The sequence below is a fragment of the Phyllobacterium chamaecytisi genome, from assembly GCF_020164455.1.
GTDB classification, from domain to species: domain Bacteria; phylum Pseudomonadota; class Alphaproteobacteria; order Rhizobiales; family Rhizobiaceae; genus Phyllobacterium; species Phyllobacterium chamaecytisi.
The window spans coordinates 115,343-171,369 of record NZ_JAIQWW010000001.1; the positions used below are offsets into that span (position 1 = coordinate 115,343).

The 56,027-nt window shown below is 56.7% G+C and carries 55 protein-coding genes (2 of these 55 running past the window's edge); 25 read left to right on the forward strand and 30 right to left on the reverse strand.

What is annotated here, in order from left to right; genetic code table 11:
* The 3 genes from betB to betC all read right to left on the reverse strand — a co-directional run.
* Nucleotides 1–474: the 5' portion of a betaine-aldehyde dehydrogenase gene (gene betB, locus LB462_RS00500; RefSeq protein ID WP_224505480.1), read on the reverse strand. Its footprint begins 990 nt before the window's first position; the window shows 474 of its 1,464 coding nt (coding positions 1–474); it begins with the start codon at nt 472–474; its stop codon lies off the left edge, out of view.
* Between the two features lie 206 nt (nt 475–680).
* Complete coding sequence (gene betA / locus LB462_RS00505; RefSeq protein ID WP_224506012.1) at nt 681–2,330, reverse strand: choline dehydrogenase; 1,650 nt, start codon at nt 2,328–2,330, stop codon at nt 681–683.
* A 14-nt stretch (nt 2,331–2,344) separates the two neighbouring features.
* Nucleotides 2,345–3,865 (reverse strand): choline-sulfatase, encoded by a 1,521-nt coding sequence (gene betC, locus LB462_RS00510; RefSeq protein ID WP_224505481.1) that lies wholly within the window; start codon nt 3,863–3,865, stop codon nt 2,345–2,347.
* A gap of 184 nt (nt 3,866–4,049) precedes the next feature.
* On the opposite strand from betC, the gene LB462_RS00515 reads away from it, so the two are divergent.
* Genes LB462_RS00515 through LB462_RS00530 form a run of 4 tightly spaced genes read left to right on the forward strand, consistent with a single transcriptional unit; the run spans nt 4,050 to nt 6,881 of the window.
* Nucleotides 4,050–5,216, forward strand: coding sequence for an acetyl-CoA acetyltransferase (locus LB462_RS00515; RefSeq protein WP_224505482.1), 1,167 nt, complete (start codon nt 4,050–4,052; stop codon nt 5,214–5,216).
* Nucleotides 5,217–5,276: 60 nt separating this feature from the next.
* Nucleotides 5,277–5,519: an antitoxin MazE family protein gene (locus LB462_RS00520; protein ID WP_224505483.1), complete on the forward strand. Its 243-nt coding sequence runs from the start codon at nt 5,277–5,279 to the stop codon at nt 5,517–5,519.
* A complete protein-coding gene (locus tag LB462_RS00525; RefSeq protein ID WP_224505484.1) occupies nt 5,506–5,865 on the forward strand; it encodes a type II toxin-antitoxin system PemK/MazF family toxin in 360 nt (119 codons plus the stop codon). The genes LB462_RS00520 and LB462_RS00525 overlap by 14 nt, the downstream gene beginning before the upstream one ends.
* Nucleotides 5,862–6,881 carry an asparaginase gene (locus LB462_RS00530; protein ID WP_224505485.1) on the forward strand — a complete coding sequence of 340 codons (1,020 nt, stop codon included), beginning with the start codon at nt 5,862–5,864 and terminating at the stop codon, nt 6,879–6,881. Before LB462_RS00525 ends, LB462_RS00530 begins: the two co-directional genes overlap by 4 nt.
* Here the strand turns inward: LB462_RS00530 and LB462_RS00535 are convergent.
* Nucleotides 6,874–8,217, reverse strand: coding sequence for a TIGR03808 family TAT-translocated repetitive protein (locus LB462_RS00535; RefSeq protein WP_224505486.1), 1,344 nt, complete (start codon nt 8,215–8,217; stop codon nt 6,874–6,876). The two genes, LB462_RS00530 and LB462_RS00535, sit on opposite strands and share 8 nt — an antisense overlap.
* 81 nt (nt 8,218–8,298) lie before the next feature.
* On the opposite strand from LB462_RS00535, the gene greA reads away from it, so the two are divergent.
* On the forward strand, nt 8,299–8,772 hold the full coding sequence (gene greA / locus LB462_RS00540; protein ID WP_224505487.1) for a transcription elongation factor GreA: 474 nt from the start codon (nt 8,299–8,301) through the stop codon (nt 8,770–8,772).
* Nucleotides 8,773–8,827: 55 nt separating this feature from the next.
* Here greA and LB462_RS00545 read toward each other — a convergent pair whose 3' ends face one another.
* The 5 genes from LB462_RS00545 to LB462_RS00565 all read right to left on the reverse strand — a co-directional run bounded on the left by LB462_RS00545 (nt 8,828) and on the right by LB462_RS00565 (nt 14,072).
* Nucleotides 8,828–9,211, reverse strand: coding sequence for a type II toxin-antitoxin system death-on-curing family toxin (locus LB462_RS00545; protein WP_112527467.1), 384 nt, complete (start codon nt 9,209–9,211; stop codon nt 8,828–8,830).
* A complete protein-coding gene (locus LB462_RS00550; RefSeq protein WP_106715755.1) occupies nt 9,208–9,429 on the reverse strand; it encodes an AbrB/MazE/SpoVT family DNA-binding domain-containing protein in 222 nt (73 codons plus the stop codon). The genes LB462_RS00545 and LB462_RS00550 overlap by 4 nt, the downstream gene beginning before the upstream one ends.
* A gap of 72 nt (nt 9,430–9,501) precedes the next feature.
* Nucleotides 9,502–10,494: a magnesium transporter CorA family protein gene (locus tag LB462_RS00555; protein ID WP_224505488.1), complete on the reverse strand. Its 993-nt coding sequence runs from the start codon at nt 10,492–10,494 to the stop codon at nt 9,502–9,504.
* A 1-nt stretch (nt 10,495) separates the two neighbouring features.
* Nucleotides 10,496–12,628 carry a methylmalonyl-CoA mutase gene (scpA, locus tag LB462_RS00560; RefSeq protein WP_224505489.1) on the reverse strand — a complete coding sequence of 711 codons (2,133 nt, stop codon included), beginning with the start codon at nt 12,626–12,628 and terminating at the stop codon, nt 10,496–10,498.
* A gap of 1 nt (nt 12,629) precedes the next feature.
* Complete coding sequence (locus tag LB462_RS00565) at nt 12,630–14,072, reverse strand: methylmalonyl-CoA mutase family protein (RefSeq protein ID WP_224505490.1); 1,443 nt, start codon at nt 14,070–14,072, stop codon at nt 12,630–12,632.
* A gap of 188 nt (nt 14,073–14,260) precedes the next feature.
* Between LB462_RS00565 and LB462_RS00570 the strand changes: the two genes are divergently transcribed.
* The gene (locus tag LB462_RS00570; RefSeq protein WP_224505491.1) at nt 14,261–15,025 is read left to right on the forward strand and encodes an SDR family oxidoreductase; all 765 of its coding nucleotides are present in this window, start codon (nt 14,261–14,263) and stop codon (nt 15,023–15,025) included.
* A gap of 53 nt (nt 15,026–15,078) precedes the next feature.
* Here the strand turns inward: LB462_RS00570 and LB462_RS00575 are convergent, their stop codons facing one another.
* Nucleotides 15,079–15,444 carry a DUF2267 domain-containing protein gene (locus LB462_RS00575; protein WP_112527475.1) on the reverse strand — a complete coding sequence of 122 codons (366 nt, stop codon included), beginning with the start codon at nt 15,442–15,444 and terminating at the stop codon, nt 15,079–15,081.
* A gap of 475 nt (nt 15,445–15,919) precedes the next feature.
* Between LB462_RS00575 and LB462_RS00580 the strand changes: the two genes are divergently transcribed.
* Nucleotides 15,920–17,449 (forward strand): helicase HerA-like C-terminal domain-containing protein, encoded by a 1,530-nt coding sequence (locus tag LB462_RS00580; RefSeq protein WP_224505492.1) that lies wholly within the window; start codon nt 15,920–15,922, stop codon nt 17,447–17,449.
* A gap of 190 nt (nt 17,450–17,639) precedes the next feature.
* Entirely contained in the window at nt 17,640–21,620 is a 3,981-nt protein-coding gene (locus LB462_RS00585; RefSeq protein WP_224505493.1) for an autotransporter domain-containing protein, read from the forward strand.
* Nucleotides 21,621–21,627: 7 nt separating this feature from the next.
* Here the strand turns inward: LB462_RS00585 and xth are convergent, their stop codons facing one another.
* From xth to LB462_RS00620, 7 genes are all read right to left on the reverse strand, one after another.
* A complete protein-coding gene (gene xth, locus LB462_RS00590; protein WP_224505494.1) occupies nt 21,628–22,398 on the reverse strand; it encodes an exodeoxyribonuclease III in 771 nt (256 codons plus the stop codon).
* A 132-nt stretch (nt 22,399–22,530) separates the two neighbouring features.
* Nucleotides 22,531–23,499 carry an aliphatic sulfonate ABC transporter substrate-binding protein gene (locus LB462_RS00595; protein WP_224505495.1) on the reverse strand — a complete coding sequence of 323 codons (969 nt, stop codon included), beginning with the start codon at nt 23,497–23,499 and terminating at the stop codon, nt 22,531–22,533.
* Between the two features lie 132 nt (nt 23,500–23,631).
* Complete coding sequence (locus LB462_RS00600) at nt 23,632–24,558, reverse strand: cytochrome c (protein ID WP_224505496.1); 927 nt, start codon at nt 24,556–24,558, stop codon at nt 23,632–23,634.
* 8 nt (nt 24,559–24,566) lie between these two features.
* Nucleotides 24,567–25,013, reverse strand: coding sequence for a c-type cytochrome (locus LB462_RS00605; RefSeq protein ID WP_224505497.1), 447 nt, complete (start codon nt 25,011–25,013; stop codon nt 24,567–24,569).
* A 145-nt stretch (nt 25,014–25,158) separates the two neighbouring features.
* A complete protein-coding gene (locus LB462_RS00610) occupies nt 25,159–25,404 on the reverse strand; it encodes a hypothetical protein (RefSeq protein ID WP_224505498.1) in 246 nt (81 codons plus the stop codon).
* 442 nt (nt 25,405–25,846) lie between these two features.
* Entirely contained in the window at nt 25,847–26,050 is a 204-nt protein-coding gene (locus LB462_RS00615; protein ID WP_224505499.1) for a hypothetical protein, read from the reverse strand.
* 284 nt (nt 26,051–26,334) lie between these two features.
* Nucleotides 26,335–26,745 (reverse strand): hypothetical protein, encoded by a 411-nt coding sequence (locus tag LB462_RS00620; protein WP_224505500.1) that lies wholly within the window; start codon nt 26,743–26,745, stop codon nt 26,335–26,337.
* A gap of 404 nt (nt 26,746–27,149) precedes the next feature.
* Between LB462_RS00620 and LB462_RS00625 the strand changes: the two genes are divergently transcribed.
* The 3 genes from LB462_RS00625 (at nt 27,150) to LB462_RS00635 (ending at nt 29,686) form a co-directional block, all read left to right on the forward strand.
* On the forward strand, nt 27,150–27,794 hold the full coding sequence (locus tag LB462_RS00625; protein ID WP_112527497.1) for a response regulator: 645 nt from the start codon (nt 27,150–27,152) through the stop codon (nt 27,792–27,794).
* 111 nt (nt 27,795–27,905) lie between these two features.
* Nucleotides 27,906–28,448, forward strand: coding sequence for a putative pterin-binding protein (locus LB462_RS00630; protein WP_224505501.1), 543 nt, complete (start codon nt 27,906–27,908; stop codon nt 28,446–28,448).
* A 203-nt stretch (nt 28,449–28,651) separates the two neighbouring features.
* A complete protein-coding gene (locus tag LB462_RS00635) occupies nt 28,652–29,686 on the forward strand; it encodes an ATP-binding protein (protein WP_224505502.1) in 1,035 nt (344 codons plus the stop codon).
* A 108-nt stretch (nt 29,687–29,794) separates the two neighbouring features.
* Here the strand turns inward: LB462_RS00635 and LB462_RS00640 are convergent, their stop codons facing one another.
* Nucleotides 29,795–30,616, reverse strand: a complete 822-nt coding sequence (locus LB462_RS00640) for a hypothetical protein (RefSeq protein WP_224505503.1) — start codon at nt 30,614–30,616, stop codon at nt 29,795–29,797.
* A gap of 252 nt (nt 30,617–30,868) precedes the next feature.
* Between LB462_RS00640 and LB462_RS00645 the strand changes: the two genes are divergently transcribed.
* Nucleotides 30,869–31,159, forward strand: coding sequence for a BrnT family toxin (locus tag LB462_RS00645; protein WP_224505504.1), 291 nt, complete (start codon nt 30,869–30,871; stop codon nt 31,157–31,159).
* Nucleotides 31,110–31,379 carry a BrnA antitoxin family protein gene (locus tag LB462_RS00650; RefSeq protein ID WP_224505505.1) on the forward strand — a complete coding sequence of 90 codons (270 nt, stop codon included), beginning with the start codon at nt 31,110–31,112 and terminating at the stop codon, nt 31,377–31,379. The genes LB462_RS00645 and LB462_RS00650 overlap by 50 nt, the downstream gene beginning before the upstream one ends.
* Before the next feature lie 83 nt (nt 31,380–31,462).
* Here the strand turns inward: LB462_RS00650 and LB462_RS00655 are convergent, their stop codons facing one another.
* Both LB462_RS00655 and LB462_RS00660 read right to left on the reverse strand, forming a co-directional pair.
* On the reverse strand, nt 31,463–32,062 hold the full coding sequence (locus LB462_RS00655) for a superoxide dismutase (RefSeq protein WP_224505506.1): 600 nt from the start codon (nt 32,060–32,062) through the stop codon (nt 31,463–31,465).
* Nucleotides 32,063–32,228: 166 nt separating this feature from the next.
* Nucleotides 32,229–33,107 carry a branched-chain amino acid aminotransferase gene (locus LB462_RS00660; RefSeq protein ID WP_224505507.1) on the reverse strand — a complete coding sequence of 293 codons (879 nt, stop codon included), beginning with the start codon at nt 33,105–33,107 and terminating at the stop codon, nt 32,229–32,231.
* A gap of 411 nt (nt 33,108–33,518) precedes the next feature.
* Between LB462_RS00660 and LB462_RS00665 the strand changes: the two genes are divergently transcribed.
* Complete coding sequence (locus LB462_RS00665) at nt 33,519–34,232, forward strand: L,D-transpeptidase (RefSeq protein ID WP_224506013.1); 714 nt, start codon at nt 33,519–33,521, stop codon at nt 34,230–34,232.
* Between the two features lie 262 nt (nt 34,233–34,494).
* Here the strand turns inward: LB462_RS00665 and LB462_RS00670 are convergent, their stop codons facing one another.
* Together LB462_RS00670 and LB462_RS00675 are read right to left on the reverse strand one after the other, a co-directional pair.
* The gene (locus LB462_RS00670) at nt 34,495–34,833 is read right to left on the reverse strand and encodes a metallophosphoesterase (RefSeq protein WP_224505508.1); all 339 of its coding nucleotides are present in this window, start codon (nt 34,831–34,833) and stop codon (nt 34,495–34,497) included.
* 138 nt (nt 34,834–34,971) lie between these two features.
* Nucleotides 34,972–35,529, reverse strand: coding sequence for a cysteine rich repeat-containing protein (locus LB462_RS00675; protein WP_224505509.1), 558 nt, complete (start codon nt 35,527–35,529; stop codon nt 34,972–34,974).
* Nucleotides 35,530–35,673: 144 nt separating this feature from the next.
* Between LB462_RS00675 and LB462_RS00680 the strand changes: the two genes are divergently transcribed.
* On the forward strand, nt 35,674–37,095 hold the full coding sequence (locus tag LB462_RS00680) for an amidase (protein ID WP_224505510.1): 1,422 nt from the start codon (nt 35,674–35,676) through the stop codon (nt 37,093–37,095).
* Nucleotides 37,096–37,102: 7 nt separating this feature from the next.
* On the opposite strand, the gene LB462_RS00685 is transcribed toward LB462_RS00680, so the two are convergent.
* Nucleotides 37,103–39,220, reverse strand: a complete 2,118-nt coding sequence (locus LB462_RS00685; protein ID WP_224506014.1) for a S9 family peptidase — start codon at nt 39,218–39,220, stop codon at nt 37,103–37,105.
* Nucleotides 39,221–39,462: 242 nt separating this feature from the next.
* The gene (gene msrB, locus LB462_RS00690; RefSeq protein ID WP_209997579.1) at nt 39,463–39,867 is read right to left on the reverse strand and encodes a peptide-methionine (R)-S-oxide reductase MsrB; all 405 of its coding nucleotides are present in this window, start codon (nt 39,865–39,867) and stop codon (nt 39,463–39,465) included.
* A 396-nt stretch (nt 39,868–40,263) separates the two neighbouring features.
* Between msrB and LB462_RS00695 the strand changes: the two genes are divergently transcribed.
* Nucleotides 40,264–40,701: a Ros/MucR family transcriptional regulator gene (locus LB462_RS00695; RefSeq protein WP_112527519.1), complete on the forward strand. Its 438-nt coding sequence runs from the start codon at nt 40,264–40,266 to the stop codon at nt 40,699–40,701.
* Nucleotides 40,702–40,870: 169 nt separating this feature from the next.
* Here the strand turns inward: LB462_RS00695 and LB462_RS00700 are convergent, their stop codons facing one another.
* Nucleotides 40,871–41,173, reverse strand: coding sequence for a cytoplasmic protein (locus LB462_RS00700; protein ID WP_224505511.1), 303 nt, complete (start codon nt 41,171–41,173; stop codon nt 40,871–40,873).
* A gap of 196 nt (nt 41,174–41,369) precedes the next feature.
* Here LB462_RS00700 and LB462_RS00705 point away from each other — a divergent pair, with 196 nt between their 5' ends.
* Nucleotides 41,370–41,825, forward strand: coding sequence for a helix-turn-helix domain-containing protein (locus tag LB462_RS00705; protein WP_224505512.1), 456 nt, complete (start codon nt 41,370–41,372; stop codon nt 41,823–41,825).
* Nucleotides 41,822–42,616: a DUF6456 domain-containing protein gene (locus LB462_RS00710; RefSeq protein WP_224505513.1), complete on the forward strand. Its 795-nt coding sequence runs from the start codon at nt 41,822–41,824 to the stop codon at nt 42,614–42,616. The genes LB462_RS00705 and LB462_RS00710 overlap by 4 nt, the downstream gene beginning before the upstream one ends.
* Here LB462_RS00710 and LB462_RS00715 read toward each other — a convergent pair.
* The 3 genes from LB462_RS00715 to LB462_RS00725 all read right to left on the reverse strand — a co-directional run bounded on the left by LB462_RS00715 (nt 42,613) and on the right by LB462_RS00725 (nt 44,768).
* Nucleotides 42,613–43,053, reverse strand: a complete 441-nt coding sequence (locus LB462_RS00715) for a SufE family protein (RefSeq protein WP_224505514.1) — start codon at nt 43,051–43,053, stop codon at nt 42,613–42,615. The genes LB462_RS00710 and LB462_RS00715 overlap by 4 nt on opposite strands.
* Before the next feature lie 55 nt (nt 43,054–43,108).
* Complete coding sequence (locus tag LB462_RS00720) at nt 43,109–43,567, reverse strand: DUF5330 domain-containing protein (protein WP_224505515.1); 459 nt, start codon at nt 43,565–43,567, stop codon at nt 43,109–43,111.
* A gap of 169 nt (nt 43,568–43,736) precedes the next feature.
* Nucleotides 43,737–44,768: a LacI family DNA-binding transcriptional regulator gene (locus tag LB462_RS00725; RefSeq protein WP_224505516.1), complete on the reverse strand. Its 1,032-nt coding sequence runs from the start codon at nt 44,766–44,768 to the stop codon at nt 43,737–43,739.
* Nucleotides 44,769–44,897: 129 nt separating this feature from the next.
* On the opposite strand from LB462_RS00725, the gene LB462_RS00730 reads away from it, so the two are divergent.
* The 5 genes from LB462_RS00730 to LB462_RS00750 all read left to right on the forward strand — a co-directional run bounded on the left by LB462_RS00730 (nt 44,898) and on the right by LB462_RS00750 (nt 49,863).
* On the forward strand, nt 44,898–45,956 hold the full coding sequence (locus LB462_RS00730; RefSeq protein WP_224505517.1) for a fatty acid desaturase: 1,059 nt from the start codon (nt 44,898–44,900) through the stop codon (nt 45,954–45,956).
* 20 nt (nt 45,957–45,976) lie between these two features.
* Nucleotides 45,977–46,303, forward strand: coding sequence for a MocE family 2Fe-2S type ferredoxin (locus LB462_RS00735; protein ID WP_224505518.1), 327 nt, complete (start codon nt 45,977–45,979; stop codon nt 46,301–46,303).
* Between the two features lie 332 nt (nt 46,304–46,635).
* Nucleotides 46,636–48,444, forward strand: a complete 1,809-nt coding sequence (locus LB462_RS00740) for a sensor histidine kinase (RefSeq protein WP_224505519.1) — start codon at nt 46,636–46,638, stop codon at nt 48,442–48,444.
* Complete coding sequence (locus LB462_RS00745; protein ID WP_224505520.1) at nt 48,419–49,291, forward strand: peptidoglycan-binding domain-containing protein; 873 nt, start codon at nt 48,419–48,421, stop codon at nt 49,289–49,291. The genes LB462_RS00740 and LB462_RS00745 overlap by 26 nt, the downstream gene beginning before the upstream one ends.
* Nucleotides 49,292–49,512: 221 nt before the next feature.
* Nucleotides 49,513–49,863: a DUF1491 family protein gene (locus LB462_RS00750; protein WP_224505521.1), complete on the forward strand. Its 351-nt coding sequence runs from the start codon at nt 49,513–49,515 to the stop codon at nt 49,861–49,863.
* 29 nt (nt 49,864–49,892) lie between these two features.
* On the opposite strand, the gene LB462_RS00755 is transcribed toward LB462_RS00750, so the two are convergent.
* Both LB462_RS00755 and LB462_RS00760 read right to left on the reverse strand, forming a co-directional pair.
* Nucleotides 49,893–53,063, reverse strand: coding sequence for an autotransporter domain-containing protein (locus LB462_RS00755; protein ID WP_224505522.1), 3,171 nt, complete (start codon nt 53,061–53,063; stop codon nt 49,893–49,895).
* A gap of 252 nt (nt 53,064–53,315) precedes the next feature.
* Entirely contained in the window at nt 53,316–54,275 is a 960-nt protein-coding gene (locus LB462_RS00760) for a DUF2336 domain-containing protein (RefSeq protein WP_224505523.1), read from the reverse strand.
* Between the two features lie 313 nt (nt 54,276–54,588).
* Here LB462_RS00760 and LB462_RS00765 point away from each other — a divergent pair, with 313 nt between their 5' ends.
* Nucleotides 54,589–54,780, forward strand: coding sequence for a hypothetical protein (locus LB462_RS00765; protein WP_224505524.1), 192 nt, complete (start codon nt 54,589–54,591; stop codon nt 54,778–54,780).
* A 155-nt stretch (nt 54,781–54,935) separates the two neighbouring features.
* Nucleotides 54,936–56,027: the 5' portion of an MFS transporter gene (locus tag LB462_RS00770; protein ID WP_224505525.1), read on the forward strand. 219 nt of this gene lie beyond the right edge of the window; only the first 1,092 of its 1,311 coding nucleotides appear in the window; the start codon lies at nt 54,936–54,938; its stop codon lies off the right edge, out of view.

Here is a 56,027-nt window from a genome sequence, read left to right on the forward strand (position 1 = left end):
CGCACCTTGAATTGGATAATTCCATGCGCCGATGCCGACGCAAACGCCCAAAGCCTCGCGGCGCGTGTAGGCATAGGATCCGCCAAGCTCGATCATCTCGCCATTGAACCCGGCGATGATGCCGCCATAGAATTCCAGTGCATCGGCGGCGGATGCGGGATCGGCAACCAGCGTTTCCTGAATAGCCTTGCCGGTATCGAGTGTTTCGAGTTCAGCGATTTCGGCATTGCGGGCACGCAGGATATCGGCAGCGCGGCGCAGGATACGGCCGCGTTCCACCGGCTTTAGCGCAGCCCAGGCCGGTTGCGCGGCGGCGGCAGCCTGCACCGCCTGCTCGATCAGCGCCGGTGTCGCGCCAAAGAGCCTGGCGATGATCTCCCCCGTTGCAGGATAGATTACATCAAGCGGCTTGCCGTCCTTGTCCTCGACGAAGCGGCCATTGATGAAATGCGATGCCTTGGGCTGCGCGCGCATGGTGTGTTCTCCTGGGTTCTAACATTTATCAGCATAGGCGCTGTGCGTGGTTCGACAAGCTCACCATGAGGGTGGTGAATTGATTGCAGAAATTAACTACCGACGGCGTTGTTCTTGGCTCCCTGCCATCAACAACATCCCTCATGGTGAGCTTGTCGAACCACGCACAGCGGCGACGCAAGCAGAAAAAGTCGAAGCATGGCCATTCATCGATCACTCACCTGCCAGCGCGGATTGATCCACGGCTCCTGATTGGAGCGAGGCAAGGGATCGCGGTCAAGAATATGATCGGCAGCCTTTTCGCCGGCCATGATCGAAGGGCCGTTGAGGTTGCCATTGGTAACGCGCGGGAAGATCGAACTATCCGCAATACGAAGACCTTCGACGCCGATCACCCGGCAGTGCGGATCGACCACCGCCATCGGATCGTTTGCCGAGCCCATTTTACAGGTGCCACAGGGGTGAAAAGCGCTCTCTGCGTGTTCGCGCAGGAAATCATCGATCTCATCATCCGACTGCACATGCGCACCCGGGGAAATCTCCTTGCCGCGATAGGGATCTAGTGCTGCCTGTCCGAAAATCTCGCGCGTCAATCGTACGGCGTGGCGGAAATCCACCCAGTCGTCGGGATGCGACATATAATTGAAAACGATCTTGGGTTTCTCGAACGGATCAGATGAGCGAAGCGTCACACTCCCGCGCGACTTCGACCGCATCGGACCGACATGCGCCTGGAAACCATGACCCTTTACCGCGGCCCGGCCATCGTAACGGATAGCTGCGGGCAGGAAATGATACTGGATGTCCGGATAGTCTACGCCGGGTTTTGAACGGACGAAAGCTGCGGATTCGAAATGGTTGGTCGCGCCATGGCCGGTCTTGAAGAACAGCCATTCGGCGCCGATCATGGCCTTTGAGAAGAGCCCAAGTTTGGAATTCAGAGTGATCGGTTTCAGGCTTTCCTGCTGGATATAGACCTCCATATGATCCTGCAGATTCTGGCCGACACCGGGCCGGTCGGCAACGACGTCGATTCCATGCTCTTTCAGATGGGAGGCGGGGCCGATACCTGACAGCATCAGCAGCTTGGGTGAATTGATGGACGAGGCGGCGACGATCACTTCGCGCCGGGCGCGTATCACCTCTGTCTTGCCGCGCCGGGTGATTTCGACACCGACCGCTCGCCCACTCTCAATGATCACACGCCGGGCGAAACCATTGACCAGATTCATGTTTTTGCGTTTTAACGCCGGGCGAAGATAGGCATTGGCCGCGGACCAGCGGCGGCCATTGTGGATGGTTTGCTCCATGGCCCCGAAACCTTCCTGCTTCGAACCATTATAGTCTTCGGTAACTTCGAAACCCGCTTGTTGGCCGGCATCGACAAAGGCGTGGAACAATGGATTGTCCCGGCGCCCGCGTTGTATATGCATGGGTCCATCCGTGCCGCGCCATCCCGGTTCGCCGCCGTGCGAGTGTTCCATGCGTTTGAAATAGGGCAGCACGTCTGCATAGGACCAGCCGCTCGCGCCACTTTCCGCCCAATGGTCGAAATCATGTGCATGGCCGCGCACATAGACCATGCCGTTGATCGAGGAGGAGCCGCCGATGACTTTGCCGCGAGGCGTGACCAAACGGCGCCCGCCAAGGTGCGGCTCGGGTTCGGACATAAAGCCCCAATCATAGGTGCTCATATTCATCGGGAAGGACAGTGCCGCCGGCATCTGGATAAATGGGCCGATATCGGTGCCGCCGAATTCGATGACAATCACCGAATATTTGCCGTCCTCCGACAGGCGGTAAGCCATCGCGGAACCCGCAGAACCAGAACCGATGATGACGAAATCTGCTTCCATAATGCTCTTCATGCTCACTCGCCGCGCGGGTAGCGGGCGTTCTCTTCCAGAACGTTCAGGTCCATATGATTGCGCATGTAACGCTCGGAAGCCTTCTGCAGTGGCTGATAGTCCCATGGATAGTATGAGCCGTTGCGCAGCGCTTCATAGACGACCCAGCGCCGCGCCTGGCTTTCGCGCACCGCGGCATCGAACCGTGCCATATCCCAGCGGCTCCGGGCTTTCGCCGTGAAATCTGCGACCAGCTTGGCATGCGCCGGATTGGTCGCGAGGTTGGTCAGTTCATCCGGATCCGATTCAAGATCAAAGAGTTGCGGCGGATCGATCTCGCAATGCACGAACTTGTAGGCGCCTTCGCGGATGCAGACGAGCGGGGCGTTCGAGCCTTCCGCCGCATATTCCATCAGAACGGGACCGGCGCGCGCCTTGCCTTGCATGACAGGGGTCAAATCCTCGCCATCGGTCCATGGCAGGATTTCGGCGATATCGATACCTGCAAGCGCCCCGAGCGTCGGATTGACATCGAGTGTCGACACGGGGTCCGAGATCAATTGTGGAGAAATACCTTTGCCCGCGATCATCAGCGGAACGCGAGCGGAACCTTCGAAGAAGTTCATCTTGAACCAAAGTCCGCGCTCGCCCAGCATGTCGCCGTGATCTGATGTGAACACGATGATCGTGTCGTCCAGCATTCGTGTGGACTGCAGGACTTCGAGAATTTCGCCGACCTTGTCGTCGACATAGGAAATGTTGGCGAGATAGCCCTGCCGCGCCCGCCGAACCTCTTCGGGCGTTATATCGAAGCAATGATGCTCGCATGCTTCGAGTAGCCGCTTCGAATGCGGGTCCTGTTTTTCAAACGGAATGGCACTGACCTTTGGATCGAGCGCAGGCGACCCCTCATAAAGGTCCCAATATTTGCGCCGCGCCACATAAGGATCGTGCGGATGCGTGAAGGAGACTGTCAGGCACCATGGCCGGCGCGATGCATCATCCGATTCACGCGATAGCTGGTAGAGCTTTTGCCGTGCGTGGAAAGCGACCTCGTCGTCATATTCCATCTGGTTGGTGATCTCGGCAACGCCCGCGCCAGTGACCGAGCCAAGATTGTGATACCACCAGTCGATGCGTTCTCCCGGCTTGCGATAGTCCGGTGTCCAGCCGAAATCCGCGGGGTAGATATCCGTGGTCAGGCGTTCTTCAAGGCCATGCAATTGGTCCGGGCCGACGAAATGCATCTTGCCGGAGAGACCGGTGTAGTAACCAGCACGGCGCAGATGATGTGCGTAAGTCGGGATATCCGAGACAAACTCCGCCGCATTGTCATAGACGCGGGTGCGCGATGGTAGCTGACCCGACATCAGAGAAGCACGGGCAGGGGCACAGAGCGGCGAGGCAGTATACGTATTCGCAAAGCGGGCCGAACGCTTGGCCAATGCCTTCAGGTGTGGTGCATGGATGAATTCCGCCGGACCGTCTGGAAAAAGTGTTCCATTCAGCTGATCAACCATTAAAATAAGTATGTTCGGTCTCATGCAGGCTCCGGCAGGGGCAAAATTCGTCCTCATAGCATTTTCCATATGGCAATGATGGTCGCTGTTTCAGTTACGCCATTGCGCACCGCATGACGACCGATATTTCTGGCCGTCCATGCAGGTTCGCCTTGAATCGCGCGGGTTTCATGGTTAGCTCAAGAGAAAGAGATTTGGAGGAATGGAAATGACTGCCTGTATCGTTGGATGGTCACATCTGCCGTTTGGAAAGCTGGAAGGCGAAACTGTCGAAAGCCTGATCGTCAAAGCTGCGTTAGGGGCACTCGATCACGCCGGCATTGGTCCTGAAGACGTAGACGAGATTGTGCTGGGTCATTTCAATGCGGGTTTCTCTCCCCAGGATTTCACCGCCAGCCTGGTTCTGCAGGCGAGTGATGCCTTTCGCTTCAAGCCCGCGACGCGTGTTGAAAACGCTTGTGCAACCGGCTCGGCAGCCGTGCATCAGGGCATCAAGACTATTAGTGCGGGCAGCGCCAAGGTCGTACTGGTCGTGGGTGTCGAGAAGATGACATCGACGCCCGGTCCGGAAATCGGCAAGAATTTGCTCAAAGCGTCTTATCTGCCGGAAGAGGGCGAGATTCCCGCCGGTTTTGCCGGAGTCTTCGGCCAGATCGCAGCCGCCTATTTCCAGAAATACGGTGATCAATCCGACGCCTTGGCGATGATCGCTGCCAAGAACCACAAGAACGGCGTCAATAATCCCTATGCGCAGATGCGCAAGGATCTCGGCTATGATTTCTGCCGGCAGGAGAGCGAGAAGAACCCATTCGTTGCGGGTCCGTTGAAGCGTACCGATTGTTCTCTCGTCTCCGACGGTGCGGCAGCGCTGGTGCTGACCGATACGCAGACTGCGCTGAAGATGAAGCGTGCCGTGGCATTTCGTGCAGCCGCGCACGTTCAGGATTTCTTGCCGATCTCCAAGCGCGATATCCTGCTGTTTGAGGGTTGTTCGGAAGGCTGGAAGCGCGCGCTGGAGCAAGCCGGCGTGACCATCGATGACCTGTCCTTCGTTGAGACGCATGACTGCTTCACCATCGCCGAACTGATCGAGTATGAGGCAATGGGACTGGCGAAGCCGGGCGAGGGCGCCAAGATAGTGCTCGAAGGCCAGACCGAGATGGGCGGTCGCCTGCCGGTCAATCCTTCCGGCGGCCTCAAGGCCAAGGGGCATCCGATCGGCGCCAGCGGTGTTTCGATGCACGTGCTGTCATCGATGCAGTTGACCGGGGAGGCCGGCGGCATACAGGTGCCGGGCGCCAAGATTGCGGGCATTTTCAACATGGGCGGCGCAGCGGTCGCCAATTATGTTTCGGTGCTGGAGCGGATAAAATAACGCTGGTAGCATCACAAGCAAAGCTGTGATAGGTTACATGTAACCTATCAGGAGCATGACATGCGTTCATCCGCCCAACCGAAAAAGACCTCTCAGCAGAAGGTCAAGGAGCATCGTGAGCGTTTGCGGGCACAGGGCTTGCGTCCAGTCCAGTTTTGGCTGCCGGATGTAAATTCGAAGGAATTTAAGGAAGAAGCTCACAGGCAGTCGCTGGCGATTGCCAATAGTCCGACTGAGGCAGACGATCAGGCATTTATTGATTCAATTTCTGACTTTGATGACAATGACGATGAAACGCGGTGATGTTTGGACGGTCGCCGGGGGCAAAGACTATGCAGGAGAGCCTCGACCTGTGGTCATTGTTCAAAATGATAGTTTTGACGGGACGAATTCGATCGTTATATGCACGTTGACGAGCATCGACCTTCAGGTACCATTTGCCCGGCCAATGATAGATCCAAATCCTGATAATGGCTTGCGCCATCAATCCTGGGTCATGGTGGATAAAATTTCATCCGTGCCGAAATCCAAAATCGGGATGTTTATCGGACGATTGAGTGATGACGATCTTGTTCGTCTGAATCTAGCAATGCTGGTGTTTCTTGGCTTAGCGTCGTCACCACGCACACATATGGAACCGTCGACATGAGCAATCCGGTACTGGTTGAAGTTTTTCGCGGCGAAACGGTGGAGAGCCGTCATCGTGGCACGGTGATCGTGACCGATGGCGACGGCAAGATCGTCTTCTCGCTCGGCGACATCGAGCGACCGACCTTTCCGCGCTCTGCGATCAAGGCAATTCAGGCGCTGCCGCTGGTCGAAAGCGGCGCGGCGGATGCCTATGGCTTCGGCGATGAGGAACTCGCCATGGCCTGTGCCTCGCATTCGGGCGAGCCGCAACATGTGGCGAAGGCCGCCGATATGCTGGGCCGCGCCGGGCTCGATGTTTCGGCACTTGAGTGCGGCTCGCATTGGCCGACGCAGCAACCCGTGCTGATCGCGCTGGCGAAAAGTGGCCAGGAGCCGACGCCGCTGCATAATAATTGTTCCGGCAAACATGCAGGATTCCTGTGCACGTGCCGGCATCTTGGCATCGAAACGCACGGCTATTCTGCCTTGGGCTCACCCGAACAGGATATGGTGCGCGATGCCATGCAGAGCGTCACCGGCGCACCGCACACGCTGGATCGTTGCGGGACAGATGGTTGTTCTATCCCGACCTATGCCATTCCATTGAAAAACCTGGCGCATGGCTTCGCCCGCATGGCGACGGGGGTTGGATTCGAGCCGGTTCGTGCCGCTGCGGCGCGGCGCCTTGTCGATGCGGCGATGGCAGCACCATACTATGTCGCGGGTACCAATCGCGCCTGTACGGTTTTAATGGAGATGGCTCCAAACCGCATCTTCGTAAAGGGTGGTGCCGAAGGCGTCTACGCCGGGGCATTGCCGGAACTCGGGCTCGGGATCGCTATCAAGTGCGATGACGGGAGCGCGCGGGCATCCGAGGCAATCATCGCCACGGTTCTCGCCCGGATCTATCGCAACGAGGACGAACTGGAATCGAAGCTCGACCGGTTTGCTGACCGCGAAATGCGCAACTGGAACGGCATCACTTATGGCGTCATCAGCCCGACAGAAGCGTTGACGGACGCCGATATCAATTGACGATATTCCGCTCGACAGTAAGGTTTGGATAGATCTGGGCGCTCTTCTGGGTCAAATCCTTGACCGTGACGTCAGTCCAGCTATGACCAACAATGCCGCCGTTCCTGGAACCCTGGATAATGTTGTCAGAAATGATAGCCGAGCCGACACCCTCGACGACACTGACATAGATACCTTCGCCTGACGTGCGGACGATGTTTCCAGTCGCAATCACATTGCGCATGTAAGCGCCCCAGCCGAGCTGTATGCCGTAAATTGGGGCGTTTTCAACCACATTGCCGGTAACCGAGATGTCGGCTTCGACGCTGATGCCGATGCCGAAGGTGCCGGGATACGGGCCCTTGGTCGAGAGGTTGCGCACCAAATTGCCGCTGCAGGTTCCGAGCCGGCCTCCGCTGTCGAAATTGACCATCGATATGCCGTTTGCAGCACCATCGACGAGATTGTTGGCGATGACCGCGCCTTCGAAAGCGAACTCCGAATAAATCGCGGTTTCGCCGCTCGCACTGCAATTGTTCCCGGTGATCTGCAAATTGCTGGCACTATTGCCGCGGATCGCGGTAAAGGCGCTGTCGTTGATGACATTGTTGGAAACGATGACATTGTTCGCGCGAAAGATATTGATGGCGTTTCCGTTCTGACCGGTGCCGCCTGCATCCGCCCTGGTCTTGCTAATGCGGTTGCCCGTAACGATCGTGCCGTCTCGGCCTTGCTCGTAGCGCTGAACGAGAATGCCGCCATTACCACAATCGTGGATCTCATTGCCGGTGATCTCTAGTCCGGTGGAGTCCGCAGCAAATATGGCCGCATCGCTGGCGCCCGAGATACGCGTCCCCTCGATACGCCCACCGCATTTGAAGAGATCCACGGCATTCTTGCGCGCACCGACAATCTGGCAATCATCCAGTACGAGATGAGCGACGTTACTGGCTTCGAATAGCCCTCGAATGCTCTCGCCTAGAGGCCTGCCGTCGCCGTCGATCACAAGGCCGTTGAGCCGAATATGGCTGGAACCATTGGCCCCTATCAGACCAGATTTTCCTCCGAACAGAAGACGCGACTTGCCGGAAACACCGAGCAGATTGACATAGGCGGGAAACTGCACACCCGAGACAATATAGGCTCCAGGTGGCAGGAATATCTGCTGACCGGACGAACTTGCTTTGGTTAGCAACGCATTCAGCTTGAATGTCTGATCGTCCGGGCCCCCCGGGTTCAACCCGAATTCCACAGCGTTGATTATTCCTGATGCGGTCTGGGCTTGCGTGGTGCGCGGCAGAATGCCGACGCCGGCAAGCGAGGCCAGACCAGTCAGGACGAAGCGTCGGTTGATCATATTGTTATCCGCGGAAGAGAATGAGACGGGTGATGGAGGATTGCACTTGCTGTAGGGCCTAGCAAGGCCTACCTTCGTTCGATGAGCAGGGCCTTCACAAAGGAAGACGATAGCAACTCCTCGATCGATGTCGGCGAGCGCCCCATAAGCCCGCACCGAAATCTGGTGACGGAAAAGGGCCTCGCTCACATACATGCCGAACTCGCAGCGGCGCATGAGGCGCTGGCCAAAGGCAACGCCGAGGCTGACCGCGATCTGATCGCGCGGGCCTCACGCGACCTGCGGTACTGGAACGCACGCAGGGAATCGGCCGAAGTCTCACGCCCCGATCCGCGTAGCGATGTGGTCCGGTTCGGCATGACAGTCACAATCGCCGACGAAGACGACAAATCACAAACCTGGGCAATTGTCGGCGAGGACGAAGCGGACGCCAGCCATGGCAAGATCTCGCATGTGTCACCTATGGCCAAGGCGATGTTCGGTAAATCCATTGGCGACAGTTTCGTGCTGAATGATCGCGAGTGGGAGATAACGGCGATCGATACTGCACCTTGAAGTTGAAATCTCAATTTAAGCAGTGAGACGCAAGAGATTCAATTTAAAGCGCTTTTCATACCGGCTCGATGTGATCGCGGAAGAAGGCCGCCGCGCCAGTTTCGTCAATTTCGCCAGCGGCGACGTTCATCACAAACGTGTAAAGTGTACCGGGATCGGCAGTCGGCACGTAGCCGTTGATCACGAGGAAGGCGAGGGCTGCAGCGAGCGCCGTACGCTTGTTTCCATCGACAAAGGCATGGTTTCTGGCCAAGCCAAACATGTAAGCTCCGGCTAGCTCTGCTATGTCTGGATCGCCATAATTAGATTTGTTTTCGGCGCGAGCCAAAGCCGATTCGAGGGCATTTTCGTCTCTCAAACCGTGAGCTCCGCCATGACGATGCAACTGCTCCGCATGCATTGCTTCCACTGACAAGCGGGAAAGGAATTCCCAACTCATTCAGCAAGCTTTTGAAAAACGGTCTTGTACTTGTCCATCATTTTGCGTGCGGCTTCCATCTGACGTTCGAACGAATCGTCAGTAGGCTTCAAAATTATGCCGTCGGCAGTTTGAATGACTTCCAGCTGATCTCCGGCCTTCAGATGGTTCCTCTCAAGCACATCCTTCGGCAGGATAACCCCTTCCGAATTTCCGATTTTCCTCACGGTTACGTTCATGGCCTTAACTCCGATGTTATAACGCGAGGTATAACGTAAGTGTACGACACATACAAGCTGGAGATTGTGGTCTTACAGCCAGCCCTTTTTGCGGAAGATCAGGAGCGGGATAACGGCTGAGGCAATCATCAGGGCGATGGCCATCGGATAGCCCCAGACCTCATCAAGTTCGGGCATGAAATGAAAGTTCATGCCGTAAATCGATGCGACGAGCGTCGGCGGCATGAAGGCGACAGCGGCGACGGAGAAGATCTTGATGATAGCGTTCTGCTCGATTGAGATGAGCCCAACGACCGTATCAAGCAGAAAGGTCACCTTGTTGGAAAGGAAATCGACATAGGTGCTCAACGATTGCGTGTCGCGCTCCAGCGACTTGATCGTGGCCCGTATATCCTTTTTGCCCAGGGCCTCTTCCGGAATGGCAGCCGTATAAACGAGGAGGCGGCTGACGCCGGCGATGCTTTCCCGAATTTTGGAAAGAAACGCACCTTGAATACCGATATTGTTGAGACTGTCCCTGAAGTTCTTCGTTGTCATCGGCTTGTCATTTTCCGATCGCCGGAAGATCGCGTGGGAATTCACATCAATTTCACCAGCTACACCTTCGAGAATGTCTGCGATCCGGTCAGTCACGGCTTCGATCAATCCCAGCAGAATGCTGATGCCGCTGCATTTGGGTGTAATGAGACCGTTCCCCGGCTTGGTCGCGCGGCCAATGAACAGAATGAAAGCCTTCGGATCGGTATAGCGGACAGTGACAAGCAGCTTTCCTGTGAGAATGAAAGATACCGGAGCGATACCGTGATGTTTCAATTCGGTAGAGTGCAGGATGGAGGCCGTCAGATATTGCGCGCCATTCTCAGCGTAGAAACGGCTGGATTCCTCGATCTCGATCATATCCTCGTGGGTCGGTATGGTCGCCTTGGTCCAGTTCTCAACCTGGACGTCCTCTTCATGGGTCGGGTTGATAAGGTCGATCCAGACTGCATTGGGTGGCAGATCGGCCCCCGCAAGAGCAGCACTAGGCATCAGATAATCATCTTGCAGCGCGTAGACATAAATCATTTCACAATGAATCCAGCAAGGTATCGATCAGTTTCTCGGCGGCCTCGCCGATTACAGTGCCGGGAGGGAAAATAGCCGTTGCACCTGCCTTGAGGATCGCATCGAAGTCCTGCGGTGGTATGACACCGCCAACGATAATAAGAGTATCGTCCCGCTCGCGGCGTTTCAGCGCCTGCTTGAGTTCCGGTACGAGCGTCAGATGTCCAGCTGCCAGCGATGAGACGCCAACGATATCGACATTGCTCTCGATGGCGAGGTCCGCAACTTCTTCAGGCGTCTGGAACATGGCGCCAACAATGACCTCGAATCCGAGATCACCGAAGGCAGTTGCTATGACCTTCTGACCGCGGTCGTGGCCGTCCTGGCCCATCTTTGCGACAAGAATACGAGGCTTCCTCCCCGTGCGTTTTTCGTAAGCAGCCGCTTTGGCTTCAACGCGGTCGATGACTTCGCTTTTCCCGGCTTCCTTGCGATAAACCCCGGAAATCGTGTGGATGTTGGCTACATGCCGCCCATAGGCCTTTTCCAGCGCCAACGATATCTCGCCAACCGTTGCGCGTGCCCGCGCTGCCTGGATCGCCAGGTCGAGCAGATTGCCTTTGCCCGCCTTCGCTGCTGCCGTCAGCGCAGACAAGGCTGCATCGACCGCGGCAACATTGCGCGTTCCCTTCAACTGCTGCAGCTTGGAAAGCTGGCGCGCGCGCACCTCCGCGTTGTCGACTTTCAACACGTCGACTTCCATATCCTCGGTCGGGCGATAGGAGTTGACGCCTATGACCGGTTGCCGGCCACTATCGATACGTGCTTGCGTGCGGGCTGCGGCGGCTTCGATGCGCATCTTCGGAATGCCCTGTTCGATGGCCTTGGCCATGCCGCCCAGCGCTTCTACCTCGTCGATGTGGGCGAGGGCACGGGCGGCAAGGTCATGCGTGAGCCGCTCGAGATAAAATGAACCGCCCCAGGGATCGATTGTGCGCGTCGTGCCGGACTCCTTTTGCAAGACCAGCTGTGTACTGCGGGCTATGTGAGCCGAGTGATCGGTTGGAAGAGCCAGCGCTTCGTCGAAAGAATTGGTGTGCAGCGACTGCGTATGCCCCTGTGTCGAAGCCATGGCCTCGATCATGGTGCGCACGATATTGTTGTAAGGGTCCTGTGCCGTCAGCGACCAGCCCGAGGTTTGCGAATGGGTGCGCAGCGAGAGCGAGCGCTCGTCCTTTGGATTGAAGTTCTTCTTCATCAGAACCGCCCAAAGCAGGCGCGCGGCACGCAGCTTCGCAACTTCCATGAAGAAATTCATGCCGATCGCCCAGAAGAAGGAGAGGCGCGGTGCAAAACTATCGATGTCCTGACCAGCAGCAACACCCGCGCGCGCATATTCTATGCCGTCGGCGATGGTGTAGGCGAGCTCAAGGTCGGCGGTCGCCCCCGCTTCCTGCATGTGATAGCCGGAAATCGAGATCGAATTGAACTTCGGCATGTTTTCTGACGTGTAGGAAAAGATGTCCGAGACAATTCGCATCGAAGGTTGCGGCGGGTAGATATACGTGTTGCGTACCATGAACTCCTTCAGAATATCGTTCTGAATGGTTCCGGCGAGCTGCTTTTGGCTGACGCCTTGTTCTTCGGCCGCAACGATGTAAAGCGCGAGGATTGGCAGCACTGCCCCGTTCATGGTCATGGAAACGGTCATTTCGCCAAGCGGAATACCGTCGAACAGCTGTTGCATATCGAGAATGGAATCGATGGCGACGCCCGCCATCCCGACGTCGCCTGCGACACGCGGGTGATCACTGTCATAACCGCGATGGGTTGCCAGATCGAAAGCAACGGAAAGGCCTTTTTGGCCGGCGCCAAGATTGCGCCGGTAAAAGGCATTGGATTCCTCGGCTGTCGAGAAGCCGGCATATTGCCGGATCGTCCAGGGCTGCTGGACGTACATCGTCGGGTAGGGACCACGGATAAATGGCGCGGCACCGGGAAAGCTGTCCAGATGCGGCAGCCCGCGCAGCGCCGCATCGCCATAGGAGCGCTTGACCTGGATACCCTCAGGCGTGATCCAGGCTGCGGCCTCCGGCGTTGGGGCGAGGGGCTTCGGCTCTTGCCAATCGATCTTGGTGAAATCCGGAATTCTCATTTTATTCAGAGGCCTGCAAGGTTTCATCGATGCGCGGGAAAGTTAGCGGTTCGCAATGAACGACGCCATCCGTCGGCAAAGGCATGTGGGGTGCATCAAGCACGGTGACAGGTCGTTCTCGCCGGGCCGGGAAAAGCGTTGTGCCCACGATGGCACGTTTGCCGGAAAGGTATTCCTCTGTTCGGGCATTCCGGGCCGCGATGATACGAGCCTGGAACTTGCCATCGACAAGGCTTTGCAAAATGCCGCCGTCTTGTTCAAGCGCCTGAAATTCCTTCCATGCCGCCTCACAGAGATTCTCCGTCAGACTTTCCACCGCACCAGAACCGCAAGCCGGATCGGCAACGAAGGCCAGATTGCTTTCTTCCGCAATGACGAGCTGTGTGTTGCGGGCAAGGCGCCGCGCAAAGGCATCAGGCAAGCCATGGGCAATCGTATGGGGCAAAACCGCAATCGAATCTGCACCGCCGGCAGCCGCAGCGAAGCCTGCAATCGTGTTGCGCAATATATTGGTTTCGGGATCGAGCCTCGTGATCATCCGGTATGATGTTTCGGCATGGATCGTTGCCTGCGAGGGGCGCATGCTACCGCAAGCCTCCTGCAAACGCGCCCACAGACGCCGCAAAGCCCGAATCTTGGCGATCGAAAGGAACTGATCCTGGTCGACCGAGAGTGCAAAACCGATATGTGGAGCAGCATAGACAATGGGCTGACGCGCCTCTTCGAACAGCCGGAAATGGCCAGTGGTGATGGACAACATCGCACCGAGTTCTTGCGCCTCTGTGGCACCCGCATTGTGGTAGACGCGGCCGTCCGCCTCAAGCACGATTCCAGGCAGATCGGATGAGAAAAAGCCCGAAAGCGATTGTGGCAGCGAGGCTTTCAGCGCTGCAAGGCTCATGCGCAGACGGCCCGTTCCGGCCAGAGTGGCAGCGGGATCGATGCCAAGCGAGAAGCTCAGCGTCTTCGGATTGACATCGCGGGGACGCATGTAATCCACGAACCAGTCGGCACAGGCACGGCTTTTCGGATGCACGTCCATGCGCAGATGGATCATGTCGAGATGAACGCCATAGAGCACCTTGTCGACGGCTTCACGCGTCGAGGGGAGGCCATAGCCGAAAGCATTCGGGGCGCCCTCGAACACCAGAGCAATGCCGGTAGCTCCGTTCTCCAGTTCTTCCAACAGCTGCCTGTTGGCACGAACCGGATCCGGATCATCGATCCGCTGGACGATATGCCAAGGCTTCGAAGGATTCTTTCGCGGGGTCAGCAATGCGTTGCGGCGGCGTTCATAGAGAGGTTCGATGGCGATAGCATCGTCTGTCTTCGAGATCAGGGATTCATCGAAATCCGCGCCTTTGAGGGCTTTTTGCGCAAGTTTAACCCAGCCATCCCGGTCAATCGGCGCAAATTCAGTTTGCTTGAGCAGTGACGCGTCCATGCTTTCTCCCTGTTGCGCGCATTCTTTTCGCGACTTTAGGAGGAGTCATGCTGCTTCGCAACAAAGCAAAGTGCCGCTGGCGCAACTTATTGAAAACTAGTGATTTTTCATTAAATCCGGTTTCGGGTGGCTGGAGCGGAGCGGGCGTGAAAGGCTGGCGTCAACTTCAAACGCGAAAGGTCAAAATAATGAACATGTTAATTGGAAAGACGGCCATCGTGACCGGCGCGAGTTCTGGCATCGGTTATGAAACAGCAAGGCTCTTTGCTGGCGAAGGCGCGAATGTCATCGTGGCCGCAAGACGCCAGCATGAGCTTGACAAGTTGGTCGCAGCGATCGAATGGGACGGTGGAAAAGCCATCGCTCTGGCCGGTGACGTCCGCGATGAAGCCTATGCCAAGTCATTGGTTGAATTGGCGGAAAGCACCTTTGGCGGGCTCGACATCGCCTTCAACAATGCCGGCGCAAATGGAGAAATGGGACCGACGTCGGACGTCTCGCTCGAAGGCTGGCAGGAGGCGCTGAACGTCAATCTCACGGGCGCTTTCCTCGGAGCGAAATACCAGATCCCTGCGATGCAGAGACGCGGCGGTGGCTCGCTGATCTTCACGTCGACCTTTGTCGGCTACACGGTGGGAATGCCGGGCACTGCGGCCTACGCAGCCAGCAAGGCAGGGGTTATCGGTCTTATGAAGACACTCGCCGCAGAGCTTGGTCCGCAAGGGATCAGAGTGAATGCGATTCTGCCCGGCGGAACCGCGACCAGCATGGCAGAGGCCTGGGTCGATACGCCGGAGAAGCTTGCTTTTGTTGAGGGATTACATGCGCTTAAGCGACGGGCAACACCGGGAGAAATCGCCAGGTCAGTGCTCTATCTCGCGTCCGATGCTTCGAGTTTTACCACGGGCTCGGCCATGTTGGTCGATGGCGGTGTCTCGATCAACCGGACCTGAAAACAAAAACGCGCGCCGAAAAGCGCGCGTTCAGGATTGGCGACGAGGCCGGCTTAAACGAACTGGCTCAGACCCGGAATGGAATTCACCACCTCGTCAACTGGTCCACTGCCGGCTTTTTCACGAGCAAAAGCAATGGTTTCCTTGGAAATGCCGGTGATTTCGCCCATGCCAAGGCCAATGCCCATCAGCTTGGAACCGAGGCCCATGACGCCCGGCATCAGGCCGGAAAGTCCGCCGCCGCTATTGTTGGCTTCGGCAATGGCAGCTTCAGCGCCGGGAACGCCGGCAATCAACTGGTCAACCTTGTCGGCTGGCGCTTCTTTCTGCAGAAATGCCAGAATGAGGCCAACAGCCTTGCGAGCGGTATCCGGATCGGTGCCGACATTGGCGGAAATGCGCGCGATAAGTTCGTCCATTAGTCTAATCTCCCGTCTGATATGAATTACGTTTACGTAATATGCGGGAATATTCCTCCGCACAAGCGCTTAAGTCAATCTGGATCATTCTATCAACCCAAGGTGTGAATTGATATTCGCGCCATAACGGTCTGCAAACGGCACTTTTCTGTGATCCGGTGCTCACGTACTTCAAGTACGCTCCGCTCCGGTTCTCGAAAAACACCGTTTTCGCCGCGTCATGATCGCGAATCTCAACACACCTTCGTACAATCAAATTGCAATCGGACGATGAAATTCCTGCGCCAGATTCGCACTTTCTTGCATGGGAATCACGGAGTCTTGTGCAGGAATCGTATTTTTCTGTTCCATTTGCATTCCGGAAGTTGCCGGGCGTCTGCAATTTTCCGGACGCGATAAAGCCTTGGCCATTGTCGCGTGGAGTTTGGCTGTTTATACCGTGGATAAAGTGACCGTCGCGACGAGGACGAACGACATGGCCGATGACAGTATTTTCCTTGGTGCAAGCCGCAAGCCCGACGATACCTACCAGCAGGCAGAATCCTTGCTGCTGAAATTCGGGAACCGGCATGGCCTGGTCACTGGCGCAACCGGTACGGGTAAGACAGTCACGCTACAAGTACTGGCTGAAGGCTTTTCGAAAGCCGGTGTTCCGGTTTTCTGCGCCGACATCAAAGGCGATCTTTCGGGCATCGGCGCCAAGGGCGAAGACAAGGATTTTCTCGTCAAGCGTGCCGCTGATGTCAAACTCGATCCTTACGAGCATTCGGCCTCGCCGGTGATCTTCTGGGATATTTTCGGCGAGCAGGGACACCCGATTCGCGCCACGATCTCGGAAATGGGTCCCTTGCTGCTCTCGCGCCTGATGAACCTGACGGAAGCGCAGGAAGGCGTGCTGAACATTGCTTTCAAGATCGCCGACGAGGAGGGGCTGCTCCTGCTCGACATGAAGGATTTGCAGTCGCTGCTCGTCAATATCGCGGAACGCGCCGAAGAAATCTCCGCCCGCTACGGCAATGTCACGAAACCTTCGGTCGGTGCGATCCAGCGCTCGCTCCTGGTGCTGGAACAGCAGGGCGGCACGAAATTCTTCGGCGAGCCGGCGCTGAAGATCGCCGACATCATGCGCACGGACACAAATGGCCGCGGTCTGGTCAGCGTCCTTGCGGCCGACAAGCTGATGATGAACCCGCGGCTCTATTCGACGTTCCTGCTTTGGCTGTTGTCGGAACTCTTCGAGGAACTGCCGGAAATCGGCGATCCGGAAAAGCCGCGCCTGGTGTTCTTCTTCGACGAGGCGCACCTGCTCTTCAACGAAGCGCCGAAAGCGCTGCTGACCCGCGTCGAGCAGGTGGTGCGCCTGATCCGTTCCAAGGGCGTGGGCGTGTTTTTCATCTCGCAAAACCCGCTGGACGTGCCGGAAACGGTGCTGGCGCAGCTCGGCAACCGCGTGCAGCATGCCTTGCGTGCCTATACACCGCGCGAGCAGAATGCAGTGAAAACCGCTGCAGACACCTTCCGCGCCAACCCCGCCTTCAACACGTTCGAAGCGATCACCAATCTCGCCACCGGCGAGGCGCTGGTTTCGACGCTGGCCGACAAGGGCGTTCCGTCCATGGTGCAGCGGACGTTGATCCGCCCGCCGGCAGGACGCATCGGGCCGCTGACCAGCGACGAACGCCAGACACTGATCAATGCAAGCCCGGTAGCTGGCCTCTATGACGAGATGGTCGACCGCGAATCCGCCTACGAGCTTTTGCAGAAGAAGGCGCAACAGACAAAGACCGAAGCGGAGGCGGCGCAGGAGGCCAGCGCCGATAGCACGGGCGGTTGGCGGCTGCCCGATTTCCTTGGCGGCGAACCAAAGACTGGCCCGCGCGGCGGCCAGGTGAGAGGCCGCCAGACCGTGGCCGAAGCCGCGATGAAATCCGTCGTCCGCTCAGTCGGGGGGTCGCTCGGCCGCGCGCTGGTGCGCGGGATATTGGGTAGCCTCAGCCGGCGGTGAGCGCCGGTTTGCTATTTGCACGATTAAATTGTCAATCTAACAATCGGAAATTGTGTGTTTTTTTGCAACATGCATATTAATTAACCGTGCCTCGAATTCAGGCAGTTGACACGACGGCATACAACCGCAAAGTCCTGCCAACTATATTATTGCACTTCATATTGCCTGATTTTTTTAAAGGACGATTTTCATGTATGCATTTTCAGGGGCGGATTCCGCTCGTTCTCCGCTATCGCCTTCATTCCACCGCGTCCGCCGCAAGCTGCTTTCGTTTGTATCAGCAGCTGCGATCGCTATCGCATTGCCGGCAGTTCCAGCCTTGGCGCAGGAAGTCGGGAAATATTTCATGGCTGATGGTACGAAAACGGATGAGTTGGCTAAGGCGGCGGCAAGCTGGCGCACACCGGAGTTCCTGAAGGATCACGCCCTGGCGGGTGTGAAGGCAGAATATGCCTATGCCTTTGGATTCACCGGGAAGAGTGTCAAGCTTGGCATGGTCGATTCCGGTATTTATTCCGCGCATCCGCAATTGCAGGGCAAGTTCACATCCTTGACCGTGGAAGGCTTCTACAGCGCGGACGGCGAACAACTGGATGGGAGGAACAAAACCTGGAAGAAAGGCGACCCGTTCAAGGTCTTTGGCGATTACGATCCCTTCTTCAATGACAGCCATGGCACGTCCGCAGCAGGGGAAATGATCGCCATACGCAATGCCACGGGCGACGCGGAAAAGGACAGGATGCACGGCATTGCCTTCGATGCGCATCTCTATTCAGCCAATACAGGCGGCACTGACAACACGGTTTTTGGCCCCAACGTCGACTATGGCTACTTCAAGGAAGCCTACGGCATTCTTGCCCGCAACGGCGCACGCGTGATCAATTCCAGTTGGGGACAGGAAGCACGCGATGCTGGCGATTATGGAACGCTCGACGGGCTGACAAAACTCTATAGCCGGTTTGTCGGCAAGAAGACCTTTCTCGACGCCGCTTTCGAAGTTTCCAAAGAGTACGGAACCATCCAGGTCTGGGCCAATGGCAATGAGGGGCGCAACAACCCGCGTGCCGTGGTGGCAATGCCCTATTTCCGGCCGGAGGTGGAGCCCTATTGGATTGGCGTGACTGGCGTAACCAAGGATGGGGACACCATATTTGATCGCTGCGGCGTCACCAAATACTGGTGCATGGCTGGTCCAACGCAGGGGATTTCAACAACATCTGTCGGTGTCAATGGCGGTGAGGACGAACGCGACGGCGGGGGTCATACACCGGACGATCTGGCAAAAAAGCCGCTAACGCCAGCCTATCGTTCGGGCTACAGCGGCACATCGGCTGCGGCTCCGAACGTGACCGCATCCTTGGGGCTAGTGATGGACCGGTTTGCCTATATGACCGGCACTCAGGCGCGCGATGTACTGTTTACCACGGCGGAGCATCTCGGCGATGGAAGCGCGGATCTCCCCGACACGACCTTTGGTTGGGGCCGACCGGATCTCAAAAAAGCCATGAACGGTCCCGGGCAGTTTCTGTCGCGATTCAACGCCAATCTGGGAGAGGGCGTCACCGACACATGGGTAAGTGATATCTCCCAGGTCGCTCTCGACCAGCGGAAGAAGGAGGAGCAGCAGGAGATAACGGCGTGGAGTGCCCGAAAGACCGCTCTTGGTTTGAACGACGGGATTCCCGCCAATCTGGTCGAGACACTTGCCGAAACTCTTGTGAGCGAAGTTCCGAAAGGCAAGGAACTGCTCAAGGCAGCGATCGCAGCCAGTATAGAGGGAAACTTCATAATAGAGGAAAACTACACAGCCGAGAAATTTCAAGCTGCTCTGGCTGCTGCCGAGGCAAACCCTGCGGGATCGGCACTGCTTGCGCTCTATGAAAAGTCCCATCCCGGATGGACAAGCAATTGGAGCGAGACAACAGACTACACCAACTTCATCGCCAGCTACACTGATGACCTTGTTCTGGCAGGTGTGATTGCAGCTGTGAAGGCCGAGGGAATCGAAACCGAATATTCGTCCACTGAAACCCGCACGGCCTATCTCGCGACGAAGGCCTACGACGCCGGTCTCACCAAATCCGGTTTGGGCACGCTGACGCTTTCCGGCAAGAACACTTATCGCGGCGATACGATCGTCGATGGCGGCAAGCTTGCCATCGCCGAAGGTGGCTCGATCATCTCGAACACTTTTGTCAATTACACCGGCCAGTTTTCAGTCGATGGAACAGCGGCGAATGCAACGATCAACCAAGGCGGCGAATTGCGCGTCAACCAGACCGGCATAACTGGCGATCTCACCTTCAATGGCGGTTGGGGCGTCATCTATGGCAAGAGCGGCAATGCCAGCGTCAACGGCGGCAGCCTGATTATCGGCAACGCCGGGATTTCTGGTGATCTTGTGTTGAATGGCGGCTTTGCCGCTGTCTATGGCATGGCCGGCGATGCGACGGTCAATGCTGGCGGCGAGCTTGGTGGCAAGGGCGGCTCGGTCGCCAGCCTTGTCGTCAACCGGGACGGTTTGGTTTCGCCTGCTGGTCAGTTCCATACGCAGGAGCAGGATGATGGCCTGGTCAAATCCTGGCCGCCCCATGGCACGGAAATCGGCGTTCTGACCGTTACTGGCGATGCAACCTTTCATCCGGGGAGCCTCTTGAATATCGGGATCATGTGGGACGCGAGCGGCGCCGACCTGCTCAAAGTCGATGGAACCGCAAACCTGCTGGGCGGCATCGTTGCCGTGCGCCTTGAAAATCAGGTGGCGCTCCTGAGTCAGAAAACGATCGAAGGGTTGTTTCTGGACAAGTCATATGAGGTCCTGAACGCCGGAAAAGGCGTCACGGGCAGGTTTGACAGTGTATTGCCGCAGTATAATTACGTGACAGCGGAGTTGGATTACAGCGATGCGAACAAAATCACCCTCGGCTTCGGCCTGACTGATGCAGGGCAGGACGAAGAGGATCGGCTGGCGCGCGAAGAAAAGCTGCGCTTGCTGAAGGAGCGCGTCAAAAGCCTCGTCCTCGTCGATGCGAAGACGCCGAACCAGATCGCCGTTGGCGGCGCAATCAAGGAGCTTGAACTCGGCAATCCGCTGCTCAATACGGTGCTGTTCTCGGCAATCGGCGAAATCTTGCCCTATGACAATCTGTCGGGCGAAGCCCATGCCACGCTCGCGGGCGTGCTTGCCAAGGATGCAAGCGTGATCGGCAATGCGGCGCAAAACCGCATTCGCGCTGCCTTTGACGGGGTAGCTGTGAAGGAGCAGGCGGTGATAGCGTCACCGCTGGCTTACGCTCCGGCGCAACGGGCCAAGATCAGCGATGCCTTTGCATCGGTAACGCCGGCACCAGCCACGACCGCCCTGTGGGGCGAGGCCTATGGCGGATGGGCGTATGCGGGCGGCGACGGCAATGCTGCAGGTTATAGCCGCAATACCGGCGGCTTCGTCACCGGGCTCGACGGTGCGGTTGCGGATGATTGGCGCATAGGCGTGCTCGCCGGCTATGGCAACACCTCGCTCGATAGCCGGGCTTCGAATGCCTCGGTCGACAGTTATTCGATCGGGCTTTATGGCGGTACCGCGTGGGACAATCTGCGCTTGAGCCTTGGCACGGCCCTTACCCAAAATGAGATCGACACGGACCGCACGGCGGTGTTCGGCGATCTCGCGGGCGGGCACAGCGCTTCCTACGATGCGAAGACCGTGCAGGTTTTCGGCGAGCTCGGCTATGCGGTCAAAACGGCTTATGCCGATTTCGAGCCCTTCGCCGCGGCGAGCTACGTGCACCTCAAGAGCGATGGCTTTCAGGAAAGCGGCGAGATCAGCAATCTGACCGGGCTAGCGGGCACAACGGACTTGACCACGACGACGCTCGGGCTTCGGCTATCGCGCAGCTTTGCCATAAGCCAGACCATCTCGCTCGATGCACACGGCATGCTCGGCTGGAGCCATGCCTTCGGCGATGTGACGCCGGAGCAGCGCCTGGCCTTTGCCGGCGGCCAGCCATTCGACGTCAAGGGCCTGCCGGTCGCGACCGACACAGGCATCGTCGAGGCGGGGTTCGATGTGGGAATCGGCAAAGCCACGACGCTGGGCCTGACTTATAGCGGGCAGTTCTCCGACAGCGCGAGCGACAACGCGGTCAAAGCCGATCTGACGGTCAAATTCTGATCGGCGGTCAGTCGAGCACGATCCAGGCGGGAGCATGGTCGCTTGCATGGTCCCAGCCCCTGACGTGACGATCGACATCAGCGCTGCTCAATCGATCGGCGATCGATGGACTGAGCAGGAAGTGGTCGAGACGCAGGCCGGCATTGCGGCCCCAGGCGTTTCTGAAATAGTCCCAGAACGTGTAGATTTTCTCGTCGGGATGCAGGTGGCGAATGGCATCGGTCCACCCTTGCGCAACAAGCTTCGCGAAGGCCTGCCTGACTTCGGGGCGGAAAAGCGCGTCGTCGATCCAGCGCTCCGGCTTGTAGACATCGAGATCCGTCGGCATGACGTTATAATCGCCGGCAAGTACGACGGGCGCGCCTGTCGCAAGCAGTTCCTGAGCGCGTTGCGAAAGGCGGTCGTACCAGCGCAGCTTGTAATCGAATTTCGGGCCAGGTGCCGGATTCCCGTTCGGAACATACATGCATCCGATCAGGACACCATTCACGGCCGCTTCGATGTAGCGGCTGTGGGTATCGTCGGGATCTCCGGGCAGGCCGCGTGTGGTCTCGATAGGCTCAGTGCCTTTGGCAAGAATGGCAACGCCGTTCCAGCTCTTTTGTCCGTGCCAGATTGCGTCATATCCCGCGGCGTTTATCGCGCGCTCCGGAAATTTCTCCTGAGGCGCCTTGAGCTCCTGCAAGCACACGACGTCCGGCTGGGCTTCCGCAAGCCATCGCAAAAGCAACGACAGGCGGCCGTTGATACCGTTTACGTTGAATGTGGCAATCTTCATTTAGAGCGGGTTCTGAGCCGGAAACGTTTCTGATAGTTGCATCGAGTCGTTGCCTGCATCATGAGATAAAGCCGGGCGCAATGGAAGCTGCGCCCGGCTGGTTACGTCAAATCACAGAGCGCCTGACGTTCCTCATGCCTGCTTGGCCCGCCATACGATGTCGCTGACATTGAGCTTCTTCGGCACGATCTTGAGGTCAAAGAACTCATCGGCCAATGCCTGCTGATAGGCAATGGCTTCCGGCGTAACGCCCGCCACCTTGCCAAGATCCGCTCCCTCGCGCGTCAGGACAACCTTCTGGATATCCTCCGGCACGCCGGTTATCTTCGCAAGGATCCGGACCGTCTCGTCGAGATTGTCTTGCGCTGACCGGCCGACAAGCGTCAGCTCATCGAGGACATCCGCCAGAACATCGCCATGCGAAGCGGCAAACTCGCCATTGCTGAGAAAGAACGACCAGGACTCGACGATGCCTTTGCCGGTTGCCAGCACCCGCGCTTCCGGGCGTTTCTCGGCCACGGCAAAATAGGGATCCCATATCGTCCAGGCGTCGATCTGACCTGCGGTGAAGGCGGCCGCCGCATCGGGAGGCGAGAGGTCGGATGCAACGATGTCTTTCACGGCCAGCCCGGCCGTCCGCAAAGCCTTGACCGTGAAATTGTGGGCGCTCGAACCACGTTTGAAGGCGACGCGCTTGCCCTTGAGATCGGCTATGGACTGCAATGGCGAATCCTTGTGGACGAGAATGGCCGAACCCGCCGGTGGGCCCCGATAGGTTCCGGCATAGACCAGATTTCCGCCCGCCGCCTGCGCAAAAAGCGGCGGCACATCACCTGTCGGGCCGAAATCGATAGCACCGGCGCCGAGTGCCTCGAGAAGCGGAGGCCCCGACGAGAATTCCGACCAGCTGACATTGATGCCGCGCTGTTCAAAACGTTTTTCGAGTGCGCCGTTGCCTTTGGCCAGTGCCAGGACGCCATTTTTCTGCCAGCCGATGCGGAGTGTCTTTGGCGGTTCCGAAGCTCCATGCGCTGCGAAGGGCAGGGCGGTTGCTGCGGCAGCACCGCCCAGCAATGCGAGAGTTTGTCTGCGATTGATCATGCGAGGCATCCCTTTCCAATAACGTTGGCTCCGGCAAAGGATGGCGCAATGGATCAGCGTCGGCGACGTCAGAACGTGCGAACAATCGCTGGGATGGGGAAAATCATGCCTGTTTTGGCGTAGGCGGCGAAATCACTTCGCCGCCGGAAAGCCGTTCGGATGCGCGGGCACAGCCTTGAGATAGGCGGCTATCGCGTCACGATCCGCAGGCTCGAGATGTGCCATATTGAGAACCACATCCGTCATCGAGCCGCCGAGCGAATCGAAATCCGGCGTGAAACCGCTCTCCAGCGCATAGGAAATATCCTTTTCGGACCAGGAATCGATGCCGCCTTCGCCGCCGGTGATATTCGGAATGACGCCCTTGCCCTCAGGCGCTTTGGCGCCCGCCAGCCATTGCGTGTTGTCCGGCCCGCCAATGACATCGCGGGGAGTATGGCATTCGCCGCAATGGCCCGGGCCTTCCACCAGGTATTGACCGCGCTTGATCTCATCGGTGGCATTGGCCAGCGTGAGGACCGGCTGCGGCGAAAGGAAAAGCCGCTTCCACAGACCAATGCCGCGCCGGACGTTGAAAGGAAAACTCAGCTTGTGCGGCCCGGCGACATTATCGGATGGCGGCAGGGTCTTCAGGAAAGCGTAGAGATCGGCAATATCCTGCACCTGCATGCGCGCATAGGATGTATAGGGAAAGGCCGGATAAAAATGCCTGCCATCCGGCGAGACCCCTTCCATCATCGCATTGGCGAGATCGGCGAAGGACCAGTCGCCGATGCCTTGCTTCGATGGGGAAATATTTGGCGTTACGAAGGTGCCGAAAGGCGTGACGAGGTTGACACCGCCCGCCAGCACCAGCCGTGCATCGCCTTTGGCACCCGGGGCTGCATGGCAGGAGGCACAGCCTCCTTGCCAGAAGATGCTCATGCCGCGTTGCGGATCACCGGGGGCTGTCGCGGCAAGCTTTGCCGGGTCGACATGGGAGGGCGCCGAGAGCAACCAGAACCCGGCTCCGCCAATCAGCGCCAGAATGATGATGAGCAATGCGAGCTTGCGCATCATCCTTTTACCTAGTCTTTCTTGATGCGGAACGCCTTGTGGCAGGAAGCGCAATTTTCGGCTACCTGGTTGAAGACGACCTTGAAGCTATCGAGGTCCTTCGGGTTGGCTTCGGCTGCCGCGGCTGCGTCTTTCTGGTATTTTGCCACGGCGGCGACAAAGCCGGCATTGTCTTCCCAGATCTTCGGCGAGACGGTGGTTTTGCCCTGGTCAGACCCGGCAGGAAACAGCGTCGCCACATCGATCTTCTGCGCATCCTCGTTGAGGTGTACCAGTGCGGCCTTTACCGCATCGGCATCGAACGGCTTTTCGCCTTTGATGATCGGCGTGATGCTGCCGACGGTCTTGCCCTGATCCTTCATGAGCGCCTGGCGGTCAGCGAGCGCATCGGCGCTTGCCGGTGCCGAAAGTGCGATGGCAAGCAAAGGCGCCGCAGCAAGCGAAATCAGTCTGTTCATGGGGTGTCTCCGACTCTTGTGGCTAAAGTATTGTGGCTTCAAGGGCTTCCGGTGGGCACTCTAGATTATACATTGCGAAAAGCACGCGGCAATTGCGATCACATTTTCGTTTGTCAGCAAGTTAATGGAGCAAAAAGCCCCGGCGTCAGACGCCGGGGCTGGTTATGGTGTCAGAACTGTAGATAGATCCCGCTCCTGCGGTAACGGTAAGGGTCATCCCAAGTCCGATAGTATGGGCGATCTCGGTAGTAGGGGCGGCGGTAATACCGGTCACCATAGTACCTGCGATCCCAACGGCGATAATGCCTGCGTTCCCAACCGTAGTGCCTGCGGTCCCAGCGGCGATGATGCCGGCGATCCCACCGGTCACGATAGTGGACGGTTTCGACATTTGGGTTCGGAGCAGCCTTCGAGATCTCGACTGGCTGCTGAATCGTCATAGGCGCGGCGCTGGCCGTTTCGACTGGAACAAGTGTCCCGATCGACACCAAAACCGCGCTTAGGGCTGAAATCAACTTTCTCATTGTACCTCCAGTGAAAGCCCCCGCTTTTGCCAAAGGCTTTCAACACTTAAACGTCCCTGAGATATTAGACATAGTCCAATTCTCTGAACCTCGGATGAATAACGGTCAGCTATGAGGCAAGGATCAAAATGGGGCGATCACTTTTGAGAACGTGTTGTTCCAATGCGTGAAAAAGCACGCATATCCGGGCGGTTCGTTCGCGATTCTGCGGCCGCCGGTGCGACGTTCCAAATGGTCTCCGGGCAGAGTGCAATGAAGATGCCGGTCATCATCGACTGATAACCGGCCCATATGTTTGTATGTTCTGTCTTATGCGTGCTTGTAGACGGGCTTTCCATGATGCTTGTGCCATGCATGATGCTTTGGATGATGCACGACGTGATGATGATGATGATAGACGCGGTGGTGCCTGTGATGAATCGGTTCAGCAGCGCTTGCACTCGTGGCAAGCACTGGTGCGGAGACGGCGAGGGCGATAGCGAGGCCGAGAGCCGAGTAAAGAGACGTTTTCATATCCTTGGGTTTCCTTTGGTGGGTGACAGAAGAGGAGGGACTGCAACGCGCAGGTGTAGAATCGGTCCACCTGCCTCTTTATCGAATGCGGATGTTTCGGCGCTATTTCCCGCATGTGGTGTTTCGTTTCTGAAATGTTTCTCAAATAGGGCGGGGGGATTCGTTACTGAAGCAACGGATTGGTCACACGTTTTTCGAAGCGATGAATGCAAAGCGGCCCCGCCAATGACGGGGCCACTTCAGTGCAACAAGCGACAATTGCCGCCAGGATAGTTATGGGAGAATTAGCGCCCACCCGCCTCGCTTGTCGCATGGTCCTGCGTAAAGGTCCGGCGTAGATGCACGACCTTGGCGGCAGCATTCTCAATATATTCTGTGGGGCAGCGCAGCATTTCATCTCTGATGCACCGTTCGACTTCCCTTGCTGTCTCGAGACGCTTATCGAGCAGCTCGGTGTCGACGCCTGCTGCCTTGAGTCTGGTGCATGAAAGAACAAGTCGAGCAACTTCAGCCCGAGCCTGTTCATGATAATCAATGGCGATCATCAATAGAATCTTTTCCATCTTGGCCTTTGTGGCGTTGTCGTTAGTGGCAGGGGGCGTCGATAGTCGCGGCGCTTGAAAAATGGGGTTTGCTTTCATCCCGGCGTCTTGACGCGAATCGCTGGCGGGCGAAAGTGACAGCGCTGTCCCCATGGTCGGGGGACAAATCAGGACAATGAATTGAATTCACGTTGTTAAATAATAGATCGATTCCCATATAAATGTTTCCAATAAAATAAACAAAATAAACTTTGTGCGACGCTTTCGCGTCAAAATATAACCTAATATGCTCCGGTTAGCCGGTATTTACACTTTGATATTACAGTTGCGATAGTTTTAAATAGTGTGTTTCATATCGAGTCGTCACGATGAACGACCTGCTACGTGATGGTTAACAATAAGTCAATCGCAATCGGTGCCGTTTCGCACGACCAGCATCCAGAAGCAACAACGACACGTCTCGCGACGAAAGTGACGGCGCTGTCCCTATTTGCACGAGGCCGAATCGGGCTATAAAAAGTACTTTGAATTAAAGCACTTATTTTGAAAGTTTTTTTTTGACAACAAAGCATTCATTACAGGACGTATTGATCGTCGAAGACCAGCATTTGATGCGCCTCGCACTTGTGCATGAATTGCAAGCAGCGATTCCTGCCTGTGTCGTCCACGCCGCCGCAACGATCGCCACAGCGCTGGAGCTGATCGAGGCCAATCAGTTTGCACTTATTCTCATCGATCCCGGGCTGCCAGGTTACGATCCCCGGTCCGAGATGGATCGACTGAAGACTATAAGCACCGTGGTTGAACGAACGCCCGCTGCGATACACATCGTTATCACCGGCGCCGAGAGTGCACAGGAGTGGGAAGAGGTCCGGACTATTGGCGTAGCCGGCTACATTGCCAAAAACAGCCTCAAGCCCGGCACCATGACGGCGATTCTGCAGTCGATAGCAGATCATGGATGTTGTGTCGGCTTGATGCACGAGACCAGCATGTCGCCGGAAGTCTACCACGCGGTGCTCTCTCCAAGGGAACAGGAGCTTGTCCAGTGGATGATGCAAAGGCCGGCAAATATCAGCCGCAAGGCGATCTACGATCAGCTTGGCGAGCATCTCAATATCGATGCGGCTTCTGCGGAGCGCTATTACAAGCGCGCCCGGGCCAAACTTTTGAAGTTCGGGCAGTTGCCGGAATCATTGTAGTGTGGCTTATTCTTACCTGTTATTTCGATATTTGATTTTTATCAGTCTATTTCAGCACCGGCTCGCAGTCGCCGTCATAGTCAGAATGCGGACCGGTTTGGGTACATTTTTATGAAAGATTTTTTTAAAGTCATTTTGTGGTTGGCCCTGCTTGGACATCCCACCATTGCGAGATCCCAATCTCCTGATCCGGACATTCTGACGATTGAACAGGCATTTGGAAAAACCGCGACATATACGGAAAAACAGCTGCGCAGCGGGTTTGATCTGCACGAGCGAACAACGGAGACACCCTGGAGCAAAAAAGGCCAAAAGACGAGCTTTCGCGGCCCTCTGCTCAAAGACATACTGGCCAGGAGCCACCTTGCTGATGTCAAAGAATTCGAAGTTGTCGCTTATAATGACTTCATCGCAAGGGTGACGAACAAAGAGATCGATGCTTTTTCACCCATGGTGGCCATCGAACAGCAGTGCGCGGAAGAGGACAGGGCAAGCGGTCTTTGTAAGGATGGCCAATTGTACAGGCCGCTATCGATCGACGATGGCGGGCCATTTTATCTGGTCTGGCCGCTCGACGATCTTCCCTCCTCCTACATTCTAAGCCGCAAGTCCATTTGGGTGTGGTTTGTCGTGAATGTGCGTCCCAGCCGATGAGGCGCGCGATACGCCAGATCCTGCCGTACTTCCTCTGTGTAGGTCTCCTCATCTCGTTATGTCTCAGTGTCTGGTCGATTTTGCGCACAGACACCTATAGGCAACAAACAGAAGTCACGCTTAGCCAAGCCTCTGAAATCCGATGGCGATTGGCGCAATCGAGAGAAAAGGCCGCCCGCATAAGCGGCTATCTGGAACTGTCCATGAGCACGGGGAAAAATGACCCCCGATTGTTGCAAGATCTTCGATTGTTACGATTCAATCTGAAGTTGATAGCAAGCCTCGACTACGCGGCCGCATTCATCAAGCCGCCAAACATGGCCATCCTGCACCATGCAATCGAAGCGATCGACCTTACGGTCGTGCCCGTAGCCATGCATGGCGGGAACTATGAACAGGCCCTCGGATCCATCACGACTGTCGACGGCTATCTTGTTCGCCTGGCCAGCGTGACAGTCGATTATAGCCAGGGTCTGAGTGCGACCGCGCAAATCGCCACCGATGCGGCACACAACATGCTCGTCCTCTTTGGCGCTATTGCAGCGCTCATTCTGAGCATCATCGCCATCTGGCAACACAATAAAATCAGTTGGGAGAAAGATCAGCACATCAGGTCTTTTTCGTTGCTCTTCGCCCATATGACCCGAACGCGGGTCGCCGCCTTGCGCCTTTTTCTCGGCTACCTGAACGGGCATTCGGTGCCGCCATCCGAAATGACAAATGCTGCCGTGCGAACAATAGCGGAGCTCGATTCGATCAATGAAGGTTTGATGATGATAGGGCATGCCCGCGCCAAGGTGCCGCCCGCACCGCTCGGCCAGATCATCAATAATATAGTCACGAACAGCAAAACAACGCTGAATGTAAACGCCGATGACGAGGTGCGCGCTGTTAATGTTCCCGCATCGCAGTTCCACTTGCTGCTGGACGAACTCGTACTGAATGCCATCAATGCGGTTGCCGGACGCACCGACCCCATCATCGCCATCACCGGAACCGTGCGACGGCGTTTCATGCGCCGTTCGCAACTGATCCTGACCATTAGCGACAATGGGGGAGGAATGAGCCGGGACCTGTTGGCCAAGGCAAAACAGCCATTCTTCTCCACTAAAGCTGGCGGACATGTTGGCCTTGGACTCACCAACTGCGTTGAACTCATGAAGACCATGGCAGGGCGTCTGGACATAAGTTCCACGCCCGGCAAGGGAACCTCTGTCAGAATCTACTATTCAATCTGAGAGACCGTTTGGAAACTCAACTGTGGCGGTCATCTGACGTGATTTTCTGCGCTTCCGGTGCTCACGTACTTAAGTACGCTCCGCTCCGGTTCTCGAAAACCACGCCATCTACCTTGCCGCAGCGACTTTCCAAACGGTCTCTGAGCATTCAAGTGTAGGGGCAGTCTCTTTGCGACCAAGCGCGGCCAGCCACAAATCATCGAGGCATCGGAGTTCGCGGGCGTCGATCTGGTCCAAAAACAGCCAATACTCACCGGTTGGGAAATAATAGCCCAGCGTTCTTTCGCGGATTTCGGCACGCTGCAATTGTGCCTCATCGACCTGCCGCAAGACGCTGTCGATGCGGAGCTGTGCATCTCTCGGCGACCACTCTGCAAGCGCGTCGATATCGACACGTGGAAAAACCAGCCGGCTTGCGTTCAGACGGGAAAGATTGACGCAAATGCAGCCCTGCCGTGCTGCCGAGATCATCAGCCGTCCCGTCTTTGCTTCGAGGCTCTGCAGTGTCACATCAGGGCGCAACGGATCCGCATTGCCATAGCCGTAAAAATGCGTTGGCCCGGCCTGGTCGTAGTTCATGTCACAGCCAAGGAATGCAAGCACATCCGGCTTGAGCGTATGCAAAGCCCAGTAGGCCGATGTCAGCGACATCGTCGCACCCGCATAGACAAAGCCGCCATAGGCGTTTTGTGCAGGAACATAATCGGACGCTGTGTGGATCTTGCGGTCGCGCGCCAACTCCGGCGCGGGCATGGCGCTCTGCGGAAAGTCACCCGCGTGGAGAAGGTAATTCCAATCGTCGCGCACTCGCCAGGCGTTATTGATCGCGACGATCGCATCGAAAGGCGCACGCTGCCACTCACGCGACCGCACGGCATCCGGTGCGCTGCCAAGAATGAGCACTATTTTGGGAGCTGATGCCGGGCGCATTGGTTCTGTTAATGGTCTCATTCCAGGCGAGAATACAGAACAGCCTAGCCCATACCTCCGCATCTGTCTTCCTAACAAATGGTCTCATACGCGGGGAACACTAAGCATGAGGGCAAGGCTATGAAGGCGAGAACAAAAAGCCATACCAACAAAGCTTGAAGAGTGTGCATTATTTTTGTACACTTACTTCATATTTCTGCGTACCGGTTTTAGAGAAGATTTTATCACCAGATATTTTAAGGAGCGGTCTCATTGGAGTTCGAATGGGATGAAAATAAACGCCGACAGGTGAAGCAGAAGCATGGAGTCGATTTTTTGTATGCGGCTTTTTTTAGAGGCCCCGTCCTGACGAAAAGAGATGAGAGAGCGAACTACGGCGAAGAACGGTTTATTTCGTTGGGTATGGTTGAGAACATTTGTTTCATAGTTGTTCATACAAATCGAAACGAGGTCACCCGTCTCATAACAGCGTGGAAAGGAGGTCAGCTTGAACATGACCAATATAAAGCGGGCATCGCTCGACGACTTGGAGAAAATGGATAGGGGAGGAAAACTCTCTCGCAATTCCGGGTCCTTGAAGGGTGAGGAGTTGGGACCGGATTTTTGGGCGAATGCCCGGCTGGTAAAACCGAAAGAGCCTCGATCCGTTCACCTTAAACTTGATCCGGATGTTTTCGAGTTTTTCAAAAGTCAGGGCAAGGGGCATCTTACGCGTATGCAGGACGTCTTGAAGGCCTATGTCAAAGCTCATAACCATTCCTGAAACGGCCGGACGCTACTTGACCCAGGAGTCTAAAAACAAAAACGGCCCCGATGACGAGGCCGTTTTCTTTGATGTAGGGCCGCTTACTTGGCCTTGCCGTAGAGTTCTTCGACATATTCCCAGTTGATCAGATTATCGACGAACGCTTCCAGGTATTTCGGGCGGGCATTGCGATAATCGATGTAATAGGAATGTTCCCAAACGTCGACGCCGAGGATTGGCGTTGCGCCATGAACCAGCGGGTTCTCGCCATTCGGGGTCTTCGAAATTTCGAGCTTGCCGTTCTTGACGGAGAGCCAGGCCCAGCCGGAGCCGAACTGCGTGGTGCCGGCAGCGATGAAATCGGTGCGGAACTTGTCATAGCCGCCGAGATCGGATTCAACGGCCTTTTCGAGTGCGCCGGGAAGCTTCTTGCCGCCGCCGCCCTTCTTCAGCCAATGCCAGAAATGCAGATGGTTGTAATGCTGGCCAGCATTGTTGAAGAGGCCGGCATTCTTGCCGTAGGACTGCTTGACGATCTCTTCGACCGAAAGATTTTCGAGACCGGCTTCGGCAGCCAGTTTGTTGCCGTTGTCAACGTAAGCCTTATGGTGCTTGTCATGATGATATTCGAGCGTTTCGCGCGACATATAGGGTGCGAGCGCGTCGTAGTCATACGGCAGTGCGGGCAATTCGAAAGCCATGGAAGTCTCCTCTTCGATTCAATTGTGACTGGATTGGCTACCCGGGAGGGGCCCCGGAATGGGATGGTCGCCAATCCTGACAAAACCTGCGTTCGTTACATAGGTCCGTATTTCTTCAGGAGCAATGCGAAACGGATCAATATTTCAGATCCGGCCAATTCGGGAGTTAAATTATCGGCGTGGAGTGTGCGTACTCCCAATAAAGCTCCCGGGCTTTTTTGGCGATCGGACCCGGCTGAAGATCGCGGTCTTCAATACGGATAACGGGAACGACCTTCGAATGGTTCCCGGTCGAGAAAATCTCGTCGGCATTAAGGAAATCCTGCACGCTCAATGTCGTTTGTGTGGTGCGGAAACCATAATCGGCAAGCACATCGATAGTTCGCGAACGGGTGATACCTGAAAGGAATGTTCCATTGGGCGCCGGCGTGAAAATATGGCCGTCCTTGACCATGAAAATATTGGACGTGCCGGTCTCGGCGACATTGCCTAGCATGTCCAGCAGTAGCGCATTGTCGAAGCCACGCGAACGCGCTTCGAGAATGGCCCGAGCATTGTTGGGATAGAGACAGCCCGCCTTGGCATTGGTTGGCATGGTCTCGATAGTCGGGCGGCGGAATGGCGAGACGCTGAGCGAAAAACCGCTCGGCTCGATCATAGGTGCTTCATAGAGGCACAGGCAAAACCGGGTTGAGTCCGGATCGGCGGGGACGCCCATATAGCCGCCATGCTCGCCCCAGTACATCGGCCGGATATAGACGGCGGTGTTGCCGTCGAATTTCTTCAGGCCGTCCTTCGCGAGACCGATGATTTCCTCGGTGCTCATGGTCGGCATCAACCCCATGGCGATCGCCGATGTGTTGACCCGCGCCGCGTGCTTGTCGAGATCGGGCGAAACCCCTTCGAACCAGCGCCCGCCATCGAAGACCGTCGAGGCCAGCCACATCGCATGGCTTCGCGGACCGATCAGGGGCACATTTCCTTCGTACCAGTCGCCATCGACATAGGTCCATGTCACTGTTTGGGCTTGAGTATTAACCGCCATGATACTGATTCCGTCCCGCTGGTAATTTTTGCCACCTTATCTCCCCCCTTGCGGGGGAGAAAGCGATTTCAGCATCTTAGCCTCTTTGCTAAGTGCTAGAAATCGCAAGAGAGGGGATTTGCTTCACTGAACTACCCCCTCACTTGGATTTTCCAAGGATTTAGCGAAGAGGCTAAATCCAGGAAAATCCTTTCTCTCCCACAAGGGGAGAGATAACCGGCGTTCTCACAAAGTGTTTATCCGAAGTTGAACGGCCAATTCGGTTGCGTGCACGCTTTTTGTTGCGGCGCGGCAACAGTCGGCTAGCCGCCTTGTTTGCGCCCTATTGTCAACGGTTAGCCGCCATATTCATTGTGCGTTTAGGCGGCGCAACTTCGCGTTTCCCCATCCCGTCACCAACCTGGTTCAATGATGCAAAACACACTTTCCCGTCGCGGCTTTCTGGCTGCATTGACTGCGACTGCCGCAGCCGGTCTCGCAGGCTGCGCACAGATCCGCGACGACAGGCCAGTCATCCAGGTCGATGACTATGGCAATCCCCTCGCGACGCCGCAAATGGATGTCGACCCGGCTTTCGCTTCGTTTCAATCCATGTATTCGGCACGCGAAGATGACGGCTATCAACTGCCGGCGATCCCGATTGAAAAGATGGACAAGCGCTATCTTCGGCAGATCGTGCAGGATCCGACCGGCGAACAGCCGGGGACGATCGTCGTCGATACGACCGACAAATTCTTGTATCAGGTGCGCGAAGGCGGACAGGCGATCCGCTACGGCGTTGGCATCGGCAAGGAAGGTTTCGCCTGGTCGGGCCGTGCCGTCGTCCAGTGGAAGCGCCATTGGCCAACCTGGACGCCACCAGATGAAATGGTCGCGCGCCAGCCGGAACTGGTGCAGTATAGTGCCAGAAATGGCGGCATGCAGCCGGGACTTAAAAATCCGCTCGGCGCCCGCGCGCTTTACCTCTTCAAGGACGGCGTCGATACGCTCTACCGCCTGCACGGCTCGCCGGAATGGTGGTCTATCGGCAAGGCCGTCTCATCCGGCTGCGTGCGCCTGATCAACCAGGACATCATCGACCTTTACGACCGCGTGCCGAACAAGACGCCGGTTCTGGTCACGTAATACTACAGTTGCATTCTTCGTGATGCCGGGCTGCAAAGGCAGGTTTTCTGCGCTTCGGTGCTCACGTACTTTATGTACGCTCCGCTCCTATGCTCGAAAACCAACCTTTTCGCCTCGGCCTGACGAATTTGCAACTGTAGTACCAAGTTACGCTTGATACAGACATCAAAGGCCGGTGGATCGCTCCACCGGCCTTTTTTCTTTGCCAGCCATATGCAGGATGGAGGAGCTACGTTGGGTGCTGTGAGCCTCGGCGTGAAGCCTATCTCTTCTTGCAGCTGATCAGCACTGAATTTCCATCGGTATATTTGCTGCGCAAGGTGTAGAGCCAGCCCTGGCATTCCTGCATGGAGGTGAAGCAACGAAAGAACGAGACCGTCGTATTTTCACCCCCCATGGAAAGGATGGGGTTGTCCGTCGTGCCAGTATATTGCCCGAGGATGATACCGGAACCGCGCGGCGGCGTGTTGCAGCGCTGACCGGCATATTCGCTGACATTCTTGCGAACCGCCGCCTGCACTTGCGACATATCCGTGAGAGCGAGCACCGGCTGCGCCAGGAAACCAAGGCCGAGTAACAGGGCGAATGCGCTTCTCTTCATTTACAATCTCCGAGGCTATTCAAGAACAAACCAAGCGTCCGAATCCCCCGAGCGGGCGTCGTGTATTTATAGCTCATTTCAATGCGCAGGTAACTGCGCGAACGCCGCAGCACGGCGAAGTGAAGGTAACTTGAATGGCTAGCGTCCTGCTGTCAGCACCTTCTGACAGGTCGGCGACAAGTTGGCCAAATTGTTCCTCAGGCATGCGATAGCCCGCCCGCCGCCCAAGGCGACAGAGCTGCAGAGCCTCCGGAAATCAGGGCCGCACGATTGGCGAACTATCATCATCTCCTGGCGCGGCGTGAAAGACGGCGCGGGCATCGCTGTCGTGGCGGGTGCAGTTGCGGCAGGAGCAGTCGCGGTCGCGGGGGCGGTTGCGGCTGGGGCGGTTGCCGTGCCGGTTGAAGATGCCGCCGGTGCTGATTTTGCTCCACCGAGCGCCGCTAGTGCCGACTGGCAAGCGGAAGAAAGTGACGAGTTATGCTGCTGCAGGCAGGTGAGTGCGGCTTTGCCTCCGGGTTGCACGCCCGAACATTGCGCCATGAAATCGGACCGGCAGGCGGATTTGATGGCGCTTTGCTGCGCTGCTGTTGGTTGCTGGGCGGCTGCGGCAACGGCGAAAACGCCGGCCATACAAAGCATGGTTATAAACAGGCCGCCTCTGCGGCCTGTACGTTTTGTGGTGTCTTTGAACATCGAACCTCTCCCTGGTGGATCCCAGAGTAGGTTGACACGCTATTTCGACGGAGCAAGTACGTTACAGTTACGAGACGCCGGTTGGACACCGCCCCGAAGATAAGTATAGTACCGTCTTGCGGCGCTCCGGCAGAGGACTAGGTCATGACAGGTGATGTGGGTCTGACGGACATGCCCGCCTGCGACGTTGTCGATCTGCTAAATCGGGGTGAGGTGACGCCGCTCGACTGTCTCGATGCGCTTGAAGCGCGCACGGCGATTGTCGATGTTGCCGTCAACGCACTTCCCATCCTCTGCTTCGATCGGGCCAGCGATCAAGCCCGCCTGCTGATGCAACGGCCCCTCGGCAGCCGCGGCCGCCTGGCGGGTCTGCCGGTGCCAATAAAGGACCTGACGGACGTGGCTGGCGTGCGTACCACCTATGGTTCGACCATCTTCGCTGACCACGTTCCAGAGAAATCCGACATTCTCGTCGAGACGATCGAGGCTGAAGGCGGCGTCATCTACGCAAAGTCAAACACGCCGGAGTTTGGTGCGGGCGCCAATACTTTCAACGACGTCTTCGGCGCGACGCTGAATCCCTGGAACACGAAGCTCTCGGCCGCGGGTTCGTCCGGCGGGGCAGCGGTGGCACTTGCCACCGGCATGGCTTGGGTCGCACAAGGATCCGACCTTGGAGGCAGCTTACGCAATCCCGCAAGTTTCTGCGGCGTGGTAGGCCTGCGCCCCAGCCCCGGCCGCGTTGCCAGCAATCCGGGAGCCAAGATCGATCGCCTGCTGAGTGTCAAGGGGCCGATGGGTCGTACTGTCGAGGACACGGCGCTTCTCCTAGACGCGATGACCGGCGAAAATCCTGCAGACCCTCTGTCGTTGCCGAGGACTGAAAGCTTTCTTGCTGCGGCGCGCTCCGGCTGGCGGCCCGCGCGTGTCGCTTTCTCCGCAGATCTCGGCATTACGCCGGTGGACCCGGAAGTGGCATCGATTTGTCGCGCGGCGGCCGCACGCTTTGGCGAGATTGGCACCTTTGTTGAAGAAGCGCATCCCGACCTCTCCGAAGCACATGATACGTTCCAGGTCATGCGGGGCCTGGCCTTCGCCGCCAGTTATGCGGGCCTTCTGGAAAGCCATGCGGATAAAATGAAACCCGAAGTCGTCTGGAACATCGAGAAGGGTCTCAGCTATTCCATGGCAGACCTTGTCCGGGCGGAAAACAATCGCGCCGTGATGTTCCGCAGGATGAATGCGTTTTTCGACACCTATGACCTGCTGCTTTGTCCGGCCACGATCGTCGCCGCCTATCCCGTGGGCGAGCGGTACGTGAAGGAATGTAACGGCTACACCTTCTCAAACTATGTCGAGTGGCTGGCGATAGCCTATGCGATCACGCTGACGACTTCGCCAGCGCTAAGTCTTCCTTGCGGGTTCACCTCCGATGGACGCCCCGTCGGGCTGCAGATCGTTGGCCGCGGACGGGCTGAGGGACGTGTGCTGGCTGCTGCGCGTGCGCTTGAGCTTGTTCTGGACCTCGGTCCGATCACGCCAATCGACCCACGCTCGCCTGGCTGAGCCGATCTCAGCTTGATCCCGAAACGCCGGTTTTTCCGACCAGCTTCAACGCATAGGCATAGACATAGGCGACCTCTTCCAATCGCGAGAAGCGGCCCGAGGCACCGGCATGTCCGGCATCCATGTTGATGCGGAAGAGCACCGGGTTGCCGTCCGTCTTGAAGTCCCGCAGTTTTGCCACCCATTTCGCCGGTTCCCAATAGGTCACACGCGGATCGGTGAGGCCGGCGACGGCAAGGATCGGCGGATAATCCTGCGCGACGATGTTGTCGTAGGGCGAATAGGAGGCCATGTAGGCGTAGTCGGTGGCCGAGGTGATGGGATTACCCCATTCAGTCCATTCCGGCGGGGTGAGCGGCAGCGTGTCGTCGAGCATGGTATTGATGACATCGACGAAGGGCACCTCGGCAATGATGCCGCCAAAATTGCCTGGCGCCATGTTGGCGATGGCACCCATCAGCAAGCCGCCCGCCGAACCACCCTGCGCGATGATGCGGTGATGGCTGGTGAACCCTTCCGCGACGAGGTGTTCGGACGCGGCGATGAAATCGGTGAAGGTGTTCTTCTTCTTCAGACGCTTGCCGTTTTCGTACCAGTCATAGCCTTTGTCCTTGCCGCCGCGAATGTGGGCGATGGCATAGATGAAGCCACGGTCGGCGAGGGACAGGCAATTGGTGTTGAAGCTCGCCGGAATGGTGATGCCATAGGAGCCATAGCCGTAGAGCAGGCAAGGCGCCGAACCGTCGATCTTCGTGTCGCGATGATAGACGATTGAAATGGGTACGATCTCGCCATCCGGTGCCGGGGCGAGCAGGCGGCGCGTGATGTAATCGTCCGGATTGTGCCCGGAGGGAACTTCCTGCGTTTTAAGAAGCGTGCGCTCGCGCGTGCGCATATTGTAATCATAGAGCTGGGTCGGCGTGGTCATGGACGAATAGGAGAAGCGGATGATCTCCGTGTCATATTCGGCGCTGCCCTGCAGACCAAGCGCATAGGCTTCTTCATCAAACGATATCGAATGTTGCTCGCCCGAATGGCGGTCGCGGATCATAATGCGGGGCAGGCCGTTCTCACGCTCGAGCCAGACGAGATGATTGCTGTAGGCCGAGTGGCCGAGGAGCAGGCGTCCCGTCTTATGGGGAACGATCTCGGTCCAGTTGGCCTTTTCCGGCGCATTCACCGGGGCGCTCATGATCTTGAAATCCTTGGCGCCATCGGCATTCGTGAGAATGTAGAAGACATCGCCGCCCTCGGTGAGGCTATATTCGACGCCGGTCTGCCGTTCGATGACGAGTTTCGGTTCGGCGGTATCGTCATTGGCCGGCAGCAGCCACATTTCTGACGTTTCGTGATCGTGGATATCGATGAAGACAAAATCGTTGAGTGTGCTGCCGCCGACGCCAAGGAAGAAACCCGGGTCTTTCTCCTCGTGGATCAGGCGGTCCTCGCTCTCGGGCTGGCCGAGCTTATGGTAGAACAGGCGGGACGGCCGGTGATTGGCATCGACGCGCGTATAATAAAAGCCATTCGACTGGGCGTTCCACACGCCGCCACCGGATGTATCGCTGACCGTCTCGGTGGTGTCCTGCAGGGTTGCGAGGTCACGCACCTTCAGCGTGAAGAACTCTGAACCCTTGTCATCGAAGCCCCAGATCATCTTGCTGTGATCGGGAGAGTGATCCGCCGAGGCAAGCCGGAAATAGGCCTTGCCTTCACCTTCGAGATCGCCATCAAGCAGCATGGTCTCCGCGCCGCCATCGCGCGGCGTGCGGAAAAAGCGTGGCTGCTGGCCACCGGTCTTGTAGGAGGTTCCGTAGGCGTACGGCCCGTCTTTGGACGGAACCGACGAATCATCCTCCTTGATCCGGCCCTTCATCTCGTCGAAGAGCCTCACCTGAAGATCCTTGGTGTCGGCCATCAGCGATGACTGGTAAGCGTTTTCCGCTTCGAGATGGATGCGAATCGCCGGATCCAGCGTGGAAGGATCGCGAAAAACGTCCTGCCAGTTGTCAGCGCGCATCCAGGCATAATCGTCTGTGCGGGTGATGCCGTGGCGCGTATCGGATATGGGGTGCTTATCGGATTGCGGCGCAGGGATGCTCAAAAAACGGGACGGATTGGTCATGGAAAAACTTTCGACGATTGCGAGCCCGTTCGTAAACTCTACTCCAGTGGTCATCTGACGCGATTTTCTGTGCTTCCGGTGCTCACGTACCATAGTACGCTGCGCTCCGGTTCTCGAAAATCACGCCATATGCCTCACCGCAGCGACTTTCCAAACGGGCTCTGAGCCGGCCGGCACAAATTGGGCCGCCCGGCAAACGATATGACTTGTTCAAAAGATGTGTAGGGAAAGTTATCGCCCCGTCAATCCTGATCAAAGACTAACGCGTTGCCATTCATGCAATAGCGTAGGCCGGTAGGGGGAGGGCCGTCCGGGAAAACATGGCCGAGATGGGCATCGCAATCCGCACATTTTATTTCGGTTCGCAGCATGCCATAGGAGCGATCCTCGATCGCATTGACCGCATCAGGCTCGATCGGGGCAGTGAAACTCGGCCAGCCTGTGCCGGATTCATATTTGGTTTCAGAGCGATAGAGCGGACGATCGCAGCAAACGCACTTGTACAATCCCTTGAGTTTACTATCGAAGTTCGGACTGGAAAAGGCGCGCTCCGTCCCATGATTTCTGGTGATTTGATATTGCTCCGGCGTGAGCTGTTCACGCCACTCGGCGTCCGTTTTAACGACCTTGAATGTCTTTGTGTTCATCGTTGGTTCCTTTTTACGCAAATGTAGGGATGAACACTACACATCGCAATATCTGTTATTATAGAATGCTTCAAGTATTGCGCCGCATTCCTCATTTTTGCCATTTTTTGTCTTAGTGGTATGCCGCAAATCCTTTTGCATGCGCATTCTTGTTACTGCGTGGGCATTCAGGTTCCGGCTTTCTTGGGTCTATCTCCTGCTGCTAACGGTTAATCTCTGTCCTGGGGATTATTTGAAATATTTCTTTCGTAGGCAAAGTATTGATTTGACATTTTCAACGAAATCCGGAATAGATTGTTACCAATGGCGTAGGAGACTTCGCCTGTTATCGACTTTATATTGGTGATTTTAATCTACCTATCCAGATTTCAAATTAGACGAAGGAATTGGACTTAGATGACCACGTTCGACAATTCAAACACAACTGGTAGTGACGTGCTGCTGGAACTCACAGCGGAATTGGTTGCTGCTTATGTGAGCAACAACTCAGTGCCGGCCGGCGATCTGCCCGGTCTCATCTCTGATGTTCATGCAGCCCTTGGCCGGGTTGGCGGTGGTCTGGAAGCCGTAACTGCCATCCAGGAAAAACCCAAGCCAGCTATCAACCCGAAAAAGTCTGTCGCGGATGATTTTATTGTCTGCCTCGAAGACGGCAAAAAGTTCAAGTCGTTGAAGCGTCATCTGATGACGCACTACAACCTGACCCCTGAACAGTATCGTGAGAAGTGGGACCTCGATCCTTCCTATCCGATGGTCGCTCCGAATTATGCAGCAGCCCGTTCGCGCCTGGCAAAGAATATGGGCCTGGGTCGCAAGCGCAAGAAGGCCGCTTAAAGAGCTTTGCCAACCCTGATGCACATCTGATGCGCGGGCTTTGTGCGTTTCCGATGCTTCCGCATCTTGGGTGCAAGCGCAAGAGACCGCCAAGCAGGTCTATGTAATAATGATGAAGCGGCGCCGAGAGGCGCCGTTTCGTGTTTGCGGGTATCATCTCCGGTGACGATCATTGACTGACTGCGTCTTCCTGCATCGATGACTTCAATGTATCGAGCGCCTGCTTCAATCCAATGTGGCGATTGAGATCGTAACTCCAGTGGCCTTTGACGCCTTTGAGGCGCTCACGCTCGATCAGGCGCTTCAGCCGCCTGCACATTTGAGACTTTGACTCATCATCCTGCGCGATCAAGCCATCCAGATCGGCGTTGCAGAGTATCTGCAAAGCCAGGCGCTGCCGCGCCTCGCTGACATGCTTGTCCTTTGCCGCGATAAACGCGCTCCGTTGTTTGGTCCAATCGATTGCCCACATGCGTCCATTCCTTGTTGAGGGATAGACGCAGTATGGCGAAACACTAGTAGTGTAGGATAAAACTCCTATAAAAGTTGATGAGAAAACAAAAAATCTATTGGTAACAAGTAGTTAATAGGAGGGTTCGGGAAAACTTATCCACGCTCTTGTTCGTTCCGATATAAGAAGATATTCCTATAGCCAAAGTGGAGTGAGAATGTCTTCGAGTTTGCCCTGTCTGATCCGCTCTGGAGTCGAAGCCCGGGCCGTCACCGATACGCTGAAGGCGAGACGATGCCGTTTCAGGCGGCCCGTGTTGGCGGTCATAGACGAGGAAGCGCCGGTCGATGAGCGTCTTTTTCAGCTATGCGACGGAGTCCTCGATATCCTGTCGGCTTTTTTCAATGTGAGCGGCCGGGATCTGCGTTCGCATTCGCGCTGCGAACGTTCAGTGGCAAGGGTGCGACAGGTCGGCATGTATGTGGCGCATGTCACACTGGCGTTGACCATGAGCGAGGTGGGGCGCGCCTTCGGCCGCGACCGCAGCACGGTCAATCACGCCTGCCATCTGGTCGAGGACATGCGCGAGGATCTGCAATTCGACCGGATCATCCAGACGATCGAAAATATCATTCGGGTAGCCTACGTTGAAAGCGGGAGACTGCGCGCATGATCGAGCCAGCCAATAAGGAGATTGCTCGGCTGCTGCGTTTTGTCGCCAAAGGTGCAGCCGAAATTGTTGAGACGCAAAGTTCTGACAAGCTGGTGCTGGAAAGCGGCGCCTATGGCACGATTTCCGCGACGCGAAACGTTGTGGAGTTCACGCTGAGCCAAGGTCTTTCGGTTTTGCGCAAAGGCAAGGTTTCGATCAGCGATACGGGACGCACCTGGCTTCGCCGTCTCGAATGCACGAACGACCCTTACGCCGGGCAGCATCGGAGCGAAGCAATCATTGCCATTGCCGATGAGAGCGGGTCAATGCGGGTGCGCAGCAATGACGCGGAGTCGCCGCTGGCGATGCTGCGCAATCGCAGGGATGCAAAGGGTCTGCCGCTGATCAACGATGAGGCGTTCAAGGCGGGCGAGCGGCTGCGATCCGATTTTACACTCGGCAATCTGATGCCCTCGATCGGCGTCAACTGGGATGTTACCGGGTCCGGTTCACGCGCCAATGGTGTGCTCGAGATCACCGATGCGGCACTCGCGGCGCGCCAGCGTGTCGAGCGGGCATTGGAGGCTGTTGGACCGGAACTGTCCGGCGTGCTGATCGACGTCTGCTGCTTTTTGAAAGGGCTGGAGACTGTTGAACGCGAACGGCAATGGCCGGTGCGTTCGGCAAAATTGATCCTGAAGACTGCGCTGGCGGTACTCGATCGCCACTATCACCCGCCGGCGCTTGCACGAAGAAACCGTCGGATTATTCACTGGGGCACAGAGGATTACCGGCCCGAGATTCGAAATTAATGCTGGGTGACCTCGGCGGGGGCGAGTGCATTCTGGGCTTCGCCGCGGATGCGGCCGATCATGGCGCGCAGGCCATTGGATCGTTGCGGCGTCAGATGTTCATCGAGGCCGAGTTTCTTCAATATGGCTTCGGGGTTGATCGCCATGATCTCAGAAGCGCGCTTGCCCGAATATAGCACCATCATTATGGCGACGAGGCCGCGCACGATATGCGCGTCGGAGTCGCCGACGAACTCGATGACGGGATCGGTGTCACTGTTAAGCGTGCTCTTCAGCCACACCTGGCTGACGCAACCCCTGACCTTGTGAGCGGCATCCCGCGCCTCTTCCGGGTAAGGCTTGAGGTCGCGGCCGAGGTCGATGACATAGCGATAGCGATCTTCCCAGTCATCGAGAAAGTCAAAATCAGCAAAAATATCGTCAATTGTCTGTGCCATGCATCACATATAGTGATTTGAAGGGCCAACGTCACCGCCTGAATCGAAAAAGCTCTCACTGCCGGGAGACGGTCCCGGTCTGGGTCTTGTCGTCGATCTCGTTGGCCTGCTCACGTTGGCGAGTGGCGGCATCGAGAATTTCGCGCAAGGCCATTTCACGCAGTTTCGCCTTTATGGCGTCTCCCCCGCCGGATTCCGTGTCGGCGTTTTGCGCGCCGGGTTTCTTCGAATTCTCGCCCATGCGTGCATCCAGATACTCATAGCCGACCTTCGCGACCTCGCCTGCGCGGACGCCGGCATTGGAAAGTGCGGCCTTGCCCGTTTCGCACGCCTGTGGCTTGCGGGTGCAGAAATCGCTGAGATCGCTGATCGTTTCCTGCGCTGCCAGAAGAGCCTCGATCGGGCCGGGCTGGCCCGCGCCCTGAAGATTGTCCTTCGAGTTCACGGGAATGAACAAGGAGATCAACAACATCCAGAAGCAGAACTTGATCGCAAACCTGATCAGAAAGAACATTTCAGCAGTCCTCTATAGCGTCGCTATTCAACCCTTCGTGGTGGACACTGACACAGATCCGGCAAAAACCCGTTGAGACGCATTTCTGCATTTGAACGATCATAGAAACGAACGATTAATAACTGCTGAGGGTAGGCGGGGTTGAGGTCATCTGGCCCGAACAACGTTCCTAAACACTTTCCGGCGTATATATATGCATCGGCAGAATTCGGTGCGTGACGCCTGGTGCATCGGGGGCTGCCAAGGTGCGGGCGATCAGGATTTCGACAGTTTCCTTGGCGATTTCTTTGATTGGATGGGAAAGGACCGCCTTGAGTGTGCCGCTGACGAGGCCAGCACCTGTCGCTTGCGTTAGATCGTGGCCGATAACCTGAGGGCGCTTGTCGGCCTCAAGCTCTTTCATTGCCGCCATCACTCCTCCGATACCACCTCCGGCGACATAGACGCCTTTGACGCTTTCGTGCCGCTTTACGAGGTCGAGGGTTGCCTCGAACGCGTACTGGTCGCTCTCGAATGTAGCGACGGGTTCGAGAAGATGAAGATGTGGGGCATTCTCGCGCAGGAAGGCTCGAAAGCCAATCTCACAGGCTTCCTGGCAGAGATAGCGGTGACTGCCCACGAAAATTGCCACCGTAGACGGGGCGGGGATCATGTTGGCAAGAAGCCAGCCTGCGGTTCGGCCGACCTTTCTGTTGTCGAGACCGACGTAACCGGAGCGCGATGGAGCAGTCAGATCCGAAATCATCGCAATGACCGGAACCTGTCTGGCCGCCAGCTCGTCAATGGCGGCCGTAACGCTCGGATGGTCGGCCGCGACGATGCCGACGCCGTCAGCGCCACGACCGACTCGTCTCAGCGTCTCGGCAACGGCTCCGGGCGTAAGATCGTCCATGAACTCGACAATCGCTTTTCCACGGATCGAGGGGCTGCTTTCAACGGCCTCCCGGAGTGCAGTTCCCAGTAGTTCGTAAAAGGCCGTCGTCTTCTGCTGGAGAAGAAACGCAAAAGTCTTTTGGGGTGCGTCGGTCTTCAGCCGCTGGCGCAGCAGCGGCGTGGCGTAGAACCCGATCCGCTCGGCTGCTTCCAGCACGCGGCTTGCGGTTTCCTCCCGCACATCCGCACGGCCGTTCAACACCCTATCGACTGTAGAAAGGCCGACTCCGGCTTCCTTTGCGAGCGTGGTCATGTTGGGACGGCGCATGTGACCTCAATGAAAGAATTATTTCACGTCATTGTTGCTTAACCGGACAGTTTTTGAAAGGAAATATTTCATTCCAATTGTCTGAGCGTGCCTGTCGACGTATTTTCCGGGTTCGTCAGGGAGGCCGAAATGAGTGATGGAATTCGAAGTTATGCCTTGGTGGGCAATGCTGACGGTGCCGCCGTCATAACGGGTGATGCCTTCGAGGAGAAGGTCGAGGCTGAATGGTTTTCGGCGAAGGTGGATCGAAAGGAATTCAAGCAGCTCATCAAGCGGTCCGATGCCGCAGGTCTCAGACATTTTGGAATTTGGCTGGCGCTTCTCGTCGGTTCCGGGATCGTAGCCTACCTGACGTGGGGTACCTGGTGGTGCGTTCCGGCCTTCACTGTCTATGGGCTGGTCTATTCCATGGCCGACCATCATGCGCATGAGTTGTCCCACGGCACTCCTTTCAAGACGCGCCGGATCAACGAGATTCTCTATCATCTGAACGGCTTCATGACCCTGCATGAGGGGCATTACTGGCGCTGGAGCCATTCGCGCCATCACACGGAAACGCTTTTCGTCGGCCGTGACCCGGAAATTGCCGTGCCTCGGCCGCCCGACATTCTTGGCATGTTCCTCGATCTCTTCTTCCTCAAGTCGGGGCTGACCCAGATCGCCTCTATCGTGCGTCATGCATTCGGGAGCCTGAACGAGGAGGGACGCCACTTCATTCCGGAAGGGGAGAAACGCAAGGTCTTCTGGTCATCGCGAGCCTTTGTCGCGGTATTCATTGCCGTCATCGTTGCGTGCGTTTTGACGCAATCGATCCTGCCGGCGATGTTCATGGTGCTGCCCCGTTTCTACGGCGGCTTCATGGCCCAGCTCTTTAACCTCACGCAGCACGCCGGCATGCAGGAGGATATTCGCGATCATCGTCTGAGCACACGCACCTGGAAAACCAATCCGGTCTTCCGCTTTATGTATATCAACATGAACTACCACGTGGAGCATCACATGTTCCCGATGGTGCCGTTTTACAATCTTCACAAGCTGCATGCGATGATCAAGGACGAGTGCCCTCCCGCCTATGAGGGTCTGTGGGCCTGCTACGCAGAGATTATTCCCGCTGTGCTGCGACAGGTGAAGGACCCGAGCTGGTACGTCCGCCGTCCGCTGCCGATGCACGCCGTGGCCGCAGAATAAAACAACCAAGGAGGAAAATAATGAGCAGCGTTGACATCGAAAACTGGATCATGGCTTGCGAGGCCGACGATATCGATGAGGAGGATGTCGTTCGCTTCGATCACAACGGCAGGACCTTTGCGATCTATCGTTCGCCCGAAGACAAATATTATGCGACCGATGGACTTTGCACGCATGAACAGGTCCATCTTGCCGACGGACTGGTGATGGATCATGTCATCGAATGTCCCAAGCATAATGGACGCTTTGACTATCGGACAGGCCAGGCCAAGGGCGCGCCCGTCTGCGTCAATCTGAGGACGTACCCGGTGAAGGTCGAAGACGGCAAAATCCTGATTGCCTTGTAACGACGTTTTCCCCAGGCAAGGCCAGCGTCCGCGTCGACCTCGACGAAACCCTACAGTCCCTGCGGCGCTCTCTGCTTTCAAAAGCGATTCGCGAAACCGATGGTTTACGATTCGGACGGCAAAGCTGCCCCGAGCCGAAACCCTTCATTTACCATGACCGTCACAATCGCTTGAAACACCGTTCGCTTGGCGTCCGGCGGCCCCGCTTTATCCTTTCCTTAAAGCCTCATCTGCAAAAGTTAACGCCGACAGGAATGTTGCAGAGAACATTCGGGAAATGACCGCGACTTATCCGGCTCCGGCCAGATTTCGCGGAAAGCAGGAAAAAGTTGGTGCCGATTCACTCCGTCACACAATCCAGAATTGCGGCAGGCTACAAACGCCTGTGCAAGCGCTGGGTCAGTCCGTCCGCAGCTGGTGGTGCCACCGCCGAGCGGGACGCGCGTATGGCCGGCGCGTTTCTCGGCATGCCGCTGATGCTGGCTGTTGCATTGATCACCAGCCACTCGATCGTGGGTGAGCTCGACGCGATGTTGAGCCTCGTTGCCGGCGTTCTGGCGCTTCCGATGATCTTTTGCGGTGCGCTTTCAGTATCGAAGAACAGCGCATCGGTCGGCATGAGCGCGCTCATCGCCTATTCGCTATCTGTCGCCACAATCGGCGTCACCACACCATCGGCGAATTTGCTGCTCTGGATCATGGCCGCGGCCATCCCTCTCGAAACCTGGTTTATCGGCCGCAATGAGAAATCCATTCGCCTGCCGGCTGGTATTGCCGCCGGGGTGCTCGCAATACTCTTTGTCGTTGCGATGCGGGCAGGTGAAAGCGTGACATTGTCGCCCTTGGTGCTGCTTGCTTCCTTGGGCTATATGGCGACACTTATTGTCAGAACAGCCAGCACTCTCGCCGCCCGCAGCGCTGCTGCCCGCCGCGATGATCGCGTTGCCGATCTCGAGAACGCTATCGACGGCGTCGTGTTCAGCCTTGGGACGGACGGGCTCATTCTCTCGCTGTCGCCCAACGCGCAGGACCAGTTCGGCATCGCACGCAATCTCCTGATTGGCACGCCTCTGCTCGACCGTGTGCACGTGTCGGATCGTGTGCAGTTTTTGAGTTTCCTGTCGGATATGAAGAGCGGCGCTTCGAGTGCGACAGCCGAGATCAAGCTACGCTGCGTTGCGCCGGGCGCGACGCCGAAACACGCCCATAGCGTGCGCTTCGCCACCTATCGTCTGCGCGCTGTGCCGCATAGCCAGGACGCAGGTTTTGTCGTTGTCGCGACCGATATTTCCCAAGCCGTCGCTGACCGCAATGCGCTGATAATTGCACGCCGGGAGGTCGAAACCGCCGAAATCGCCAAGGGTCGTTTCCTTGCTTCGGTCAGCCATGAACTGCGCACACCGCTCAACTCGATCATCGGCTTTTCCGATGTGCTGCTGCAGGAGATTTGCGGCAAGCTGCCGGCCGGACGCCAGCGCGAATACGTGGAACTTGTAAACCAGTCAGGTAATCATCTCCTTTCGGTCGTCAACGCCATTCTCGATGTGTCGAAGATCGAGGCCGGCACCTATCCGATCTTCACGGAGAGCTTCGCCTTCAAGAATGCCGTGACCATGGTGCACGATATGATGGCGCATCAAGCATCGCAGAAGGGCGTGACCTTGTGCGACCGTGTCAGCCCGCGCATCGGTAACGTCGTTGCCGATAGCCGCGCCATCAATCAGGTGCTGATCAACCTCGTTTCCAACGCTATCAAGTTTACCGAAAGCGGCGGCGTCGTCACCATCGATGCGCTGATCGAAGACAACATGCTGGCCTTCTCCGTCAGCGATACGGGCATCGGCATTGCCGAAGCGGACCTGAAGACCTTGGGCCAGCCTTTCCGGCAGGTGCAGAACGACTACACGCGCAATCACGAAGGTACGGGCCTTGGCCTTGCCACGGTCAAGGGCCTTGTCGGGCTGCATGACGGCGAGATGAGGATCAAGAGTACTCCGGGGCAGGGCACCGTTGTAGATGTGCGCATTCCCCTGGACGGTCCCGTGATCGAACATTTCTCCGACGAGGCGAACATTGTCGAATTCAAGATCGAAAGCGATATCGAGGGAGGTTCCCATGAGGAAGCCCGTAAGTCGGCCTAGCAGCAAGCGGCGCGCTCCAAGGCGGGGCAAGTTCGCCGTGGCTGTTTTCGCTACCGGCAGTCTGATCGCCAGCAATCCTGGTATTGCCGGCGGCACGACGGCCTTCCTGGTCACACTGGGCTTCATCTCCGCCAATGCGCTTTGGTATCAGCCGCATGTGCATGAAGGCGTGTTCTTCCGCACGCGGCCGGAACTCGTTTTCAAACCCGTCAAGCAAAGCAGTATTTCATTGCCGGGCGGTACCTCGCAGGCACAATCGGCCGACGCGCCCATTCGCAAGGTAAAATCTGTTCCCGTTCCGCAGAGCCCCGACCCGATTGCCGCCGCGATCAATGGCGACCCGGTTCTGGCGCCAGGCGGCGATCCGGAAGTGGCCAAGCTGCAGCAGAAACTGCTGGCGCTTGGTTTTTATAGCGGCACTGTCGACGGGATTTCAGGCAGAGGCACCCGTGCGGCCATCGATGCCTATCGCAAGGCAACGGCCGCCATGGGTATCGAGCCCGAGCAGGCTGTTGATAATGCCAGCGAGACCACCGCGAGCATCGCCATACCGGAGAAGAAGCCGGAACAGATGCAAGAAAAGGCTACAATCCAAAAGGTTTCGACCAGTCCGTCGCAAGACAATGCTGCCGTCGCGAGCGCTGGCGGATTGTCGCCCGCAGAGATCGTACGGGTTCAGGCGGGCCTTCGCGCGTTCGGCAATGACATGGTCGAGATTGACGGCAAGGTCGGCGCCTCCACCAAAAGTGCCGTGAGCGAATTCCAGAAGCTGTTCCGTCTGCCGGTGACGGGCGAGCCGGATCAAAAGCTCCTCGCCAAGATGCAGGAAATAGGTTTAATAAATTGAGCTCTGGCTATCTCCCCCCTTGTGGGGAGAAAGCGATTTCAGCATCTTAGCCCTTGCTAAGTGCTAGAAATCGCCAGAGAGGGGATTTGCTTCAATGAACTATCCCCTCACTTGGATTTACCTGGATTTAGCACAGAGGCTAAATCCAGGTAAATCCTTTCTCTCCCACAAGGGGAGAGATAATCGGCATCGACTGCATCGCCCGAATTGAGAGAAACCGCATGCGCCTGACATCTGAATTCTGGGTTGCCGCACTGGTCAGGCGCGTCAATGGTACAGGTGCATTCGCTGCGCTGAGCAACAAGGGCGCAGCCGAGGCCGGCGCGATCTTCATCAAGTTCCGCAACGTTGACGGGAGCTACGATCTTTTCGGGCCCGCACCGCAGATGGTCTATGACGAAACCAAGCCTGATGAGCGGCTGTTCACGCCATTGAATACCGGCGTGGCTGAAATGGAAATCAATGACGATCTGGAAAAGCAGAAGCGCTGGGATCGGGATTTGTGGATCGTCGAGATCGAGGATTATCGCGGCGATCGATCCGAGCTGTTTCCGGTTGCTAAAGGCATGTAGGGAACAGGCCCGGGCCTGTTCCATTATGTTCAGAATCTCACTGAAAGGTCGGCCTTGATTGCATTGTCATGAGCCTTCTCAGCAAATTGTCCTGTATAGGAGAGGCCAATTGTGGTGCTCTCGCCGATACCCACGTCGAATCCTGCCTCGATAACGCCTGTATCATCCGCAATTGGCAGGCCTTGGGTGGTAAACGTCTGGCCGCCAAGGGCTAACCGCTGCTGCGGCGTGATATCGCCAAAGGCATGATTCCAGCCAAACATTGCGCGGGTTGTCAGGCCCACGGTTTCGCTCAAAGCAAAATCGTGGCTGACACGAAGCCCAAGCGTTGTTGTCGTCAAATCGCTGTTGCTGGCAAAGCCGGTCAGATTGGTAATGTCACCCAGATCGGAACCATCGCTCAATTTGTGATCATGCCCGCGCTCCCGGAAGCCGCCCGACTTCAGGTGTACATATCTCGCCCCAGCAAAGGGTTCAAAATCGGCAAAAGCGGACTTGATCTCATAGCCGATCTCGCTGAAAAGCTGCACGGTATTGGCATCGTAAGCAGCATCGTGCTGACCGGCGATCTGACTGAAGACGACGCTGCGTCTGGTATTGATCTCGTGCTGCGTAAGATTGGCGCCGAGGCGAAGCCCGAAACTATCCCACCGCGTGCCGCCATAGACGCCGATCTGATAGCTATCGACCGAAGCCTTGCCGCGACCGCTATGGAGCGAGGTATTGCCATAGCCCGTCAGAACACCAAGCCGCCATGTGTTCACAACGACACTGTCGAGACCGGTGACGAAGCCACCGCCGCTGCTGCTGAAGCCTGCCGCATTGTCATTGCCGTCCACATGGCCCCAACCGCCATAGGCCTCGCCCCATAGGGCGGTGGCCGGGGTGGCTGGTTGAATGGAGGCAAAGGCGTCTGTTATTTTGGCTTCTGGCGACCCGGGGCCATAGGCCAACGGTGTGCTGCCAATCACAATCGTAGGCTGTACCTTGATCGCAACACCGCCAAAGGCCGTCCGCACGCGGTTGGTCGCAGCAGCGCTGATGCTGGTATCGCTCTGCACCAGAGCGCCGGAAATTGTGGCATGAGTCTCGCCGGAAAGGGCATCGTAGGCCGGCGTCTCTCCTTGCAGTGTGAAGAGCACGGTGTTGTATAGTGCGTCGCCTGCCTCCATTCGATTGATCGCGCCCGCCACGGACTTCTGATTTGGCGTCACCGCATCGTAGCCGACCTGGATGTGGTGGGAGGGAGCCTCACTCTTCGCATCAATCTCAGCTTGTTCAATCTCAACTTTCAGGACAGGCTCAACTGTTGGGGCAACCTCTACCTTCGGATCGGTAATCGCCTGCGGGTCAGTCATTACCTGTGGATGCACTGTTACCTGCGGTTCAGCGATCTTGTCGGAAAAGCCAAGTTTCACGGTCTTGCCTGTTCCACCAACGCTGAGGACTGGCGCGAGGTATTTGTATTCTTCTTTCACGCCTTCGAACCGGCCGGTTACGCCGCCTTCGGCAGTCAGAATGACATAATTATAGTCCAGCAACTTTCTGATATCGTCTGAACCTAAAAATGCTTCTTGCCCGGCGAAGCGCGTCGAAACAACGCCTCCGTTGAGCACTGCCTCTCCTTCGACAATAAGTTGACTGGCGAAGCGTTTGTTCGTGGCGATTTCGACAATAAAGGCGCTGCCCCTGTTGAATGTCGCATCGCCTTTAACCGTAAGTGTGCCGGCGGAATTGCCGGGCAAAACCGTACCGCCATTGTCGACCATAAGAGAACCGCCCAGCGTGCCGTCGCCGGTGATTGTACCACTACCGTTTACAGCAACATTGGAGGTCAGTGAACCATCTACGACAAGCGTACCGCCATCGATGGTCGTGGCACCTTCATAAGTATTGTTGCCTGTCATCTGCAGTGTGCCCGGGCCAGATTTCATCAGGCCGCCGGGCCCGGCGATATCGTTGCTCCAGCGATCCAGTATTCCAAAACCTGCATAGTCCCATGCGTTGCCCGAGACCTGGTTGACTGCAAAATCAGTATAGAAATAGGCAGGACCATTCTGTGCCCGGGCCAGATTGATGAGGCCCCAATTGGCATCCTGTGGAGTGGCGTCCCCTAAAGGATCGACGCCATCCTTGTCCGTGTCGGCCGTACCTATGGGGTTGCGCAGGCCAAGGCCGATCATATTATCTGGAAATGCTGTGCTGGCCAGAACCTGCTTGCGCTGCTCTGGTGTAAGATATGAAAAACGCGGCAGCAGCAAGTTTGCGGCTATGTCCGGAATATCTTGCGGCCCGACCTGGGTTGCAGGCTTGTCAAACAAGGCGCCAAAATGGCCGACGGAGAAATCATCCTTCGAGTATCCATCGTAGATCGGCTTTGGCTCGTTCTGCAAACAGAGCCGGACGCTCTTGCCGCATTGTGTCTCCAGCGATGTCCTGTTTTCCCTTGCAACCGCTTGTACGGCCGCCGCATATGAACCTACCCCCATCAGATGAGACAGGTAGACAAGATTGGCAGTACGCGACGCAATGACATCCGCTGGAAAATGCGCACCAACAATGACGCGGCTTTCAGCATATTGCAGTGCACGGGAATAGATTTCATCGCCACGTTCGGGAAATATCTGCATCAAGGTTGCGGCATCTTGAAATCCCATCCATGAGTGGCCGCTTGGATAAGAGTCGCCAGTTTCAGTTTCAAAACCCTGCAGAATTTGACCGTCCTCATCAAAAACGTCCCGGGGCCGGGCTCTTTCGTGATCGTCCTTGAATTTGGAATAGCCCCGGCTCCACTCACGATAAAGACCTGCCAAATCTTCGTAGCTTTGAGTGAATTCAAATCCTTTCGTATGCGCGCCGAGTGCCGCCGCGTAGAAGGTCGGTAGTCTGTAGTCGTCGTCGTCATCCTCGTCGTCGTCTGCGAGATCGCGCCGCTTCAGATCGGCCAAGGTCTGGAATCTGCGTGCAGCCGCAAAATCAAGCTTCTCGGCAGGGCTGAAATGAGCAGGAGGATTTGGAACGATCTTGTTTTGAATGTGGTCGCGCAACAGATATCTATTTGCCTTGATGTAGGCTTCGACGGCAGTTAAATCGATCGGATCCTCCGCATGAGCTGCTTGAGAAAATCCGATCTGACCGGCAATAAAAAACAAGCCGCAAACGCCCCGCAGGAGCTTGCGCCGCACTTTGGCAAACAACATGATGCACCTTCCAATATAAATTAAGTAATATTGCCTTATTATGGAGCGGTGCTTTACGAGAAAATTAATACATGAATATGACAGACAGATCTAAACCGGAATATAACTACTAGTTGTAATTTATAAGAGAATACACCGCCAGTTGTACCAGCCAGTGTTAATATTGCTAATAAGTGACTTGGATGAGCGTCTTGAACGATAACCACGAACGCGGGCCGTATCCAAGACAAGAACGCAAACGATAGATGCCAATCAAGAAACCTTGCGGGCGCCGTTCTCGAAGTCCGCGGCCATCTCGCGCAGTTTCTGCCGTAGTTTCTGCGAGTTTTCCTGTGCCCTCCAGCGCTCGACGGTCGCCTCGGCTTTCGCCTGATCGATCTTGCGATAGGATTGCACGAAGAGGCGCAGCGAATGCAGATCCTTGTGCACGAGGCCGAACAGCCCTGTAAGGACGAGATGCGCCGCCTCGGCTGAAAGCCCGAGAGACGCCAGCGCGATCGTCAGTTCCGCGTTCAGGCCATGGCCGATGATTCGTTTTGCGGTGTCGGCATCGAGGTCAAGCGCCTTGGCAAACTCCTGTTCGAAGGAGGTGGTCTGGTCGAGAAGAGCCGCATCGACAAGATGTTCGGCCAAAGCCTGATCGCTTGAAAAACCGGCATCACTGTCCCGCATCAGCGCCTTCAAAGCCTCACGCGTTTCGCGCAGGCGCGGCGATTCCTGGGTCGAGAGGGTGTCGGGCATGTCGCTTTCCCTGCCATGGACGAAATTCGATTGAGGCGTCAAAGCACGTTCAATGGCCGGGTCATTGAACCCATGCAGCAGGCTCAGAAGTTCGGGATCGGTGATCTCGCGCCGTGCGATGGCCCGCGCGTGGCCAAGGCCCTTATGCGCGATGATGTCGATCAGGTCGGACGTGTTCAGAACCGGCGAGCGCAGCAGAAGCGGCGCAGATATATCCACCTCGTCTTCCGCGAGCGCGATGACAAGCCGTTTCGGTGCGTGGGAAAATTCCGACAGGGCGGCGGCCGCATGGCGCCGTACCCGCTGCGAGGCGAGGGCGAGGAGCGGAACCGCGAGGTCCTCGAGCTGCTGCGCATCGCTCTTTGCCGGTCTTGCGACGCAGCAGAAGGCAGTAATCGACGCGGTGAGGAGATCGTCAGCCTTGCTGCCGCTACTGCGGTCTTCAAGCGCCCGAAACTCAGGATACTTCACGAACACAACTCCACGAGACGCAGTACGAGGTTAAACAATGGCTAAAATTAGCCTTGAAGCGTTAGCAACCCGTTAACCATCGGTGGGCTAATGAAAATTATGGCGCAAATCGTGCGCGCGTAAGCATCGGCGTATCAAGGAGATCAACGAACTCGGATGCGTTGATATTCACGCCATGACGGCCTGCAAACGGCATTTTTCTGCGATCCGGTGCTCACGTACTTCAAGTACGCTCCGCTCCGGTTCTCGAAAACCACCGTTTTCGCCTCGTCATGATCGCGAATTTCGACACATCCTAAAACGGATGGGCGATATGGGGTTGGTCATCACATTTCCAGGCAGCGCAAACAAGCGCCGCACCATTGCAGACAACGAACGGCAGACGACTGCCGAAATCACGATTTTTCCCGGCGTGCGCTATGAGCGTTATGCACCGGAAGCGCCAAAGCGCGCCAAACCAAAATCACCGCGCAGATTTTTCGATAGGATGCCGCAGCCAGGTTAAATTGCTGCCTATTATTCAAGCAATTCGCATCTTTGCTTATTAGATCAGCTTTTATCGCACTTGCGTGCTTGACACGAATGGCGGCTGCGTATCCTATTGCAAATTATTACGCGCGCTAAGTTTATTCTTACACCATTTCAACAGAGAGATTTTCAATGTCATCAATTACCGGCACCGCCGAGAGTATCGGCTTACCTTCAGCTCATCCAAAGCGTCTAGCCCTTGCCAGCATGGTTGGTACGACGCTCGAATATTACGATTTCACCATCTACAACACGATGGCGGCGCTGGTCTTCAGCCAGCTGTTCTTCCCGAGCGTCGATCCCATGGTCGGCACGATGCTGGCATTTTCCACTTACGCGATCGGCTATCTATCGCGCCCGCTTGGCGGTCTGTTTTTTGGCCGCCTCGGCGACAAGATCGGCCGCCGTGCAGTGTTGGTGATAACACTGATCATCATGGGGTTAACGACTGCGACCATCGGCCTGCTGCCGACCTATGGCTCCGCCGGAATACTGGCGCCGCTGCTGCTGATAACGTTGCGCTTCGTGCAGGGTGTTGCTCTCGGGGGCGAATGGGCGGGCGCAGTCTTGCTGGCGGTCGAGCATGGACGGCAGGACCAGCGGGGACTCAATGCCTCGTGGACACAGATGGGACCCGCCCTGGGCACCCTTCTTGGGACCGGCCTGATCTATGGCTTTACGTCGCTCATGGACAACGAAACTTTCCTCGCATGGGGCTGGCGCATCCCTTTTCTTCTCAGCCTTGCCTTGGTCACATTTGGGCTGTGGGTTCGCAGCGGTGTCGAAGAATCGCCGATGTTCAAGCAGCTCGAAGAGGCGCATACCAAGGCCGAAGCGCCGATCAAGGAGGTCGTCACCAATCATTGGCGCCGCCTGTTGCTGGCGGGTGGATCCCGCATCGGCGGCGATGTGCTCTACGGGTTGATCGTTGTCTTCACGCTGACCTATGTGACCACCGTCCTGCAACTACCAAAGTCCACGGCGTTGATGGCTCTCTTGATAGGTACGGGATTCAACGCGCTGGCCGTTCCGCTCTTTGCGATCTTATCCGATCATTGGGGACGGCGACCCGTGCTCGCGCTCGGCGTCCTCAGCGCGATCATCTGGGCCTTCTTCATGTTCGTGTTGTTCGATACGGCGCAGACCATGGCGATCGTGCTCGCCTCCGTTGGTGGTCTGATCGTGCATGCGTGTCTTTACGGTCCGCAGGCGTCATTCATCATC

What these genes read in the sequence shown, in the direction of transcription:
- betA (WP_224506012.1), bottom strand. Translation starts at nt 2,330, where the DNA reads ATGGAAGCAGATTTCGTCATCATCGGTTCTGGTTCTGCGGGTTCCGCG.
- betC (WP_224505481.1), bottom strand. Translation starts at nt 3,865, where the DNA reads ATGAGACCGAACATACTTATTTTAATGGTTGATCAGCTGAATGGAACA.
- LB462_RS00515 (WP_224505482.1), top strand. Translation starts at nt 4,050, where the DNA reads ATGACTGCCTGTATCGTTGGATGGTCACATCTGCCGTTTGGAAAGCTG.
- LB462_RS00520 (WP_224505483.1), top strand. Translation starts at nt 5,277, where the DNA reads ATGCGTTCATCCGCCCAACCGAAAAAGACCTCTCAGCAGAAGGTCAAG.
- LB462_RS00525 (WP_224505484.1), top strand. Translation starts at nt 5,506, where the DNA reads ATGAAACGCGGTGATGTTTGGACGGTCGCCGGGGGCAAAGACTATGCA.
- LB462_RS00530 (WP_224505485.1), top strand. Translation starts at nt 5,862, where the DNA reads ATGAGCAATCCGGTACTGGTTGAAGTTTTTCGCGGCGAAACGGTGGAG.
- LB462_RS00535 (WP_224505486.1), bottom strand. Translation starts at nt 8,217, where the DNA reads ATGATCAACCGACGCTTCGTCCTGACTGGTCTGGCCTCGCTTGCCGGC.
- greA (WP_224505487.1), top strand. Translation starts at nt 8,299, where the DNA reads ATGAGCAGGGCCTTCACAAAGGAAGACGATAGCAACTCCTCGATCGAT.
- LB462_RS00545 (WP_112527467.1), bottom strand. Translation starts at nt 9,211, where the DNA reads ATGAGTTGGGAATTCCTTTCCCGCTTGTCAGTGGAAGCAATGCATGCG.
- LB462_RS00550 (WP_106715755.1), bottom strand. Translation starts at nt 9,429, where the DNA reads ATGAACGTAACCGTGAGGAAAATCGGAAATTCGGAAGGGGTTATCCTG.
- LB462_RS00555 (WP_224505488.1), bottom strand. Translation starts at nt 10,494, where the DNA reads ATGATTTATGTCTACGCGCTGCAAGATGATTATCTGATGCCTAGTGCT.
- scpA (WP_224505489.1), bottom strand. Translation starts at nt 12,628, where the DNA reads ATGAGAATTCCGGATTTCACCAAGATCGATTGGCAAGAGCCGAAGCCC.
- LB462_RS00565 (WP_224505490.1), bottom strand. Translation starts at nt 14,072, where the DNA reads ATGGACGCGTCACTGCTCAAGCAAACTGAATTTGCGCCGATTGACCGG.
- LB462_RS00570 (WP_224505491.1), top strand. Translation starts at nt 14,261, where the DNA reads ATGAACATGTTAATTGGAAAGACGGCCATCGTGACCGGCGCGAGTTCT.
- LB462_RS00575 (WP_112527475.1), bottom strand. Translation starts at nt 15,444, where the DNA reads ATGGACGAACTTATCGCGCGCATTTCCGCCAATGTCGGCACCGATCCG.
- LB462_RS00580 (WP_224505492.1), top strand. Translation starts at nt 15,920, where the DNA reads ATGGCCGATGACAGTATTTTCCTTGGTGCAAGCCGCAAGCCCGACGAT.
- LB462_RS00585 (WP_224505493.1), top strand. Translation starts at nt 17,640, where the DNA reads ATGTATGCATTTTCAGGGGCGGATTCCGCTCGTTCTCCGCTATCGCCT.
- xth (WP_224505494.1), bottom strand. Translation starts at nt 22,398, where the DNA reads ATGAAGATTGCCACATTCAACGTAAACGGTATCAACGGCCGCCTGTCG.
- LB462_RS00595 (WP_224505495.1), bottom strand. Translation starts at nt 23,499, where the DNA reads ATGATCAATCGCAGACAAACTCTCGCATTGCTGGGCGGTGCTGCCGCA.
- LB462_RS00600 (WP_224505496.1), bottom strand. Translation starts at nt 24,558, where the DNA reads ATGATGCGCAAGCTCGCATTGCTCATCATCATTCTGGCGCTGATTGGC.
- LB462_RS00605 (WP_224505497.1), bottom strand. Translation starts at nt 25,013, where the DNA reads ATGAACAGACTGATTTCGCTTGCTGCGGCGCCTTTGCTTGCCATCGCA.
- LB462_RS00610 (WP_224505498.1), bottom strand. Translation starts at nt 25,404, where the DNA reads ATGTCGAAACCGTCCACTATCGTGACCGGTGGGATCGCCGGCATCATC.
- LB462_RS00615 (WP_224505499.1), bottom strand. Translation starts at nt 26,050, where the DNA reads ATGAAAACGTCTCTTTACTCGGCTCTCGGCCTCGCTATCGCCCTCGCC.
- LB462_RS00620 (WP_224505500.1), bottom strand. Translation starts at nt 26,745, where the DNA reads ATGGGGACAGCGCTGTCACTTTCGCCCGCCAGCGATTCGCGTCAAGAC.
- LB462_RS00630 (WP_224505501.1), top strand. Translation starts at nt 27,906, where the DNA reads ATGAAAGATTTTTTTAAAGTCATTTTGTGGTTGGCCCTGCTTGGACAT.
- LB462_RS00635 (WP_224505502.1), top strand. Translation starts at nt 28,652, where the DNA reads ATGAGCACGGGGAAAAATGACCCCCGATTGTTGCAAGATCTTCGATTG.
- LB462_RS00640 (WP_224505503.1), bottom strand. Translation starts at nt 30,616, where the DNA reads ATGCGCCCGGCATCAGCTCCCAAAATAGTGCTCATTCTTGGCAGCGCA.
- LB462_RS00650 (WP_224505505.1), top strand. Translation starts at nt 31,110, where the DNA reads ATGACCAATATAAAGCGGGCATCGCTCGACGACTTGGAGAAAATGGAT.
- LB462_RS00655 (WP_224505506.1), bottom strand. Translation starts at nt 32,062, where the DNA reads ATGGCTTTCGAATTGCCCGCACTGCCGTATGACTACGACGCGCTCGCA.
- LB462_RS00660 (WP_224505507.1), bottom strand. Translation starts at nt 33,107, where the DNA reads ATGGCGGTTAATACTCAAGCCCAAACAGTGACATGGACCTATGTCGAT.
- LB462_RS00665 (WP_224506013.1), top strand. Translation starts at nt 33,519, where the DNA reads ATGCAAAACACACTTTCCCGTCGCGGCTTTCTGGCTGCATTGACTGCG.
- LB462_RS00670 (WP_224505508.1), bottom strand. Translation starts at nt 34,833, where the DNA reads ATGAAGAGAAGCGCATTCGCCCTGTTACTCGGCCTTGGTTTCCTGGCG.
- LB462_RS00675 (WP_224505509.1), bottom strand. Translation starts at nt 35,529, where the DNA reads ATGTTCAAAGACACCACAAAACGTACAGGCCGCAGAGGCGGCCTGTTT.
- LB462_RS00680 (WP_224505510.1), top strand. Translation starts at nt 35,674, where the DNA reads ATGACAGGTGATGTGGGTCTGACGGACATGCCCGCCTGCGACGTTGTC.
- LB462_RS00685 (WP_224506014.1), bottom strand. Translation starts at nt 39,220, where the DNA reads ATGACCAATCCGTCCCGTTTTTTGAGCATCCCTGCGCCGCAATCCGAT.
- msrB (WP_209997579.1), bottom strand. Translation starts at nt 39,867, where the DNA reads ATGAACACAAAGACATTCAAGGTCGTTAAAACGGACGCCGAGTGGCGT.
- LB462_RS00695 (WP_112527519.1), top strand. Translation starts at nt 40,264, where the DNA reads ATGACCACGTTCGACAATTCAAACACAACTGGTAGTGACGTGCTGCTG.
- LB462_RS00700 (WP_224505511.1), bottom strand. Translation starts at nt 41,173, where the DNA reads ATGTGGGCAATCGATTGGACCAAACAACGGAGCGCGTTTATCGCGGCA.
- LB462_RS00705 (WP_224505512.1), top strand. Translation starts at nt 41,370, where the DNA reads ATGTCTTCGAGTTTGCCCTGTCTGATCCGCTCTGGAGTCGAAGCCCGG.
- LB462_RS00710 (WP_224505513.1), top strand. Translation starts at nt 41,822, where the DNA reads ATGATCGAGCCAGCCAATAAGGAGATTGCTCGGCTGCTGCGTTTTGTC.
- LB462_RS00715 (WP_224505514.1), bottom strand. Translation starts at nt 43,053, where the DNA reads ATGGCACAGACAATTGACGATATTTTTGCTGATTTTGACTTTCTCGAT.
- LB462_RS00720 (WP_224505515.1), bottom strand. Translation starts at nt 43,567, where the DNA reads ATGTTCTTTCTGATCAGGTTTGCGATCAAGTTCTGCTTCTGGATGTTG.
- LB462_RS00725 (WP_224505516.1), bottom strand. Translation starts at nt 44,768, where the DNA reads ATGCGCCGTCCCAACATGACCACGCTCGCAAAGGAAGCCGGAGTCGGC.
- LB462_RS00730 (WP_224505517.1), top strand. Translation starts at nt 44,898, where the DNA reads ATGAGTGATGGAATTCGAAGTTATGCCTTGGTGGGCAATGCTGACGGT.
- LB462_RS00735 (WP_224505518.1), top strand. Translation starts at nt 45,977, where the DNA reads ATGAGCAGCGTTGACATCGAAAACTGGATCATGGCTTGCGAGGCCGAC.
- LB462_RS00745 (WP_224505520.1), top strand. Translation starts at nt 48,419, where the DNA reads ATGAGGAAGCCCGTAAGTCGGCCTAGCAGCAAGCGGCGCGCTCCAAGG.
- LB462_RS00750 (WP_224505521.1), top strand. Translation starts at nt 49,513, where the DNA reads ATGCGCCTGACATCTGAATTCTGGGTTGCCGCACTGGTCAGGCGCGTC.
- LB462_RS00755 (WP_224505522.1), bottom strand. Translation starts at nt 53,063, where the DNA reads ATGTTGTTTGCCAAAGTGCGGCGCAAGCTCCTGCGGGGCGTTTGCGGC.
- LB462_RS00765 (WP_224505524.1), top strand. Translation starts at nt 54,589, where the DNA reads ATGGGGTTGGTCATCACATTTCCAGGCAGCGCAAACAAGCGCCGCACC.